Source organism: Microcoleus sp. A003_D6, assembly GCF_036702825.1.
Classification (GTDB): domain Bacteria; phylum Cyanobacteriota; class Cyanobacteriia; order Cyanobacteriales; family Microcoleaceae; genus Microcoleus.
Map to the genome: position 1 here is coordinate 1 of NZ_JAUBWA010000026.1, position 57,671 is coordinate 57,671.

General features: G+C 45.6%; 32 protein-coding genes, 1 tRNA gene and 1 pseudogene. 16 read left to right on the top strand and 18 right to left on the bottom strand.

The features are described 5' to 3' along the window. The coding region (locus tag QUB70_RS09890; protein ID WP_332979984.1) for an RNA-guided endonuclease InsQ/TnpB family protein at positions 1–728 on the top strand (728 nt) is incomplete at its 5' end. 844 nt (positions 729–1,572) lie between these two features. Here the strand turns inward: QUB70_RS09890 and QUB70_RS09895 are convergent. From QUB70_RS09895 to QUB70_RS09915, 5 genes are all read right to left on the bottom strand, one after another. Further along, complete coding sequence (locus QUB70_RS09895; RefSeq protein ID WP_332979985.1) at positions 1,573–2,226, bottom strand: NAD(P)-dependent oxidoreductase; 654 nt, start codon at positions 2,224–2,226, stop codon at positions 1,573–1,575. Positions 2,227–2,503: 277 nt separating this feature from the next. Beyond that, positions 2,504–5,674, bottom strand: a complete 3,171-nt coding sequence (locus tag QUB70_RS09900; RefSeq protein ID WP_332979986.1) for an ATP-binding protein — start codon at positions 5,672–5,674, stop codon at positions 2,504–2,506. A gap of 95 nt (positions 5,675–5,769) precedes the next feature. Further along, positions 5,770–7,089: a hybrid sensor histidine kinase/response regulator gene (locus QUB70_RS09905; RefSeq protein ID WP_332979987.1), complete on the bottom strand. Its 1,320-nt coding sequence runs from the start codon at positions 7,087–7,089 to the stop codon at positions 5,770–5,772. A 585-nt stretch (positions 7,090–7,674) separates the two neighbouring features. Next, positions 7,675–8,070, bottom strand: coding sequence for a nuclease A inhibitor family protein (locus QUB70_RS09910; RefSeq protein WP_332979989.1), 396 nt, complete (start codon positions 8,068–8,070; stop codon positions 7,675–7,677). Between the two features lie 265 nt (positions 8,071–8,335). Beyond that, positions 8,336–8,653: a hypothetical protein gene (locus tag QUB70_RS09915; protein ID WP_332979990.1), complete on the bottom strand. Its 318-nt coding sequence runs from the start codon at positions 8,651–8,653 to the stop codon at positions 8,336–8,338. A 117-nt stretch (positions 8,654–8,770) separates the two neighbouring features. On the opposite strand from QUB70_RS09915, the gene QUB70_RS09920 reads away from it, so the two are divergent. Next, on the top strand, positions 8,771–10,870 hold the full coding sequence (locus QUB70_RS09920; RefSeq protein ID WP_332979991.1) for a pentapeptide repeat-containing protein: 2,100 nt from the start codon (positions 8,771–8,773) through the stop codon (positions 10,868–10,870). Between the two features lie 197 nt (positions 10,871–11,067). On the opposite strand, the gene QUB70_RS09925 is transcribed toward QUB70_RS09920, so the two are convergent. Continuing rightward, positions 11,068–11,379: a hypothetical protein gene (locus QUB70_RS09925; RefSeq protein WP_442927752.1), complete on the bottom strand. Its 312-nt coding sequence runs from the start codon at positions 11,377–11,379 to the stop codon at positions 11,068–11,070. Positions 11,380–11,521: 142 nt separating this feature from the next. On the opposite strand from QUB70_RS09925, the pseudogene QUB70_RS09930 reads away from it, so the two are divergent. The 3 genes and pseudogenes from QUB70_RS09930 to QUB70_RS09940 all read left to right on the top strand — a co-directional run bounded on the left by QUB70_RS09930 (position 11,522) and on the right by QUB70_RS09940 (position 15,605). After that, positions 11,522–12,348: pseudogene (locus tag QUB70_RS09930) on the top strand (IS5 family transposase). A gap of 1,218 nt (positions 12,349–13,566) precedes the next feature. Beyond that, on the top strand, positions 13,567–14,910 hold the full coding sequence (locus QUB70_RS09935) for a cytochrome 450 (RefSeq protein ID WP_332979993.1): 1,344 nt from the start codon (positions 13,567–13,569) through the stop codon (positions 14,908–14,910). A gap of 152 nt (positions 14,911–15,062) precedes the next feature. Continuing rightward, the gene (locus QUB70_RS09940; protein ID WP_332979994.1) at positions 15,063–15,605 is read left to right on the top strand and encodes a hypothetical protein; all 543 of its coding nucleotides are present in this window, start codon (positions 15,063–15,065) and stop codon (positions 15,603–15,605) included. A gap of 809 nt (positions 15,606–16,414) precedes the next feature. Here the strand turns inward: QUB70_RS09940 and QUB70_RS09945 are convergent. The 11 genes from QUB70_RS09945 to QUB70_RS09995 all read right to left on the bottom strand — a co-directional run bounded on the left by QUB70_RS09945 (position 16,415) and on the right by QUB70_RS09995 (position 28,748). Beyond that, positions 16,415–16,487, bottom strand: a tRNA-Ala gene (locus QUB70_RS09945). A gap of 150 nt (positions 16,488–16,637) precedes the next feature. Continuing rightward, positions 16,638–16,841 (bottom strand): hypothetical protein, encoded by a 204-nt coding sequence (locus QUB70_RS09950; RefSeq protein WP_006631616.1) that lies wholly within the window; start codon positions 16,839–16,841, stop codon positions 16,638–16,640. Positions 16,842–17,366: 525 nt separating this feature from the next. Beyond that, complete coding sequence (locus QUB70_RS09955) at positions 17,367–18,716, bottom strand: protein kinase domain-containing protein (RefSeq protein WP_332980026.1); 1,350 nt, start codon at positions 18,714–18,716, stop codon at positions 17,367–17,369. A gap of 190 nt (positions 18,717–18,906) precedes the next feature. Beyond that, the gene (locus QUB70_RS09960) at positions 18,907–19,308 is read right to left on the bottom strand and encodes an endonuclease domain-containing protein (protein WP_442927753.1); all 402 of its coding nucleotides are present in this window, start codon (positions 19,306–19,308) and stop codon (positions 18,907–18,909) included. Between the two features lie 430 nt (positions 19,309–19,738). Continuing rightward, positions 19,739–21,184, bottom strand: coding sequence for a serine/threonine-protein kinase (locus QUB70_RS09965; RefSeq protein ID WP_332979997.1), 1,446 nt, complete (start codon positions 21,182–21,184; stop codon positions 19,739–19,741). Between the two features lie 420 nt (positions 21,185–21,604). Beyond that, positions 21,605–21,883, bottom strand: a complete 279-nt coding sequence (locus tag QUB70_RS09970; RefSeq protein ID WP_332979998.1) for a type II toxin-antitoxin system RelE family toxin — start codon at positions 21,881–21,883, stop codon at positions 21,605–21,607. After that, positions 21,870–22,139, bottom strand: coding sequence for a type II toxin-antitoxin system Phd/YefM family antitoxin (locus QUB70_RS09975; protein ID WP_332979999.1), 270 nt, complete (start codon positions 22,137–22,139; stop codon positions 21,870–21,872). Before QUB70_RS09975 ends, QUB70_RS09970 begins: the two co-directional genes overlap by 14 nt. An 82-nt stretch (positions 22,140–22,221) precedes the next feature. Beyond that, a complete protein-coding gene (locus QUB70_RS09980) occupies positions 22,222–22,551 on the bottom strand; it encodes a XisI protein (protein ID WP_332980000.1) in 330 nt (109 codons plus the stop codon). 50 nt (positions 22,552–22,601) lie between these two features. After that, the gene (locus tag QUB70_RS09985) at positions 22,602–22,955 is read right to left on the bottom strand and encodes a XisH family protein (RefSeq protein WP_332980002.1); all 354 of its coding nucleotides are present in this window, start codon (positions 22,953–22,955) and stop codon (positions 22,602–22,604) included. A 173-nt stretch (positions 22,956–23,128) separates the two neighbouring features. Then, on the bottom strand, positions 23,129–27,871 hold the full coding sequence (gltB, locus tag QUB70_RS09990) for a glutamate synthase large subunit (RefSeq protein WP_332980004.1): 4,743 nt from the start codon (positions 27,869–27,871) through the stop codon (positions 23,129–23,131). Between the two features lie 604 nt (positions 27,872–28,475). Then, the gene (locus QUB70_RS09995) at positions 28,476–28,748 is read right to left on the bottom strand and encodes a hypothetical protein (RefSeq protein ID WP_332980005.1); all 273 of its coding nucleotides are present in this window, start codon (positions 28,746–28,748) and stop codon (positions 28,476–28,478) included. 969 nt (positions 28,749–29,717) lie between these two features. Here QUB70_RS09995 and QUB70_RS10000 point away from each other — a divergent pair. Together QUB70_RS10000 and QUB70_RS10005 are read left to right on the top strand one after the other, a co-directional pair. Further along, entirely contained in the window at positions 29,718–35,150 is a 5,433-nt protein-coding gene (locus tag QUB70_RS10000; RefSeq protein WP_332980006.1) for a trifunctional serine/threonine-protein kinase/ATP-binding protein/sensor histidine kinase, read from the top strand. 114 nt (positions 35,151–35,264) lie between these two features. Next, a complete protein-coding gene (locus tag QUB70_RS10005) occupies positions 35,265–37,346 on the top strand; it encodes a phosphodiester glycosidase family protein (RefSeq protein ID WP_332980007.1) in 2,082 nt (693 codons plus the stop codon). A 410-nt stretch (positions 37,347–37,756) separates the two neighbouring features. Here QUB70_RS10005 and QUB70_RS10010 read toward each other — a convergent pair whose 3' ends face one another. Further along, positions 37,757–38,890 carry a succinylglutamate desuccinylase/aspartoacylase family protein gene (locus tag QUB70_RS10010; RefSeq protein ID WP_332980008.1) on the bottom strand — a complete coding sequence of 378 codons (1,134 nt, stop codon included), beginning with the start codon at positions 38,888–38,890 and terminating at the stop codon, positions 37,757–37,759. Between the two features lie 10 nt (positions 38,891–38,900). Here QUB70_RS10010 and QUB70_RS10015 point away from each other — a divergent pair, with 10 nt between their 5' ends. The 9 genes from QUB70_RS10015 (at position 38,901) to QUB70_RS10055 (ending at position 57,622) form a co-directional block, all read left to right on the top strand. Next, the gene (locus QUB70_RS10015) at positions 38,901–39,053 is read left to right on the top strand and encodes a hypothetical protein (protein ID WP_332980009.1); all 153 of its coding nucleotides are present in this window, start codon (positions 38,901–38,903) and stop codon (positions 39,051–39,053) included. A gap of 173 nt (positions 39,054–39,226) precedes the next feature. Next, the gene (locus QUB70_RS10020; RefSeq protein ID WP_332980010.1) at positions 39,227–41,968 is read left to right on the top strand and encodes a DEAD/DEAH box helicase; all 2,742 of its coding nucleotides are present in this window, start codon (positions 39,227–39,229) and stop codon (positions 41,966–41,968) included. 516 nt (positions 41,969–42,484) lie between these two features. Continuing rightward, positions 42,485–43,810 (top strand): RNA-guided endonuclease InsQ/TnpB family protein, encoded by a 1,326-nt coding sequence (locus tag QUB70_RS10025; protein WP_332980011.1) that lies wholly within the window; start codon positions 42,485–42,487, stop codon positions 43,808–43,810. Between the two features lie 176 nt (positions 43,811–43,986). Then, entirely contained in the window at positions 43,987–46,761 is a 2,775-nt protein-coding gene (locus QUB70_RS10030) for a family 10 glycosylhydrolase (RefSeq protein WP_332980013.1), read from the top strand. A gap of 463 nt (positions 46,762–47,224) precedes the next feature. Next, positions 47,225–51,169, top strand: a complete 3,945-nt coding sequence (locus QUB70_RS10035) for a PAS domain S-box protein (RefSeq protein ID WP_442927755.1) — start codon at positions 47,225–47,227, stop codon at positions 51,167–51,169. A gap of 7 nt (positions 51,170–51,176) precedes the next feature. Next, entirely contained in the window at positions 51,177–52,598 is a 1,422-nt protein-coding gene (locus QUB70_RS10040; protein WP_332980016.1) for a hybrid sensor histidine kinase/response regulator, read from the top strand. A 431-nt stretch (positions 52,599–53,029) separates the two neighbouring features. Beyond that, complete coding sequence (locus QUB70_RS10045) at positions 53,030–53,422, top strand: response regulator (protein ID WP_332980017.1); 393 nt, start codon at positions 53,030–53,032, stop codon at positions 53,420–53,422. Beyond that, positions 53,419–55,989 carry a response regulator gene (locus tag QUB70_RS10050; protein WP_332980018.1) on the top strand — a complete coding sequence of 857 codons (2,571 nt, stop codon included), beginning with the start codon at positions 53,419–53,421 and terminating at the stop codon, positions 55,987–55,989. The genes QUB70_RS10045 and QUB70_RS10050 overlap by 4 nt, the downstream gene beginning before the upstream one ends. Next, on the top strand, positions 55,964–57,622 hold the full coding sequence (locus QUB70_RS10055; RefSeq protein ID WP_332980019.1) for an adenylate/guanylate cyclase domain-containing protein: 1,659 nt from the start codon (positions 55,964–55,966) through the stop codon (positions 57,620–57,622). Before QUB70_RS10050 ends, QUB70_RS10055 begins: the two co-directional genes overlap by 26 nt. Positions 57,623–57,671 lie beyond the last annotated feature (49 nt).

Here is a 57,671-nt window from a genome sequence, read left to right on the forward strand (position 1 = left end):
GGGTTCGAGCTGTCAGACGTGCTGATGGCTACTACGCTCAGTTCTTAGTGGACTGGGATCGAAAAGAGGAGCATGAGTTTCAAGGCAAAATGACGGGAATCGACTTAGGGCTTAAAGAGTTCTACACTGATTCTGATGGGAATACTGTAGATAACCCTCGATACTTGAAGAAATCCGAGCGAAGATTAAAAAGCCTTCAGCGTCGGGTTTCTAAAAAACACGTCAGGGGTAAGAAACAGTCTAATAGATACCATAAAGTTCGTAAGGCTTTAGCTAAGCAACATCTTAAGGTAAGTAGACAGCGTGAAGACAAGGCTCGAAAAGATGCTTTGGCGCTAGTTAAGTCTAACGATTTAATTGTCTATGAGGACTTGAAGATACGCAACATGGTAAAGAATCATCACTTAGCTAAGTCCATCAGCGATGCTTCTTGGTATCAATTCACACAATGGCTTCAATATTTTGCCAAGGTTCACGGTGTCATTGTTATCGCTGTTCCACCTCACAACACGACTGTTGATTGTTCGTGCTGTGGAGTAAAGGTCAAGAAGACACTTAGTAATAGAACACATAAATGCAATAAGTGTGGGACAGTTTTAGACCGTGACCACAATGCCGCAAAGAACATTTTGGTAAAAGGATTCAAGTTGTTAGCCGAATATCTAAACAGTACCGTAGGGCATACGGAATCTGGAGCCAAAAGCTCTTTCATCGCAGGGAGAAACTAACCTCTGGCTCAAGAACGGAGACGCTTTTGCTCTAAGTTGGCTCGATGAACTGCGAACCAAGAATTCTTGGGAATCCCCACTATATTCGGTACTCCGAATTAGTGGTGGGAGGATGTCAATTCTGTAGTTTAGACTAAATAAAGATGAGAACGGTGGCAAAAGAAGAACTAGAGCCACCGCGCCGGGAGAGAATGAGGGTGAAATATAAACCCATCGACTCCCTAAATGAACAGTGAACGATTAAAGGAATTTCGTCAAGCAGCATACGAGTTATTGGTACTCGCCAAGGATTCAACATTTGAGCTGATGGATGCAGTAATGACAACCAGGAATGCGGCCTGTTTGGCGGAATTTTCACTCAGTCCGCTATTCAATCGTCAATGGCCAAGCATATACGGCTCTCCTGATTTTGAGGTTATAAGCCAGCCTTATTAATCCTCAATCCATTGCCCTATAAGGCTTTCAATTCAATCTTTTGATGAAGCTATCAGCAACCCCCCACTTTTTCACCAAAAGTCCAGGAGAGCCGCATATACGAAGCATTACAAGACAGTAGACCAGACCGGAAAAAACTGATGATGCTGTATCTCCAGCAATTACAGCAGGAAGCACCCGCAACGGAACACCTATTAGTGGCAATCGACCACACTGCATGGGGGAGACAGTCATGCCAAAACATTAAAAGACAGGTTCTTCCTTACTTGGTATGCTAAACAGACCTGTCCGCTAGCCTAAAAGCTTTGCTAGGTAATAAGTGTAGTCATTATCCTTAGCGTTTAAGGCTAAGAATACGGGCGACCCACGGCCAGAACCCTTTATTGTACAGCCAAGTTATGATGCTTAATTACAAGTTAAGCATAACAGGTAATGAAGAGCCTGATTTGTTTACTAATCCTATTCTTGTTTTGTTGTATTTGTTTTCTAAAATTTCATTTGCAATAAAGTGTCCAACATTCCCAGCGAATATTTGTTTGGCTTCACTTTTAGGAAAATAGTTTTTTTGTGAAAGGTAATTTCCATCTGCATCGCCTTCTATTACCATTGTAGGGCAGATAAAAAGATAATTAATATCGAGCGGTGCGATTTGTGTATAAGCTTCCCAATGGTCTGCCCGTTGATTTTTTAAGAATTCTGGCTGACCTGATAAATCTCTACGCAAGGTTTTGTTATCGTGCAAAGTAAGCCCTGAACCTGCAACTAAAATTAATCTTTGATTGGTTGAAACTAATCTTGATAACAATTTTCCGATTCGTGCTACTACCATTGTTGGGTCTTCGTAGTTTCGATTTCCAACTGCCGAAACAATTACATCAAAATGTTGAATTGCTTCTGCCATTTTGGTTTCATCATCGAGTTCTCCTGTAATAATTTTCACGTTTTCAGGGTATTCCGTTTGTCGGATGTAAACGGTTACTTCATTTCCTGCTTTGATATTTTCTTTTACAATTTGTTTTCCCATTAAGCCTGTTGCTCCGAAAACGATTACTTTTTTTGACATTGTTATTTAGTTTCCATAGCAAGTTATTTTCAGGAAAAAAAGCCGGGATTCAACTTGAGATATAGTCTACTAATTTTCACAAAAAGTAGACACTAAAGTTAAAAAAGTTAGACTAAAAAAGTTTGATGGCTGTGATTTTTCAAAAATACCACTAACATGAATCACATCTGCGGAATGTGGGATAGAAAATCATTTAGGATGGCTGTATACGATACCCCTTACGTAAGTCCTGACAATATCGAATAGTCGCTTGCTTAGAATGACAGAAGAGCGGTAATTAATCCTTTTGCTTGTATTGACTAATAAAAGACTTTAGCTGTTTTTCTTGAAACTTTTGAGCAAATTCACACAACTGCTCAGCAAAAGGAATAAAATTGGCATCCAAATTTTTTAAATGTTCGGCTTGTTTGATAATCGCTTTCAAATTGCCTTTCATAATTAAATCATAGAAAATATCAATTTCTTCTGGGGGTGGAGGAACTATAGCCGCAGCCGACGATAAGGCGCTATCTCGTTTAATATTTTTGGCAGGGGGAAAGACTTCAACTAACTGTTCGTAGAGCCAAGATAGCCCTAAATGCCTGTGCAACAATCTAAACAAATCAGAAGCTTCTACAGGTTTGGGAAGAAAAGCATCCGCCCCAGCATCTAAACTATTGTGCTGGTCAGTTTCAAACACTGAAGCTGAGGAGACAATTATTATCATATCTTTCAATTCTGGCAATTCACGCAGGCGGCGCATCAACTCAAAACCATTCATTTGGGGCATTACCAAGTCGGTGATAATAGCATCTGGCATTAATTCGCGAGCTTGCTCTAAACCTTCAATTCCATTGGTAGCTTCAACAACTATAAAGCCAATGGGTGCGAGCAAATTGACAATCACAGAGCGGTTTTCCCACCTATCATCTACTACGAGAATTTTGCGCTTGTTTCCTGTAAAGCCGACGATAGTTCCTGTTGGCTGCACTGTTGGTAAAACCTTTCCATCAGCCGCCATTGACAAACTCAAATCAAACCAGAACTTGCTGCCTACCTGCGGCTTGCTACTTACTAGGATGCTACTTCCCATTATTTCAATAATTGTTAAGCTAATTGCCAATCCTAAACCAGTTCCTTCTGCCATGCGGCGAGCCTCACCTACCTGTTCAAATGGCTGAAATATTTTCTGCATTTGTTCGCCCGTCATTCCCACGCCAGTATCTTCTATTTGAAAGCGGATTGTGTTAATATCTGTGAGTGCGGTCGCAGTTGATTCCAAACCTACCGATTCTACTACAGCCACTTTAAAAGTAACACTGCCTGCATCCGTAAATTTGACCGCATTACCCAGGAGATTGACTAACACTTGCCGCAAGCGTTTTTCGTCAGCTTCAACAATAATGGGGAGTGCAGAGTCAAATTGGCATTCTAAAGAAATGCCTTTCTGTTCGGCTTTAATGCGGCAGATTTCGCTGACTACCTGAAGAAATGCTAGGAAATAGAAATTTGTGGGATGGAGTTCCATTTTTCTAGCTTCAATTTTAGAAAGGTCTAAAATATCATTAATCAGAGTAAGCAAGTGCGAACCGCACTGGTAAATGATGTTAATCTCAGCAATTTGTTTGGGAGTTAAACTGCTATCTCGCTGGAGGATTTGAGCGTAACCTAAAATGCCGTTGAGAGGTGTTCGCAGTTCGTGACTCATGTTAGCTAGAAATTCACTTTTAGCTTGATTGGCAGCATCAGCAGCAGCTTTAGCTTCTTGCAGTACAATTTCTGCTATTTTGCGGTCTGTAATATCTTGAAAAGTTCCTTTCAATTTGACAGGAACATCATTTTTGTAGTGAGGCTGGCCGAGAACGTGAACCCACCGCTGATTTTTTTTACCCGTAACGAACTGCAACTCTATATCAAAAGGTTCTTTATTTGCGATCGCACTTTCGAGTGCTGGTTCCAAAATCTGTAAGGACTCAGATGGATAGAAAGCCTTTGCTGCTGCCATAGTTAACTGAAAACCTGAATCAACTTCATAAATGCGGTAAACTTCTTCTGTCCAAGCCAATTCTTCAGTTTCTAGATTGATTTCCCAGCCGCCAACTTTTGCTAGCTGTTGGGTTTGGTTGAGAAGTGCTTTGCTTTCTCGCAGTGCGGCAGTCCGTTCATCAACGCGCTGTTCTAACTCTTCGTTGGTTTTTTCTAAGGCAGTAAAAGACTCTTGTAATTGCTGTGCCATAAGATTGAACGATTCAGCTAAAATATCCAGTTCTCCAATCGATTCGACCTCTACTTTTTGGTTTAATTTTCCATTGGCTATTGCTCTACTTGCATCCCTCAAACGCAGAATTGGGTCGGCGATCCAGCTAGAGGTAAAAATTCCGATAGCGGTCGCCAGAAGTAATGCTAAAAAGCACAGTAAAATAGTAGTCTGGGTATTAGCATTGATTTGCTCCATGAAGTCCGATTCTGGGACTGCGACTACAATTAGCCAGTCGATACCGCGACCGTCTTTAAATGGTGTTACCTGTAGAAATTCCTGCTTGCCGTCCAAGTTTAACGTGAGTTGCTGGTTAGCATTAATTTTGCTTAAATTACCAAACCGATCGCTCAAATATTGGGATGAAATGCGAATCAAAGGCACGCTACTTTCAGTCGCTTTCATCCGCCGATAGACTTTTCCATCTTTACTAACTAAAAATGGCTTTTCTGAGGTTGAAGAAGCTACCATCAGTCCAGAGCGTTCCATGATGAATGTCTTTCCAGACTTACCAATTTTTAAACTATTTAGAAAATCGCGGGTTTCACTATCAAGTAGCTCCGTACCTAAAACACCTATCAAATTACCACTTGAATTGTAAACTGGCTGGCTAGCAGTAATTCCCAAATTCTGCCTTCCGAATACAATAAAAGGAGCGCTCCATATAGGTTTTCTTGCTGCAAGCGCTGCTTTATACCAGGGTCTAGTTCGCGCGTCAAAAACAGGGATAATTTTTTCCAGTTTTTTGCGATTGCCAAAACTATCTGTAGAGTACGACAAGAACTTACCGCTAGCAAATCCTTCTGTTATGCGAATATATAATTTGCTATTTTCTCCACGCTCAACTACAGTAATTCCTCCGAGAGGATTAGCAAAATAAATAGCATTGACTGATTCAAACACTTGAAGCTGATGCCAAAAGTAACGCTCCAAGCTAGTCTGATTCCGAACGTCCAACAAGTTTATATTAATAGTAGCGGCGAGGCTTTGATTGACTTGATGGGCGCTAGCAAGATAAGTTCTTAGATTCTGCTCAATGCGATCGCTAATTTCCCCCCGTAACTGAGCAGCAACATCGTTAACAGCTTTCTGTCCGTTGCGTAATGATAGCCATCCTGTTAACCCTACAGCAGCAAAAATTTGCAGTAAAAATGGCCCTACTAGAACAAGGCGGAGGGGGTATTTTCTGGAGCTAGAAGGAGTTGAGCGCATAATAGAACAGTCCAGCCATCGTGATATCAATGTTATCTTATGTTTGACAAAAACACAAGTAAAATATTGGGCTTTTTTGTTGCCACAATCGGCAATTATGACTGCTCTATTGGGATTTCAACAGTGAAGTCGGTACCCTGACCGAGTGTGGAAGTACAAGTGAGTTTTCCTCCATGTTTCTCTACCACAATTTGATAACTAATGCTCAATCCCAATCCTGTACCTTTACCTGCGGGTTTGGTTGTAAAGAAAGCTTCAAATAGTTGAGAAACTACTGTCTCTTCGATACCTGTACCGTTATCAGCAATGTGAATTTTTACTGAATTATCATTTGCTAATTCAGTGCTAATTGTAATTTTACAATTAGCAGTTTTTGCGGATTCGGAATTTACCATTTTATCTTCCAAGGCATCAATTGCATTGGCAATCAAATTCATAAAAACTTGATTTAACTGTCCCGCATAGCATTCCACTAACGGTAAATTGCCGTATTCTTTAACCACCTCAATCGCGGGGCGATCGCCACTTCCCTTCAGCCGATGGCGCAAAATTAAAAGAGTGCTATCTAGCCCTTCGTGAATGTTTACTGCTACCTTATTTGATGTATCCATTCTGGAGAAATTTCGCAAAGAGACACTAATACTACCAATTCTCTCGGCTCCTACCTTCATTGAAGCAATCATATTTGGCAGGTCTTCTAACAGGTAATCTAGCTCGATTTCTCGAGCATGAGCAGAAATCTGAGGGACTGGATTGGGATAACTTTGCTGATAAACTTCCAAATGATCGATCAGGTCTTTGATAGATTCAGAAGCGTGATTGAGATTGCCGAAAATAAAACTGAGTGGATTGTTAATTTCGTGAGCCACGCCCGCCACTAACTGACCCAAACTCGACATTTTTTCAGTTTGCACTAATTGAACTTGAGCTTGTTTTAAATTGTGTAAAGCCTGGGATAATTCAGCCGTTCGCTCTTGTACGCGCTGCTCTAGTTCCTGATTTTGTTTTTCAATTTTCTGAGTCAAGAAATGCAATTTTAGATGCAGTTTAACGCGAGCTAAAACCTCTTCTTGCTGAAAGGGTTTAGTTATATAATCCACTGCCCCTAAAGACAGACCTTTAACCTTATCAACGGTTTCAGACAGAGCGCTCGTAAAAATCACGGGAATGTCAGCAGTTAAAGGATTTGCTTTCAGGCGATCGCAAGTTTCAAACCCATCTATCCCCGGCATCATTATATCCAACAAAATTAAATCAGGGAGTGCATAGCCCACCTTTTCAATAGCACTTTCCCCATCTTGTGCCACCCAAACCTCAAAGGAGGCATCATCCAACAAATTATAAAGTACCCCTAAGTTATTAGAGTTGTCATCTACGATTAAAACAATATCTTTCTTTTCAGAATCGGCGTTCATTTATTTGGCTCTTCATTACCTGTTATGCTTAACTTGTAATTAAGCATCATAACTTGGCTGTACAATAAAGGGTTCTAGCCGTTGGTCGCCCGTATTCTTAGCCTCAAACGCTAAAAATAATGACTGCACTTATTACCTAGCTAGCAAAACTTTTAGGCTAGCGGACAGGTCTGTTTAGCATACCAAGTAAAGAAGAACCGGAATGTGGTTTAAAATACCAAATTCCAGCAGTTTCACCTACAAAAAGGCTGTCGCCTCCACTGCCAGCACGACCTATTAAAAGTCGTAATTATACCACAGTTAAAGAAAGCTGTCCTAGACGGAACTTTAGACCCATTTTTTTTACACGCAGCCTAAAAACTTTTATCCAGCATAGGCTGTAGCCATTACGATAATCGGTTTTAGGAGCTAGGAGCGTCAAACCCCCGCCACATCTAGATTATATTCTCAAAATTTTATATCCTAAATTTTACACCTACCGACTACTGCACGGTCAGGCAAACAACACAGTTCTACCTGCTGCGATTAACTGCTGATGCGCTCCATTTTATTGTTGATGTGCATCAAGTTTAGTTTTCATTCCGCCTAAGTTTCCACCAGCTTTGTCGCCAACCCAGCCCACTCGCCGCCGGGGGTTACTCCGACAATGTAGGCATCGATGCTGCGATCGCCAACTCGATAAACCTGCAACTGCGATAAGTTTTGCTTCAGGATGCTAACCAACTGCCGGAACCGCTGCACAGTTTCCCGTTCCTCTGCATCGTGCCAATCTTCCTCTGCGGTGGCGATCGCAAAGAATTCGTCAACCGTCCGCAGTTCTACGGGAGCGTCGGGTGGATGTTCGGTAAGTTGCAGCAGTATCGCCGGGGTTAGCTCTCCCTGTGCCTGCCAGCGAACGACCTCGAAGGGCGCGTCGGTTTCGCTGAGGAAGAGCAAACCCTCGGCAGCTTGTTTGAGTTGGGTGGCGATCGAGTTAGTCATGGTGGCTGTTGATTAGCTGAAACCCAGGCAAGTTAGAGATTTTAAGGATTGGTTGAGTTGGGGCGAACGCATCCATCAACGCTGACTGAATAATCTTTCACAAGTGTAAACCATCGTTGTCTGTAGGTTTTGGTGTCTCAGCAATTCTAGAATCGTCCTGATGTGGCAACTAGGCTCTAGTAAATGAGATGCAGTAAAACTTCGCTCTATGGTGGAGTTTTACCGCACACTCGAATCATCAAAGATATGAAAGCCTAGTCTTCATTCAATCTTCCAATCGTCCAGGGGGTGTGAAGCAACACTTCTTTTTCCCCAACGTAATGCAGTAATCACCCTCATCAGGGTAAAACCGCTTTAAAGAAAACTCACGTTCTGTTTCTTGCAATTGATTAACTGCATCTAGGCGAATCAGAGCTGTACCTAATTCTGTAAGGCTGTGATTTTGTGCCAATTGTTCAAAAGATAATGTCTTATTTGATCGCAAAAGTATGATCTCTGCATCAGACAAGCTCAAGCCAAGTTTATCCGCGAATGCTTCACGGATATTATCATTAATGTTGGATTCATTCTCTGAGGTAAGCATAATTTGTGAGCGAGGATATACAAAAGATATTTGACACAAATATAACATTAAAGACTCCCGGAATCCGGAGGAACTTGAAACATAGTAGTTGTGAAGACAGCCTTATGCAAAATGATTATGAGTATTTATTCTCCCTCACCTCATCGAAAGCAACAGCAACAACGTGATTCGGAAGTAGTAAAAACTATTAAAGGGAAAAACGTTCGAGGATATTGTTGGAACAAAGCTAATTTACATGAAGCAAATTTCGTAAAAATTCAAGCAGGAGTTCCAATTACCTGGGTAATTTTTCAAACAGTGGGATTAACTGGGCTAGCAGGTGTGACTGGGATTTTGTCAGCATTGGCGGCAATTTGGGGGACAGGTCTGATCGGGTCAAAAGCCGCATCTTTGCCTACGACATTTTTGGGTTTGGGAATTATAATTTTGGTAGTTGTCGGATTATTGCTGACTGCTAAACGAGGTTTTACTGATTTTTTGGGATTTAGTCTCATAACTTTATCCGTCTCCAGCATTTTGTTTATATTTTTAAAAACTTCATTACTTATTGATGCTTTTGTTTACATTTCATTTACAGTAACCAGTGAATTATTAGCGCTTTGGCTAGGTGCTATGACCTTTGCTGCTAGTCGATCAATTTCTAAAAGACTATTAACTATTCTGAGTAGTTCAGCTTTAGCAGGCATAGGAATTACTCTAAACCTTGTCAGTCAAGTAAGTTCTGACATCAAACCTAATTGGATAGATGTTACGATCGCCACAGCTATCCTACTTACAGGTGCAATCATTGGTTGGAAAGCATTTGAACCTAGCAGTCGGTTCCCAGGAATTGCCCGATTAGCAATCAACTTAACGGCAATTGCAGGCACATCATTTCAAGGAGCAAACCTCACTGAAGCAGACTTCTCTCAAGCAAATCTAAAGCATACAGATTTTCGCAATGCTAACTTGATGCGAACATCTTGGTACGATGTACAAGGATTAGAATTTGCCAGATTGGAAAACACTTACCTCGCCAATCCCAAAATTCGACAATTGGTCATCACGCTCAAAGGAGAGTTTCAAAACTTTGATGGCTTGAATTTGGAAGGCGTGAACCTGCAAGATGCATATCTGCAAGGTGCCAGTTTTATAGGAACAAACCTCAACAACGCTAATTTGCGGGATGCCAATCTGTCCAGAGCCATCCTGAAGCAAGCGCAACTCGACGGTACAGATATGACGGGAGCAATTCTCACGGGAGCTTGTATCGAAGATTGGGGAATTACAGGTAGCACGAACTTAGAAGGTTTGAAATGTGGCTATGTATTTATGCGTCTTAAAACCACACGTAATCCCAACCGATTGCGAAAACCGGATAACTGGGGAGAAACTTTCGCTGGAGGAGATTTTGCAGATTTCATTAAGCCTTACGTGGATACTCTAGATTTGTACCACAGTCAGGATATTGACCCCCGCGCTATCTCTATTGCACTTAAAAACTTATCAACCAACCATCCAGAGCAAGAGCTACGGTTTGTGGCGATCGAACGGCGGGGCGACAAGGGCTTGAATCTCAGGTTTACAACTGCACCGGGAGCCGACAAATCTGAGTTAAGCCGCGAGTATTTTACAGAGTACGCTCGAATCAAAAAGGAATTACCGATCGCCGTTCAGTTAAAACTAGCGGAACAAGACGGTGAAATTCGTACCCTTAAGGGAACCATCGAGCAGTTTATTAAAATAGGTACGCATCAATCTAAGATTCAAGCAGAAACAATTCAAATCGTTCAAGGAGAATTAATTATGACTCAAAATAAGGGAATCAACATTCGTTCGGGCGGTGGCAGCATTGGCGACATCAGCGGCTTAGTTGGCGGTGATGGGGTCGTTAATTTGGGTACGATTAGCGGCAACGTGACTAACACGATCGAGGGGTTGCCAGATGCGTCCGAACCCGATGAACCCAACATCAAAGAACTCCTGACACAGCTCCAACAAATCATCGAAAATGATTCGGATTTATCAGAGCCTGACAAAGCGGATTTATTAGAGCAGGTGCAAGCTTTGGCAGAAGCTAAGCAAACAGAGGAACCTGCTAAAAAGGAAGGGCTGACACGAAAAGCGAGGAAGATGTTTGAGGCAACATTGAGCAGTTTGCCCCAGACTGCCAGCATTGTAGAGGCGTGCAGCAAGTTATTGCCAACAATCTTGAAGGCATTAGGCTTGCCTGCGTAGCGTTGCAGTATTTGTAAGCATAGCTGTAGTTACCTGCAACATTAATTTGCTACAGCTAACCGATTCCTGTGGTGTCAGGAAGTTTTCGCCGCTGGCAAAATGCAATTTTGAAATACTTTTGCTATGAGGTTTTAAAAAATCAAGTTTCTTGGTGGCGAAAAAATAAAGACACTAACAAGATTAAATAAGCCGTTCCCTCACCAGGAACCTGTGCGATCCAAGAAAGGCGAGAATGCTGGCGATGACCAGCGCAGTGGAAGGCTGCCCTCTACCCGATAGCCACGATCGAGGTGGAAGCGAAACAATCGCTCTGCTCCCTCGTAGTCATTGATTAGGGCCCCTTCCCAAATCACTTCGGCCGTGCCTGTGAGATAGAGCAGGTTGCCTCGATCGAAATCCACAAATAGCAGTCCTGCACTGGGATTCAACTCTAGGTTGCCAAAGGTATTAAACTGACAATTGCCAGAGAAGTCAGGAACGGTCAGCGTACAGTCATCATCGGGCCGCACAAAGCCTGGTTTGCCACCGCGATGAGAAACATCTACCCCACTAGCAATGCCTGCCGATGTATTTTGATAAGCGGTTGCAATAGACCTCTTGCGAAAGTCGGGACAAAATAAGAGAAAATAGTGAAAGAGTTAATGTAAAATTATGAACTACAAAGAGGTAAAAAAATTAAGCCCAGCAGAGTTTAGGCGTTGCTGCGGGGTAAAGCCAGAGACATTTGAACAGATGGTGAAAGCGGTAGCAGCAGAAAAAATACTACAAACTAAGCCGGGAAGACCAAGCAAATTAAGTATGGAAGATCAAGTATTAATGACCCCCTGGCTATTGGAGAGAATATCGTACCTACTTTCATTTGGGAACGGGCTGGGGAATTGATGAAGCAAATGCTTATAGAATCATCAAAAAAGTGGAGAATATTTTAATTAAGTCAGGACTGTTTAATTTACCAGGGAAAAAAGCACTTGTCAACAGGGAACTCAAAATTGAAGCCGTGGTAGTGGATGTAGCAGAACAGGAGATAGAAAGACAAAAAAAAACAGAAATCCTACTACAGCGGTAAGCAGAAGTGCCATACAATAAAATCTCAAGTCGTAGCCAACCCAAAAAATAGAGAAATCATCTGTATTGATTGTGACCAAGGGAAAGTGCATGATTTTCTCCTGTGGAAAAAGAGTAAGATTCGTTTAGACAAAGAACAGGAGTTTTTGGGAGACAAAGGCTATCAAGGAATTCAAAAACTCCATCAAAAAAGTCGAACTCCACATAAAAAGAGGAAAAAGAAAGAGTTAACCGTAGAAGAAAAGAAAGCTAATCGCCAGTAAGCAAAGGAGCGAATAATTATCGAACATATTCATCGCCCTCTCAAAAGATTTTGGATACTTTTGTCCCGATACATAAATCGAAGAAAACGATTGGGTTTGAGACTAAATTTGATTGCTGGTATCTATAATTATGAACTTATTCGCCAATAATAAAGAGAAATTTTGAATTACTTTCGCAAGAGGTTTATTATATTGGTCGAAAAACATATGGATTTATTGGAGTGTATTGTCTGATAACTTGAGCAAGTTATTGTCAGGAAAAAAAGCCGGGATTCAACTTGAGATATTGTCTACTAATTTTCACAAAAAGTAGACACTAAAGTTAAAAAAGTTAGACTAAAAAAGTTTGATGGCTGTGATTTTTCAAAAATACCACTAACATGAATCACATCTGCGGAATGTGGGTTAATAATTAGTAAACAAGTGAATATATTCGCCATCGCAAGGCTAGCGCTCCTTGATGATTCTTGAGATAAATTCGCCGCCCAACGAGCGGTTATACTTCACAAGGCGAGCTGTTTTGTGCCACCAGTAATACCAAATGTCAATTACTCAAGAAAACAGTGCAACTTTCCTCCGTTTGTCAGCAACCGGAGAAATAAATTTTAGCCGCTCTCAATAGGGTGTTGTCCAGTCTAATTAAGGATCGCGAATTAAATAACTTACAATTTTAATTGTTATTGTGGGATGGGCGTCCCGCCCGTCCAAAAAGGGCGGGCGGGACACCCCACTTTCAAGAGTGTAAGTTATTTAATTCTCATTCCTAATGTCGCCGATTTTTGCTAAATATAATAAGCTGTTACGCATTTAAACCACCGGGCGGGGCCTGTAGGGTGCGTCAGCTAGAACACTTACGCTTACAAGGGAAACGAGAAAGGAGCCGTGGCACCCTACAATACTATTTTAAATGCGTAACAGCTTAAGCTGTTGTGCATTTAAATTGTATATTTCGAGTCCCGATCGAACAATCGTCAAATCCTCTCCCCCTCTCCCCTTCTCCCCCTCTCCCTCTCTAATACCATAGGCAATCTAGATGCAACACAGCTTAGCAAGTAGTCGCACATAAACCGTAGTTATGTGCGACTATCAGAGATAGGGCCTAATACGTGAGAAGCAGAAATAATATCTACTTACGAAGAATCGTCGTTATAAATTCCACTCAATCTCCGGAAAAAGACTAGACTTGAGCGCAGACATATTCAGTAAAACTATCTCTATATTGCCACTGCGTTTACAAATAAAGATGGCTATAGTTAGCCTTACTGATTTTGGCAATGAAGCGGGTATTCCATCCCGCTCAATTGCGGCTCAATACCCTCTTGCTGCTAAATGCAAAGCGCGTTAGAGCGAGTCGATCTCGGAGGAATTATGATGAACCTAAATTTAGATACTATTTTCTCATCGCTGATGAACCCGGCTCTCAACGAGTTTCAGGTTTGGGCTCTGCAAAACCCGGAAGAAAGTCTCAGCAAAACGATGCTACCGCCGATCGCCCTGATTGAGGGTTTGATTGCCAACGAACCTACGTATTTGCAAGTAAAACGGCTGGCTTTCGGAGCCAATTTTTGCTGCGCGGGGCAAGTCGTGATGGGAGAGTTTGCAACGCTGGAAAAAGCACTCACATCGCCCCAGGCGCGCGGATGGCGGCTAGGTACTTCTGTACTCGATCCCGATCGCGCGCCAAACCAAGATGTCGGCGGTAGGAACCTTTTCCTGCTGTCTTTGTCCGATCGCGAAACTGACGGTAGCAGCAACCACGCGGCATTCCGAAGCTGTATGCAGAAGTATCTCTTCAACAGTGCCACAACCGATCGCCAGCAAGACGAAATCGCCCGACGGTTGCTCGATCGGCTAGCCGCAGATTATGCCGAGATGTCGCACGGTGCGGGGGGAGCGTTTTTTACCGATGTCAAGCGCGGTTGGATGGGATTTTTAGTGCGATACCTGCACTACGTCATCTTTGGGATTAATCCAGACAATCAGGAGTCGATCGAACTTCTCACCGAATTGCATTACACCCGCCAAAGCCCGCTGCACTACTTCGCCGTCGTCGGCAACCTCTTGCAAAGCCTGAACCTGTTCGGGCACGGGGATTTGTCGGCTCTAATCGAGCGTGCAGCGACTATCTATGAAAATTCCCCAGCTTTAGCCGACTTCCAAGAGGAGAGCTCGGAAAACAACGGCATGACTAAGCGGGAATTGGCGAAGCTGATGACATCGATTATGGGCATAGCGGGACTGCAAGGCCCCCTGCACCTAGGCTACACGGCAATGGGATACCGCCCTCTCCCCGCCTATAAAGGACAGCAGACGGCCGAAATTAACCCGACTGATTTTTGGGATCGGCTCGATTTGGACGATCGCCAGTCGATCGAGCTTTTCCTGCTGGAATGCGCCCGCCTCTGGGCCCCCGTAGGCGCCACCCACCGAGTCGCGACAGAGCCTTTCACCGCAACGGTAGCGGGCAAAGAGCGCACTTTCCCCGCCGGAACCAAGGTACTGATACCGCTGAGTTTGGGGCTGCTAGACGAGAGCTTCTGGGGCTCGACGGTATACGAATTCAACGCTAAGCGGGAGAACCTGTGTCCTTTTCATATGGGCTTTCATTCAGTGGGCGATCGCAGCGCGGGACGGATTTGCCCCGGTAAAGACATCGCATTGAAGATGCTCGTGGATGTCGTGAGTACCGTTGGCAAAGTCAGGCGATCGTAAAAGCCAAGATGCCTGTTCCACAAGACATGAAATTTCTTGTGGAGTGGGCGTCCCGCCCGCCCTTGAAAAGAAGTCCACCTTCACGGACTAATAAATAAAGGGGGTATCTAATAGGACACGAAATCACAGCTATTTTGAGGTTAAATAATACCATGTTAATCGAAAAAAAGCAATTAAAAGACATCGCGAATTGGATGAAAGTAGAATATCCAGCCGAGTTACCCGAAGTCTTGCAAGGTATCTTCTTTATGGACGGGAACGGTTTGCCAGACGATTGTCTGACGGTGCAAAGTGCAGAATGGAATGCGGACAATCTGACATTATTGCTGCGTGTTTTCGATCCAGTTATCTGGACATTTCATTCATCAATGGCGGGACGGATGTTACTTGAGTTCGTCAAGTTTTCTCGCTTCAATTACTTGTTCGGCTTCGATGCAACTTTGCAGCACGGACACATCACGCCGATCGTGTTTGGATGGTCTCTGCCGCAGTGGCTTGTAGATTTTTCGATCGATCGAGATCCGAGCACTCCAAATGGGGATATCTGGAATCGCACAAACTCCTTTTTTGGCAGACCTCCTGACAGCGGATATACACTTCGCCGAGTTGCAGACAAAGATGGGAACCACACATCAGCGTTTCAAGAGATGCTGTCTAAAGTTGACAGTGATTGTTTAATCATTGCCAAAGAGTGAAAATATTTAGAAAAATTACTAAATCCGCCTCTTAATTAGGCGGGTTTTGTCGATCGAAGCGGCGGGATTTGAATCAACGACCCACTAATCCCAAGTTAGATTTGCTAGCCTTTGACACTCCCCAGCTAAGCTAATCCGCATTTAAATTGCATAGTCAAATAAATTTTTCCTCTTGTGGGGTGGGCATCTTGCCCGCCCTCAACATACAAATTAAATGTACAACAGCTTATCAGGCGTGGGGATTCTTAATTCATCGACATTCCTTAAAATGTTCTGTCCTTGCGGCAGTCTTTAAACCTGATACCCGTTCAATTGAACCAAGCACCGAGTCTAACTCAGAAACATCCCAGCGGGATCATCTCCAAAAGCGTACGCTTGATAGAAGCAAGCGAGTTCGGGTATGCCTACCCTACTTAACAATTCCCAGTAGAAAAGTTAGTTTTGCTGGATTGAAACCTACATTTTCGGTTTCGGCTGTTTATAGTGTTTTCGCCGCACTTTGTCCCCCGGTTTCTGCGTAAAAGTGTGTCTTATGTCCTGTTTCACGATCGCATTGCGAGTTTAACCTTGACTATTATATTATAGCAAGCATACATTCCGAGGAAAAATCGGACAATCTGAAAAAGTTTTTTGGAGTAAAGCCGTCCTATAAGGACGGGGTTTTAGACCCAATTTATTGATAAATATTTTGGTGCTCCTCCTAACAATTGGGATCGAGATAAAACTTTTTATAATGTGCTCCAAAAGCTTGCAGTAAGAGAAGTTGAGGGGTCAAAGTAGGACTTTTGACGTTTCCCTACTCTTTTTTATGGAGAATAGCGGGCTCGAACCGCTGACCCCTACAATGCCATTGTAGTGCTCTACCAACTGAGCTAATTCCCCTTTCTTTTCGCGCTCTCAATCATGCCTTAACTGACCCATATTTGTCAAGCTTTTTGGGTAAATTAGTTTTTAACCCTTGATTGGCAAGGCTTTCGGCTTGTTTTCAAAAAATATCCTCGCTTCTGGACAATGGTCAATCCCTACTATGATTTAGTAAGTGTGTTGGGATATTTCGGTTAAATGGCTCAAACAAGACCCCATGAGGAAGTAGACGACTACCAGGGCCGCGGCTGAGACAGCAACTAGGGTGCCGGCTAGCATTAGTGAAAATTCCCGTTGCGCGATCGCCTCCTGCATTAAGTGCAAAGACCAGGCAACGAGGGCAACGTCAATTATTAAAATAGAAACCAGCATAAGTTACGATTTGTAACAGCTCACCTATTGTAACAAAACTTTGGGCTGCGTGCAGATCGGCTCAGGCGTATTTAACTTTTGCTGTAAAACCCGGAGGGAGCAGCGGAAAGCTAGTGAGAAAAAATTATAGCTTTTGGTGATAATTACAATATGCAAAGTAAATGAGAGCTAGCTCAGCTTTAGTGGTGGCGTTTTTGCGATCGCAGCGGGGAAACGGGCTTTTTTGGGGTAGGTGTGTTAGGGAAACCCGGGCCTGCGGGAGGCTCATCAACGAAGAGGATCGCCCGTTTTGAGTGTAGCTGGATGGGAGAATGGCAAAACCTAAGATCGCGATCGACTCTTTTGGTGATGAATCGGTTGATCGAGAATTCGTGAAGAGCGATGCGGTTCAAGATTACAGTCGAGTTTAACTAAAAAGAGTTACGCACTCCGCCAAAGAAACCGGGTTTTTTGCTGAATCTGTGGGCTGAAACGAATGATTTTCGGAAAAAATCCGGTTTCTGACCATCTGTAAATCAGCCATATTTATGACATACTATTTACTAACGCTTGCTTAAAATCCGTCGCACTTTTATAATAAATATCAGGATTGTCAATTAAAGCTAAGTCAATAACTTTAGCTAGCGGTTTGGGAATTGCAGAAGTGCGATCGCCAATCGGAACAGCATCACTTTGCAAAACCGCCAAAAACGGGTCTTGACCCTGCAAATTGCGCGGCAAACACCCAGTCAACATCGCATACAAACAAGCCGCCGCCGCCCACACATCAACCTCCGGCTGCACGTACTTAAAATTAATCACCTGCTGTCGCGGCATAAAACCGAGAGTCCCCACCGCGCTTCCCGTCAGAGTTTGACCGCTTAATCCCGCCAAATCAAAAGCCTTTGCTAAGCCATAATCCCCAACTTTCGCAACTTGTTTCCCGCCCACATTCGCCAGAAAAATATTCCCCGGCTTCAAATCGCGGTGAATCAAACCCTGTCCTTTACCAAAACTGCCATCAGCCAATTTTACATTCGGAATTTCCACATTGTGCGTGTAAGATAAACCATCTAAAACTTGCAAAATAATCGCCACAGCTTCATCCACAGGCAAAGTTCTAACACCGCGTTTTTCCATCAAATCAACAACACTGCCACCATTGCAGAATTCCATCGTAAAAAAGAAAGTTTCATCAGCATAACCCGACTCTTTTAAACTTACCACATTGGGATGCTTTAAATATTTCATATTTTCAACTTCCCGCAAAAACCAATTGACAGCCCGCTGATTCGCCGCTACTTTTGGCAGCATTACTTTCAGGGCAATTTGTTCTTTTGTCCGCTTATGTTCTGCCAGATACACTAAACTAAAACCACCTTTACCCAACTCCTTCCGCAACACATAATCGCCGAGAACTCCGATATTCTTGTCACCACCGACAGCTTTTAACAGAAAAGCTTTGAGCATTTCCCACAGTTGCGGTTGATTTGGGGGAATAGTCGGGGGTTTTTCCGATTTGATAGTTTTAGCAATTTCCGGGTCAAGGGCAATGCCAACTCGAAAGAAAGTATCGCTGAGTTTGAATTCATCTCCGCCTTGCAAGTCAAATTCTGGGAATTTGATATTTGCGGCTTGTTCGGGAGTTTGATGTGCTTCTCGCTGACCAATTTTTTCGCCATTAACAAACGTGCCATTTTTGCTACCAAAATCCCGCACTCGGATGTCGGGAGGATTGATATCTAGCAAGCAGTGATAGCGAGAAATCGTGCGGTGTTTGTCATCGTCGGGAATTTTTGGATAGCAATCTTTGGCGCGGCCGATGATGCAAGTTGTGCGGGTTTCAAAGGTAAATTCTTGACCTTTGAGATTGCCTTCTGTGATGGTGAGGGTGATTTTTTAACTCATATAAATTATAGATTTTGGGTTATTCAATTTGGGATTTTGGATGCTCGAAACTCTTGCTCCCCACCCTTAACAAAGGGCTAACTCTTGCTCCCCCCCTTAGCAAGGGGGGGCTGGGGGGGGTAAAACACCCGATGTTCTCAACGATTTAATCTGATCTTATCTAATCTTGCTCCCCCCCTTAGCAAGGGGGGGCTGGGGGGGGTAAAACACCCGATGTTCTCAACGATTTAATCCCCTCCACAATCACCTCTAAAACCCCATCCAAATTATGATAAACATCATCATTCATAAACCTCAAAAAATGAATTTTTGCCGACTCAATAAACTCTTGCCTTTCTGCATCATATTCTACAGCGCCATCCACAAAATGGCTGTCACCATCAACTTCCAGTGCTAATTTGATTTCTGGTGAATAAAAGTCGATCACAAATGCTGATACACTATATTGTCTGCGAAATTTACAATTCTCAAGCTGTCTGTTTCTGATACGTTTCCATAGCTCCTTTTCAGCTTCGGTCATTTCTCTGCGAAGTTTCTGTCGCTTGAATTTTTCTGAGCTTTTGTTGTAGAGTTTTGTCATTGTTATATAGGATTTTATTGTTGGTTGCTTGGTATTTTAACCCCCCCCAGCCCCCCCTTGGTAAGGGGGGGAGTAAGAGTTAGCCCCTTGCTAAGGGGGGGAGTAAGAGTTAGCCCTTTGTTAAGGGAGGAACAGGTGGGGAGGTAGAAACCGGGTTTCTTCCTGAATCTGGGTGATGATACATAAATTGTCGCAGAAACCCGGTTTCTTGAATTTGCCCAAAATCCAGAAATTTTAGCGGTGGCAGAAAAGTTCATTCTGGCTAATTGTTACAACCCGCAAGTGGCGGGGCAGATACTACAAAAAGCTACGGAAAAGGAGTCGGAAACTGATGATAGCGAGTGCCAGGTATCGGAAACGTAGAACTGGCGTGGCTTCGTTCAAAAAGTCTAGTTCACAAGTCTTAATAAAAATCTGTAACGCTTAGATGTTACAGTCTACAAGTCTCGACGCGAAAGAAGAGCAGAGACGACCACGACACCACCCGCCACCGCCACCGACCCCCTTCCCAGACCTCGAGCTCCAGGCCGCAACCCCACTTATGGGGCCTATGGGCCACCAAAGGGTGGTGTGCTTCTGGTGCTTTGGTGTTGAATTCTATCCCGCTCTTGTAGAACACAAACTCGCCATTCACACGCCATCCTACCCGATCGCCAAACGCTTCCCATATTTCTCTATCATGTTCCCTGGTTCCCCCCAGACTTTGATAGATGCGCTTCTGCACCGAAAAGCCGAAGCGCCCATCGCTGTATTTTACCCAAAGTTGGTCAATGGTACGCAAGTCCTCGCAGGGAAAATTATCAATACTTTCTGAATTCAGCCCTCCTTTTTTCTCCCTACCCGCCACCTTCAGCATCACTCTCGCCGTTTCCTCATCCGCTTCTTTCCACTTTCCTGCTGCTAATAAATCCCGCAAGTTTGTATAATCCATCCCCACGGCTGAAACCATCGGGGTAGTCTCAGGAGGCGCTGGTTTTGGCAGCGGCGTTTCAAAAGATTTTTGTGCTGGCTGAGGGCTAGCTTTTGGTGATGGCAATACCACTGGTTTCGGCATCACCAAATCCAACCATTCCTGCACCGACTGCGGGCGGTTTTGCGGTTCCAACTCCATCCCCTTAATAATCGCTGCATTCACCCTGTCGCTAATTTTATCATTGTGCTGTTTCGGCGGAGTTAAAGGAATATTTTGCTTCCTAAATAGCGAAGGAAACGGCAACTCACCAGTCAACATTACATAAAGCGTCGCAGCCAGGGAATAAACATCAGTATATGAACCAAGTTCCGCTCGTTTTTCCAACAGTTCGATGGGTGCGTAACACTCAATCCCGGAATTGCTATTAGTCCTCAATTTCCCTGGTGTCGTCACCTGTCGCGCCAAACCAAAATCAATCAAAACTGCTGACAAACCCCGCTTTCTCAGCATAATATTTTGCGGTTTAACATCGAGGTGAGTAAGTCCCTGCTTGTGAACAAAAGTCAGCGCATCTCCCACTTGCTGAATAATTTGCAAAGCTTTTGTTTCCGACAAAATGCCGTTATCTTCCAGATGTCCAGCCAAGTCAATCCCATCAATTAATTCCATCACCATGCACCACAATTCAATATCTCCAGCCATTTCGGGAAATACTTCATAAACTCGGACAACGTGGGGATGTTTGCAAGTTGCCAAACACAAAGCCTCGTTCATAAATTTGGTTTGGAGTTCGCGAAAATTTGGCTTACCTTGAGAAATGGCATTTAGGGTTTTGATCGCAACTACTTTACCTTCTTTGCTATTTTGAGCGCGGTAGGTGACACCGAATCCGCCGCCGCCGAGGATTTCTTCGATGATGTATTTGCCGTTGTGCAGTTGTTGTCCGGTGGGCCAGTGTCTCATCGTGGGTGTTTGAGGGGGAGGAGATGATGGTGTTGATTATAGCTGAAGTCGGGGAATTTTTGTGTGCTGACCTCAGAAACCCGGTTTCTTTGTAGATTTCTCGTTACTCGTCGCAAAAACTCGTAGAAACCGGGTTTCTCGCCCCACGTCAATACCTCAGAAACCCGATCAAATACTAACAGTTACTCCTCAAGCTCAAGAAACCGGGTTTTTTACCTAATCTGTGGACTACAACCAAAGATTTTCGGAAAAAACCCGGTTTCTGACTACCCGTGAGTAAGTCGTACATAAGTTTTAGTCGGAGTGAAATGGAGATTTGTGTGTTCAAATATTGTCGCTTGGTGCGTCGCTATGAGATTTTGGCTTTTTTTTGGGGATTGTCGATGGCGACGCACCCTACAAATACTGAGAATTAGTTTCTTATAAAAGGCGCTCTAATTTTTTGTACACGTCATCATCATTACGCTTGCCAACTAGAATAACTTCTACTAAATCTTCATCTGGATTAAATTTATAAACAATCCGATACTCGCCACTATCTACCCGATAATAACCCGGATATCCTATTAATTGCTTGCTATCATTGGGTAAAGGATCGACATTCAGCGCTAACACTTTTTTAGCGATTTGAGCTGCTATTTTAGGTTGCAAACCCTTGAGAAAGTCGAGAACTGTTTTTAAACCATCAAGTTTCGCCATTTGCCAGTTGTTTTAGTGTTTCTACAAAGGTTTCCGCACCCACCATTTGAGACTGACTCAACGCGGATTTTGCTGCTTTACCTAGCAGCATATCTTCTAATTCTATCAGTCGCTCAATCAAGCGCTGATAGGCATCAGCGGACATAATTACATGGCTGGGCTGGGATTTATCTGTGAGTAAAACTGGCTCGACAGCCGCTCGGTTAAAAACTGTCCCCTGTGGATTGCAGGCTTCTGCTAGGGTGTAACTTTGCATGACTGATGTTATGAGTGTGGGTTATTTCTATTTTAGGCAAAATCTGCGGGATTGGGAGGGCAATTATCGCCCATACACACCTTTAGCCAACCGCAAACTCGGTATATGGCCGTCTGTAGGGAGCGTAAAATGCCAAAACAATATCTGTCTTGGGGACTCCGGCTTCTACTAATTCATTGGCTACTCCGATTTCAGTGCCATCGCGCTCAATCCAAATTTTACCGTCTTTGATTTCGATGTAGATGAGACAGCCGAATACTCGTGTCATATCTTGCCAGCCGATGTGCAATACTTGATAGCGATCGCGCTCTAGGTCAAATATTAAGTGAGTTTCTGTATCGTTGTGCGATCGATTTTCGGTGCGGGTTTTCAAGATTTTCTGCACCAATTCACGATAATCTAGTTTCTCCACTGTACAATCTCCTCCTGCTGGGCGTTAAAAATCAACAATTTCAGTTGATGTTAGGCAATTACTCTTTGAATAAATCTCCGACTGAAAAACTCATCGTAAATATCGCTAGAAACTGCTAAATACAAAATTCGTTCTGGTTCTTTCAAGCTTAAAGCTAAACGGTAATTGAGAAATTGACCGAGAGCTGAGTGAAACTCATTTACTTCTGATGCTCCTAAAAATGATTTTATCTCGACTGCGATCTTTTGACCAGCTTTTTCGGCTGCTAAAACTTTTTCAGCCCCTAAATCTATATAAAAATCAACATCTTCAACTTTAATGAATAGAGGATCGTCTGTAATTGTCCACCCATCTTTTTCTATAGCTATTTTAACTGCATTGTGAAATCTATCTTTAGCTGCCATCAACGATTTTTAATTTGCCAGTAAGTTTAGTATAACAGATGGAAGAAACCGAGGAGGATTAATCAATGGGTAGAAAATACATGATTTAACTGGTAACGAGTAATTTTTACTCTGTAGATTCAAAAAAAAGGGGCAACTCGCGTCGCCCCTCATTTATTTAACCAACTGCAAAATTAAACTTCCACAGCAATCTTTTGTTCGGAAGCCTCCGGCGAATTCGCTTCACTTGGCGGCACAACTTGCCAGAACTTCGGCAAATATTCCGACCAATTTGCGAGAATCTTCTCAGCTTTTTTGCTGCCAGTCCGATCGCGCTGCTGCTCAATCAACTCCTTCAACTGCGCCTCCCCAGCGGTCGTAGAAACCCGCTGCATTTTCACAATCTCCCCGTTGACGTGAGCCGGGAAATTGCCATCTTCATCGAGGAAATAACCCAAGCCGCCAGTCATTCCAGCGCCGACGTTCCGGCCGACTTTTCCTAACACGACAATGACTCCGCCAGTCATGTACTCGCAGCAGTGATCGCCGGCACCCTCAATGACTGCTTTCGCCATCGAGTTACGCACCGCAAACCGTTCGCCCGCTTTACCCGCAGCCAACAGAGTTCCCCCCGTTGCGCCGTACAAGCAAGTATTCCCAACGATCGCATTTTCCGAAGCATCATAAGTCGCACCAGCCGGCGGTGCGATCGCGATTTCGCCGCCGTGCATCCCCTTACCAACGTAGTCGTTAGCTTGGCCTGACAGTCGCAGCGTCATCCCCGGCAAATTGAACGCGCCGAAGCTTTGGCCCGCGCTACCAGTGCAATTGAGGACGATCTCACCGCTAAAGCCGCTGTTGCCGTGTTGCTGTGCGATCGCACCAGCCAAACGCGCTCCCACAGTGCGATCGGTATTCACCAATTTTACACTCTTGCTAACAGTGCCGTGATTGGCGATCGCACTTTGAATCTCAGCATCCGCCAGCAAATCGTCATCCAACACTGGCCCGTTGGTGTGTACGTCGCCGTGTATCAAGAAAGATCGATCGCCCTTAGTATCCGGCAACTTGGTCAAACAATCCAAATTAATCGCTTGAGTTTTAGTTAGTTGCACCCCTTCGCGCATTGTCAGCAAATCCGCGCGGCCGATGATATCTGCGATCGACTTATAACCCAATTTCGCCAGCAAACTCCGCACTTCTTCTGCTACGAAATAGAAGAAATTGACAACGTGTTCCGGCGTTCCGGGGAACCGTTTCCGCAAGTGTTCTTGTTGAGTTGTCACCCCCACCGGACAACTATTCATGTGGCAAACGCGAGCCATAATGCAGCCTTCTGCAATCATTGCCACCGTGCCAAACCCGTACTCTTCGCCGCCCATCAAAGCGCCGACAATTACGTCCCAGCCTGTTTTAAAGCCGCCGTCAACCCGCAGCAAAACTCGATCGCGCAATTTATTTTCCATCAACACCCGGTGAACTTCAGTCAATCCGAGTTCCCACGGAGAACCTGCGTGCTTGATCGAACTAAGTGGAGATGCACCGGTGCCGCCGTCGTGACCGGAAATTTGAATCACATCAGCATTTGCCTTGGCGACACCGGCGGCTACAGTCCCGATACCGACTTCCGACACCAACTTCACCGAAACTCCTGCTTTCGGATTGATTTGGTGCAAGTCAAAAATCAACTGCGCCAAATCCTCGATCGAATAAATGTCGTGGTGAGGAGGAGGCGAAATCAGCGTGACACCCGGTTTCGACCGGCGCAAATAAGCAATGTACTCGCTCACTTTCGGCCCTGGCAATTGACCGCCTTCACCCGGTTTCGCACCTTGTGCGATTTTAATTTCGATTTGTCGGGCGTTCATCAGGTACTCGGGAGTTACGCCGAAACGCCCTGAAGCTACCTGTTTGATGGATGAAGAAGCTGTATCGCCGTTCTGCAAACCTTTCAAGTGAGGTAGCGTTTGTGAGAAACCGGCCTCGCTCACATCGTTCAGCACATTGTATCGAATCGGATCTTCGCCACCTTCGCCGGAGTTGGATTTGCCGCCGATGCGGTTCATCGCAATGGCTAGCGTTTCGTGGGCTTCCGGGGACAAAGCGCCGAGGGACATTCCGCCCGTGGCGAACCGCTTGACAACATCTGCTACAGATTCTACATCTTCGATCGCAATGGGAGGGCGATCGCTCGCAAAATCCAGCAAATCCCGCAAAGCCGTGACTGGCCGATTTTCTAGCTGTTGCTTGTAAACCTCGTAGTGATCGTAAGCCGTTTTTGCTTCGGTCCCGTTACCGTTACCGTTAGTCTGAGCCTTAAAAGTAGTCACGGCTTTGTGCAAAGCCTTCGCCATTTCCGGGCTGTTCATGTGATATTCACCGCCCCGGCGGTACTGCACAAAGCCGTAATTTTCCAGCTTTTTGAGAATCAATTCTGGGAAAGCCTGACTGTGGAAAGACATCACCTCGTTAGCCAGTTCCGCCACACTCAAACCGCCGATGCGAGAAACAGTGCCTTTGAAGCCCAAATCGAGCAGATCGCCGCCAATGCCGATCGCCTCAAAGATTTGCGCCCCCTGATAGCTAGCCAGCAGTGAAATCCCCATTTTTGACATAATCTTCAGCAAGCCGTTTTCCACCGCTGTGCGGTATCTAGCTTGAGCCTGAGACGCGGTAATATTGGGAACTTTGCCGTGCTGCATCAAGTTTTGAGTTTTGGTGTCAGACCACCAGCCGCGCACGCTTTCCAATGCCAGGTAAGGGCAAACAGCCACCGCCCCGTAACCAATCAAACAAGCGAAGTGGTGAGTGCTCCAACATTGGGCGGTATCGACAACCAGCGAAGTTTGCATCCGCAGGCCGACGCTAATTAAGTGGTGGTGAACCGCGCCAACTGCCAGGAATGGCGGAATATAAGTGAATTCTGCACTCAATCCACCAGAAGATAAATCTCCCTCTTCCTTCTCCCCTCTTCCTTCTTCCTTCTTCCTTCTTCCTTCTTCCTTCAAAAGTCGATCGCTCAAAATCAGAATTCTCGAACCCTCGCGCACGGCTTGAGCCGCCTCTTGACAAAGTTGCTCGACTGCGGTTTTCAAACCAAAAGGCCCGGCCGCAATTTTGTAAAGCGTTGACAATTCCGTTGCGGGGAAAGACTTTTGCTCTTTCAAGAAAGACAGTTCAGCGTCGTTGAGTACGGGGGAATCAATTTTTAGCAGCTTGGCATTTTCCGGGATTGTTTGCAGTAAATTGCCCCGCAAACCTACATTCATCGTCAGCGACATCACCATCCCTTCGCGCAGGGGGTCGATCGGCGGATTTGTCACTTGAGCGAACCGCTGTTTGAAATAGTTGTACAGCAACTGAGGCTTTTCTGACAACACAGCCAAGGGAACGTCATCGCCCATACAGAAAGTCGGTTCCTTCCCAGAACTCGCCATCTCCACAATCACCATGTCCAAATCTTCGGCGGTGTAGCCAAAAGCAGTTTGGGTTGCTAACAGCGTTTGCGAGTCGAGGGTTGGTGTTTCGGCAAAAGGCTGCGGCTGCAAGATTTCGCGGTTTTGTTTCAGCCATTCGCCGTAGGGGTGCCGCTTAGCAATTCGCTGCTTGAGTTGCCAATTTTTGAGAATTTCCTTGGTTTGCAGGTCAACTGCAATCATTTGTCCGGGCCCCAAACGGCCTTTTTCGACAATATCTGCTTCGGGGATATCCACAACTCCCGCTTCGGATGCCACAATTACCAAACCGTCTTTAGTAATGCAGTAGCGGGCCGGCCGCAAACCGTTGCGATCGAGCGTAGCACCTACTTGTTTGCCGTCGCTGAATACCAGCAGTGCCGGGCCGTCCCAAGGTTCTTGAATGCCGCTGTAATATTCGTAAAAATCGACAATTTCGGGATAGGTCGCCAAATCCGGCTGATTTTTGTAGGCTTCCGGCACCAGAATTGTCAGGGATTCTAGGGGGGTGCGGCCGGAGTGTACCAACAATTCCATCACGTTGTCCAAGTTTGCCGAATCGCTGCTTTCGGGATTGACGATTGGGTTGAACGTGTCGATGTCGGCTTGACTCCAATTCGGGTGAGATAAATTGGCTTGTCGCGCCTTCATCCAGGTAATATTGCCCAACAGCGTGTTAATTTCGCCGTTGTGTCCCAGCAAGCGCATGGGCTGGGCGAGGTGCCAGCGGGGCATGGTGTTGGTGCTGAAGCGGCGGTGATATACGGCAAAGGCACTTTTGTAAGCGGGATTTTTCAGGTCAGGGTAAAATTCTGCCAGTACGGCCGATCGCACCATGCCTTTATAGACGATCGTGCGGCAGGAAAAAGAGCAACTATAAAAGTCTCGGCGGGTAAAGCCGGGGCGATGTGATAGCGAGTGTCCGATCGTGCGGCGGGCCAGAAATAACTGTCTGTCGAGTTCGTCTCCGGCTAATTGCGGTGAACTGACAATTACTTGTTCGATTTGAGGTTGATTTTCTAGCGCTTGCGGGCCCAAAACCGACGGTACAATGGGAACTTTGCGCCATCCCAAAACATTGAAACCGCGATCGGTCAGAACTTCCTCAACCACCTGCCGCGCTATAATCGCTTGAAATTTATCTTGAGACAAAAACAGCATTCCCACGCCGCAGTTTTCCCGCGCCGGAGGCACAATTCCCTGTTCGGCAAACCAAGCATCCAGCAATTCCCAAGGAATCGCGGTCATCAAACCCGCACCGTCGCCGGAATCTCGATCGGCGCTGCAACCGCCGCGGTGTTCCAGACAAGTTAAAGCTGGCAGCGCTTTTTGAATAATCGAGTGAGTAGCTTCGCCGCTTTGGTTGGCAATAAAGCCCACACCGCAGGCATCTCTTTCTTCCACTAACCAGCTTTGGCCGGCGAATGGAGTTCCTCGCTGAGTCTGATGCACGTTGCTGTTTGGATCGATCGTATTACCCATGTTGATTGAATGTTATTTCCGTGATTGTGTGGTTGATGCGTTTTTATAGCTCGGAGAGAGAATGCGGCCGAGCGGTGGGAGCCTAGTAAACTTTAAAACAGCACCTTTGAAGCTGATTCGATCAAAATTTACGTCGCTGCTGCCTGTATTTAGCACTGAAACCCTGTTTGCAGATTTTAAATTATCTCGATCGAATCGCTTTGGAGATGTCTCATAGAATACGCTTCTGTTATAGAGGAGTGCTTCTTTGGGAAATCGCCGCCCTGCAACTAGATACTTTGCAGGCGATTCCCTACGGGATAGCTGCGCTTCACGAGTTTTTTGTGTGTTTTTTCCTGAGTCCGCTTCGTAGCCTTGCAGCGAACACGGGTAGATATTAAATCTAGCTTTATTTTGCTTGCTGCGCTGTTGAGTTGTTTTCGTCAGCGCCGGCAGACACCAAAGCCACCTGCCCGCTCAGTCTGTAGGTGCAATGTAGCAGCGCGGTTCACAACTCGTGAAACCTGTCTTATTGTGCAGTCAACTCTCGGGCCGCGAACATCAAGTGTATCAATAAACTGATAAAATTTCACCGATTACAGTCAGAGTTTGCGCGCAAGTCTTGTTAGCATGAGCCCAGAACCCAAGCTAAGATGCCTAGTCGAAAAAGGTTGACATTTGTCCATAACCCTAATTTGTTTTTTTTACCCACAAAGGTTTGTAAGTCATCAATGAAGCCTATTTCAGGGCTTTCTGACACATTAGGAGCATCTGGTAGAGCCAGCGCATCCTTTTTGACCGCGCCTAAAAACGGATACTTGCTTGCTGACAGGAGTGGTGGAAAGGCAGCAATTTTAGACCCAACGACTTCGCTCCCTTCGACTTCGCGATCGGGCAACGCTCTTGTTCAATTTCCCAGATTCATCTGTACACTAAAGCTCAAATCTCAAATCGACAGACACCCACAAACTTGGCATGGGTAATTTGGTTTAGCTCAACGGTGGCCGTTCTTACGGATTTGAGTCGATTGGCATTTGGGACATTTCATTTCTATTTCTTATAAAAGAAGGTAAGCGGAAAACGATAGAGACTTGAGTCCGCTCGATGCCAGGGACACGGGGGACTTCAGTAAGCGAGTAAATCTTTGTAACATACATAAGCTGTTACGCATTTAAAATACTATTGTAGGGTGCGTCAGCCCTATCTTGTTTCCCTTGCTTAGTAAGTGTTCTACCCGTGGCACCCTACAGGCCTCGTTAGTGGTTTAAATGTCGAACAGCTTATTGAGAGCAATGGCACAATCTTTAAAACGTTCAGGTTATCATAAATTTATTATGATTCAATCAAATTTATGCTATTTAGAGAATTCTAAACTTACGGTAAACAACAGTTTAGTGTTGTTGAGAAAGGTTTACGGACAGTAAGATTTATCCGTAACCAAGCGATTCGCTTGTGGATGAACTATGAAAAAGTCAATAAATTTGACCTCTACTGAGGCTGGAGAAATCATGCCTCAGCAAGCCGCCTCTTTGAAGCAAGAATCTCAGTTTCTTTAGGGCCGAGAGTGTCCAAAATCATCTCATAATGATGCCACGCCTATTAATTATCTTCTTAAGTTACTCTTCAATGAACTGCTGTCGTTCACTCAGCGTTAGCTAAGCCATTTTGTACTTAGTCTCGACTCAAGTATCAACAGATATTACATAAAAGATTAAATCTTCTTTTTAAAATCGCTCTTTCATAATTAGAGTTCCAAAATATATTAAAACAAATATAATTAATGAATAGCATGGCAGATAGAGCGAAAATAGTAGATACTAACTCTAAGAAGCTTGAGGCTTGACAGAAGCAATAGGAATAAGTAGGTATGGCTAGTAGCATAACAAATCTTTTTCTAGGATATCACATTAACGAGCAAATATACGTAGGTACTCGAACTCTAGTTTATCGCGGTCTTCGCTCTTCAGATGGGCAGGCTGTCGCGATTAAACTGCTACGAAATGATTTCCCCAGCTTCAACGAACTGGTTCACTTCCGCAACCAGTTCGTTATTGCTAAAAACTTGGAGATCCCCGGCACTGTCAAGGCTTACAGTCTGGAGACATACCATAACCACTATGCTCTGGTGATGGAAGACTTTGGCGGAATTTCCTTAAGTAGCTACCTCGCTAGTCTAGCAGAAGCTAGCAATGAAGCCCTAGAAGGCTTGCCCGTTAACGAGTTTCTTCCCATTGCGATTCAAATTGCCACTGCCCTGGACGGACTTTATCGCCACCGAGTCATCCATAAAGACCTTAAACCCGCCAACATTCTCATTAACCCCACTACCAAGCAAGTCAAACTAATTGACTTCAGCATCGCTTCCCTGCTACCTCGCGAAACCCAAGAAATTCAAAATCCCAACGCCCTTGAAGGCACCTTACCTTATATATCGCCCGAACAAACTGGGCGAATGAACCGAGGAATTGATTACCGCACGGATTTCTACTCGCTGGGAGTCACATTCTACGAACTGCTGGCGAGACAGTTGCCTTTCCAAAGCGAAGATCCGATAGAGTTAGTACACTGTCACCTTGCTAAGCAGCCTATCCCAGTCCATCACCTCAACAAAAGCGTTCCATTGGTGCTTTCGGATATTGTTAGCAAACTAATGGCGAAGAATGCTGAAGACCGCTATCAAAGTGCGATCGGACTCAAGTACGACTTGGAAAGTTGTTTGCACGAGTGGAAAGAGACAGGTGAAATAGCTAAATTTGACTTGGCAACACGAGATTTGTGCGATCGCTTCATCATCCCTGAAAAATTATACGGTAGAGAAAGCGAAGTATTCTCCCTGCTAGCAGCATTCGATCGCGTGAGTGCAGGTGGCACCGAAATGATGCTCGTTGCTGGCTTCTCCGGCATTGGCAAAACCGCTGTTGTCAACGAAGTTCACAAACCAATTGTGAGACAGCGAGGCTACTTCATTAAAGGCAAGTTCGACCAATTTCAGCGCAACCTTCCCTTTAGTGCTTTTGTACAGGCTTTTCGCGATTTAATGGGTCAATTATTGAGCGAAACAGATGCTGAGGTTGAGCAGTGGAAGGCTCAAATCCTCACAGCTTTGGGCGAGAATGCTCAAGTTGTTGTTGACGTGATTCCAGAACTAGAGCGGATTATCGGACAGCAACCTCCCGCACCAGAACTTTCTGGGAGTGCCGCTCAAAATCGATTTAATCGCTTATTTACGAACTTCATCTCTGTCTTTACAACCGAAGAACATCCTCTCGTCATCTTTTTAGACGACTTGCAATGGGCTGACTCAGCCTCGTTGAACTTGATTCAACTCCTGACGAGCGATCGCGAACGGCGTTATCTCTTTTTAATGGGAGCGTATCGAGATAACGAAGTCAGTCCCGTACACCCTTTAATGCTGACATTATCCGACATTCAAAAAACCGGGGCAACGGTAAATACCATTACTCTAGCTCCTCTAGCTCTCTCGGATTTGAATTGTCTGATTGCCGATACCTTAGCTTGCTCTACAAAGTTGGCGCTGCCCTTAACAGAACTGGTCGATCGGAAAACCAAAGGAAATCCATTTTTCAGCACGCAATTCCTCAAATCTTTGCAGGTCGATGGACTAATTGAATTTAATTTTGAGGCGCGGTATTGGCAGTGCGATATTTCCACAGTGCGAAGCTTGACACTAACGGATGATGTGGTGGAGTTCATGGCTCTTCAGTTGCAAAAGTTGCCTGCTACAACGCAAGATATTTTGAAGTTAGCTGCCTGCATTGGCAACCAGTTTGATTTAGCAACGTTAGCAATTGTTAGTGAAAAATCGCTAATAGAAACAGCAACTGTTCTATGGAAAGCGCTACAAGAAGGGCTGATTTTACCAGTTAGCGACGTTTATAAATTTTACCAAGCCGAGGGGAACAGCGAATTGCTAATGGGTAAGGGGAAGGAATCTGACCAATTACCAATTACCCATGACCAATTACCCAAATATAAATTTTTACACGATCGCGTCCAGCAAGCTGCCTATTCCCTCATCCCTCAAGAGCAAAAACTAGCGGTTCACCTGAATATTGGTGAGTTATTGTGGCAGCAAACCCCAGACGAAGAGTTAGAGGACAAACTCTTTGATATTGTCAATCAGTTAAATATCGGTGCCGGACTCATTGCAGAAGCCGATCGCCGCGAAGAACTAGCCCGACTCAATTTTCGCGTTGGAAAAAAGGCGAAAACCTCCACCGCTTATGAAGCCGCGATCGCCAACTTTAATAAAGGTTTAACCCTTTTGCCCGCTAACTCTTGGCAGACGCACTATTCTCTGACCCGCGACCTAACAATCGGTCTGGCAGAAGCCGAATATCTCAACGTCAATTTAGACCGCGCTGAAGAACTCATCGCGATCGTGCTGCAACAGAGCAAAACGCTCCTCGATCAAATTCCTGCCTACAAGCTCCAAATCGGATTGGAATTGGCACGCTATCGCATCGATCGAAGCTTAGAAAAGGGATTGCAAGTGTTAGAACGGCTCGGATTTCCTGTGGACGAACATTCTGAAACACTCTCCCAACTGCCCGATCTTGCCGATATTGAATCCCTCCCCATCGCCGAAGACGCTCGCTATCTGGCGGCGATGGACATTGCTGCCCATATTTATGCAGCGGCGGTAGTAACCAATCCCCCTATTTACGAGCTATTGGTCAAAAGGACTGTTGCCCTGGCTGGAGAGTTCGGTCAATCCCCCACGTCTGCCTACGCCTATGCCAATTACGGGATGGTACAGTCGGGTCGTGGCAATCTGGAAGTAGGGTATCAAGCGGGGCTATTGGCGATCGGCATTCTCGATCGATTTGCAGGCAACATCCTCAAATGCAAAGTTTATGCCGTTTTTAATGCCTTTATCCGCATTTGGAACGAACCGATCGAGAATACTTTAGCTCCCTTGAGTGAAGCCATCCAAAGCGGTTTAGAAACGGGAGACTACGAATATGCAGGCTATTGTATGGCGCATCGCATTGAGAGTTTGCTGTGCATGGGAGCCTCTTTAGAGTTGCTATTGGAAACCTTGGAAAAATATGTAGAACTGGCAACGCGCATCGAACAACCCTATACCCTTCTCATGCTGCGATCGTGGCAGCAAGTTGTGTTAAATTTGTCTGGACGGGCGGCTGACCCCTGCCGTTTGGTGGGTAAACATTACGATGAAAAAAGTGAGCTCGAAAAAGCGAAAGCTCAAGGGATCGATATAATCTTCCTCATCCTTTCTGCTGGCAAAATAACAGTCTTGTATTTCTTTGGGGCTTATGACGAAGCGGTAGCTTGCGGTGAAGAAGCGAGCCCCTGTCAACATTCCGTTCATGTCAAATTGTTCGAGAGCGCCCTTATCTTTTACTATGCTTTAGCCCTCCTCGCCGCTTGCCCGCAGACGGAAACCGAGCGCCAAGACTATCTCGATCGCGTAGCGGAACAACAAAAACGCCTGCAAATTTGGGCCGATCGCTTCTCTCCCTCCTTCCAGCATAAATGCGATCTCATTGAAGCAGAAAAAGCCCGCATCGAAGGCAACTTTCTCCAAGCGATCTATCTGTACGATCGCGCGATATCGGGAGCGAAGGAAAATAGTTTTATTCAAGATGAAGCCCTTGCCAATGAACTAGCAGCCAAATTCTATCTGACTTGGGGTAAAGAAAAATTTGCCCGACTTTATGCGATCGAGGCTTACTATGCCTACATTCGTTGGGGAGCAAAAGCTAAAGTCACAGATTTAGAACAACGTTATCCCCAACTACTTGCTCCGATCCTGCAACAAAATAAAGTGCTTTTACATCAAAGCGAATCAGTCCTCATTTCCACTGGCAACTCATCCATCTCCAGTTCAAGCCAAACCATTACTAGCAGCGCTACCTCCTCATGGATAGTAGATTTGCCAACAGTGATCAAAGCATCTCTTGCTATATCCAGCGAAATTGAAGTTGATCGGTTACTCTCTAGTCTCATCCAAGAGGCCATTAAAAATGCCGGAGCCGAAACAGGAGTATTCATTTTGAATGAAGAGGGAAACTGGAAAGTAGTTTTTCATTGCACCAGCACTCTTGAATGTTCCCTGCAATCTATGCCGTTAGAGGAGAGCCAGCTCATTCCTTTAAGTGTTATCAACTATGTCAAACGCACGAAAGAAACGCTAACTTTCGATGATGCCAGCGCTCAATCAAGATTTGCATCTGACCCCTACATAATCCAACATCAACCTCGGAGCCTGCTTTGCACTCCAATCTGCGAGCGAGGCAAAATGAGGGGGATTTTGTATTTGGAAAATAATTTAGCAACCGGGGCATTCACGAGCGATCGCGTCGCCATCCTCAACATCCTGTGTTCGCAAGCTGCAATTTCCTTACAGAACGCCCGACTGTATCAGCAATCCCAGGATTATGCCCAAAAACTAGAGCTTTATCTCAACGATCTCAAACAGATGCAACTGCAACTGGTACAGAATGAGAAGATGTCTGCTCTCGGCAATCTAGTAGCAGGAGTTGCCCACGAAATTAACAATCCCGTAGGCTTTATCGCAGGCAACTTGCAGCCGGCTCAAGAATACGTGGGGGATTTATTCAACTTGATTGATTTGTATCAAGAAAAATTTCCCAATCCGGGAGTGGAAATTGAAGCAGAAATTGAGGAGATGGACTTGGAGTATTTGCGAGAAGATTTGCCCAAATTGATTGGCTCAATGAATGAGGGAGTCGATCGCATCCGCAATATCAGTACGAGTTTGAGAACGTTTTCGAGGGCAGATAGCGATCGACCAGTTGCTTTCAATATTCACGACGGACTCGAAAGCACTCTGCTGATTCTCAAGCACCGTTTAAAAGCGAGCGAGTTTCGCCCTGCTATTGAAGTTGTGAAAGAGTATGGTAACTTGCCCCTCGTAAAATGCTTTCCCGGACAGTTGAACCAGGTATTTATGAACGTACTGGCCAATGCCATTGACGCTCTGGAGGAGTCAAATAAGGGGCTCAGTTTTAGTGAAATTAAAGCCCTACCCAATCAAATAACGGTTCAAACTAATCTGAGCGAAGACAAAAATCGGGTTGTGATTCGCATTAAGGATAATGGAGTGGGGATGTCGGCGGAAGTCAAGGAAAACATCTTTAACCACTTATTCACAACCAAGTGTGTGGGTGAAGGAACCGGATTAGGATTGTCGATCGCCCACCAAATTGTTGTGGAAAAACATGGAGGTACATTAGTCGTGAATTCCTGCCTCGGGCAGGGTTCGGAGTTTGTGATTTCTATTCCGGTATGAGCAGTTCGTGCTAGGCTTTAACGCAATTAGCGCCGTTTAGTAACAACAAACATACGGATATTCCGGGTTTCTAGATACCCATGCGTTTAGGATTGAAATTGTGAGTTGTAAGTTGTGAAACGTAATTTGTCTTATTGGCGTCCAATATTGTCAGTCTCGATTTTACCCGTACTGGCGATCGCCCAGTCTTTGCTTTGGAATCAACCCGGAAGAGCACAGGAGAGTCCGAGTGGCACAGGCATCTTGCCTGTGACTGAAAGCGGGCAAGATGCCCGCCCCAGTGGCACAGGCATCTTGCCTGTGATTGAGAATGGTGCAAACTCAGAGTTAAAACTGATGACTCAATCTGTACCGCCAGCTTCGAGAATTAGACAAGGCCGCCAAGTGTCTCTAAACGGCCGCATTCTCCCCCTAACTTGGACTCAGCAGCCGGCAAGCAGCACTTCTGCGAATTTCCGAACTTGGATTGCCGACGTTGGCTTGATGCAAAGTGCGGGAGTGGATTTGCTCAACACCGCCGATAGTGCCAAACAACCGGTGCAGTGGTTTTCGGTATCTTTAACCGACGCTCAAAGCTTAGCAGCGCGGGCAACCGGGCAGTATCGTTACTTAGATGTCACAGATTTTGCTAGACTTGCGGGCTGGCAGATATCAGCCGATGGAAATACTTTGAGAATCACCTCTCCGGTGACAAATATTACCGGAATTCGGCAAGCTGAGAGAGAATGGGGCGATCGCATAGTTGTGGATCTCGATCGCCCCGCCCCGTGGCAAGTCAACTTCGTCGATACACCAAGTCCATCGCCAACACCCGCACCCAACACCCCGGACGACCCCACAAAGCCCGCTATTCCCCTGCAAATCACGCCCGCAGCGCCAAACCTCGAAACACCAGACGACCCGACCAAACCCGCGCTCTCGCAGCCGCTAGCGCCCGCAGGGCCGATCGCCGGTCAAGAATGGTCGATCGCGATCGATGCCAAAGTCAATCCAACTTTAATTCAGCGTACTTTTGCAACTAGCAAACAATTGCTATCACTAAAAGTCGAACCTGCTGGCACTCAAACCAAAGTCAAAGTGACGATTCCTTTAGGTTGGCGGCCGCAAGTTTTCAGCCTGGGAAATTCCAATCGATTAGTTATCGACATTCGACCCGATTCGTTAGTAGAAAAAAATATTCTTTGGGCGCCGGGAGTGCGGTGGCGGCAGCAGTATCAAAATTTAGGAACCGCTCGTTTTCCCGTAGTTTGGTTAGAAGTTAATCCGCGTCAATCCGGTGTAAAACTTCGACCGCTTCTCAGCAATCCGCCGGCAGAGCAAGGCACAGCACCTTTACTGCAAACAGCCGAACTTTCTGGAACGGTTGCTGCAATTAATGCAGGATTTTTCAATCGGATAAATCGATTAGCTTTAGGAGCAATTCGGCGGGATAATAAATGGCTTTCCGGGCCGATATTGAACCGGGGGGCGATCGCCTGGAACGATCGGGGTGAATTTGTCATCAATCGTTTGACTTTGCAAGAAACCTTGATAACTCCAACAAATCAGCGTTTACCTATTTCTCATCTAAATAGTGCCTACGTGCAATCAGGAATCGGCCGCTACAATCCCGATTGGGGAAAAACCTATACTCCGTTTTCTGATAATGAAATAGTTGTGACAGTTGCGGGCAATCGAGTTGTCAGTCAATCTCCCGGTGGCGCACAGGGAAAAACAAATTTCCCGATTCCAGCAAACGGTTATGTTTTGGCTTTGCGTTCCAATTTTTCCCCTGCATCTCAATTAACTGCTGGCACTTTATTGCGTTTGGAAACTAACACAATTCCGGCAGATTTCAACCGTTTTCCTTACATTCTCGGCGGCGGGCCGGTGTTGGTAAAAAACAGTCGAGTTGTTTTGGATGCTAAGGCGGAAGGGTTTAGCGATGCGTATGTTCGACAGACAGCTATTCGGAGCGCGATCGGGCGAACTGCTGCGGGGAATTTGCTGATTGTAGCGGTACACAATCGCGCGGGCTCTTCGGGGCCAAATTTCGCGGAACTGGCGCAGATATTGCAGCAAATGGGTGCTGTGGAGGCTTTAAATTTGGATGGGGGAAGTTCGACGAGTTTGTATTTGGGAGGGAGTTTGCTCGATCGCCCGCCGTCTACTGCTGCGAGAGTTCATAATGCGATCGGCATTTTCATTCAACCATAAACCGTCACCTTAAATTGTAGGGTGCGTCAGCGTCTGTTATCTTCTCAACAATCGAGAATCTCCGCACTGACGCACTCTACAAACTCTTGTTCCCCCTTTATTAGACCTCTTGCAAAAATCCTTTCATCAATTTATGGGACGGGCTCTCCGGCCCGTCCCACAAGAGTTATTTTTTTTTGTGGGATGGGCATCTTGCCCGTCCTAATTATTTTTGCAATAAGTCTATTAAGGCAGGGCTATTTCATTCTCAGGAAAACCAGCCTTTTGACTCTTGTCGTGCCAAGAATGCCGACCCCACACATCCACAATTTTTTAGGCATTTGGTGGGATTGGGGTAGCCACGGGGGCAGCCCCTACCAATAGGTTTTCAGAAACCCGGTTTATTCAAAAAACCGGGTTTCTCTGTATTCTCAATCTGCCATCACAGACAACACATACTCTCCTTGATTTACTGACTGATTTGTCGAAACATCAAAAATGAAAACATCCGACTCAGCACAAACATCAACTAAACTCGGAAATTCCCCGTTTTTATTAAAGCTGAGAATTTGATAAAGCAGCTCGCCCTTTTTGACATAACTGCCCAATTGCACTCGATTTTGAATCATCCCGCCCGCCGGCGCGTAGTATTTGATCGCCGAATTCTTGGGGGTGAAAATAACTTGATGCGCCGCAGTTTCCGGGAGAGGAAATCCATCTATTTTCAATAAGCCCTTACTGGCTAAGTAATTTTTGATGCCCCGCAAGCCATTCGCCACCGACTCGGGATTCATTTCCATCCCCGAACCTAATTCTAAAGTCCAAGCTTCCACATCAAATTTGAGCGCACTTCCCAACTCTGCTAAACTCTTCTCCAGGGCCAGCCAAGGCTTGATAAACGCCTCGTCAAAAGCATCGCCGTCGTACTCGTTCATTAAGATTGCGCGATCGAGCAAAAAAGCTTTTGCACTTTCCTCGCGAGAATTAAAACAGTAAAGGTAATCTAAACTTTGATTCGTAGAACTGTGCAAATCCAGCACGTAGTCAGCATCCAAACACAAAGATTGTAGCTGATATCGGTAAAGTTCGCTGTAGGGGCGGCAACTAGGAGCGTTAATTTTTGCCAACTCTTTGGCAAAACTCAAAGCAATCGCTTTTCTGTAATTAACTTTGACAGTATCGGCATCGAGATGGATGTGAGACTGAGCAAAACCCAGAATATCTTCCCCTTTTTTTTCAAAATCCCAGAAAATTCGGTTCCAATTTACCCCATCATAAAGATTGTAGCGACCAGGGGAAAAATGGTGCGATCGCTGACTGACACCCACAGGATTGCAAACAGGAACCAGCCAAATTTCCCCGCTTAACTTGCTGCTGTCCAAAGACATTAAAAACTCAATTAATTGGTAAATCACCGCATTACCGCTAATCTCAGCACCGTGGAGGTTAGATTGGAGATAAGCTTTTTTGCCCGGAATCGCACCTTGGAACTGATAGACTTGCAGTGAAAGCCGATCGCCCGAAGCAAGCTGCACAACAGGAATAGTCGAAATAACTGGAATCATAGAGAAGGGAATGGGGAATGGGGAATTGGGCGAAGCGAAGCGGAGGGATGGGGCATGGGGCATTGGGCATTGGGCATCGGGCATGGGGCATTGGGCATCGGGCATCGGGCATTGGGCATGGGGCATCGGGCATGGGGCATCGGGCATTGGTAATTGTTACTAATGACTAATGACTAATGACTAATGACTAATGACTAATGACTAATGACTAATGACTAATGACTAATGACTTCATAGCCGATTTGCGGGCGTTGGTCTAAAATCAGTACAGTCCTCTGCTGATTTGCTTTTAGCAAGATTTCAGCATACTTACCCTGAAACCTGATAATAATCCTTGTGCCAGACACTGCCCAGAACCGCCCAGAGCTGGATCTGAAGACCATATTTCCCTTCGAGCTAGATAACTTTCAGAGAGAGGCGATCGCCGCCCTCGATGCAGGTAAATCCGTTGTCGTGTGCGCTCCCACAGGCTCCGGGAAAACGTTAATCGGCGAATACGCTATCCATCAAGCACTCTCCCGGGGGCGGCGCGTCTTCTACACCACTCCCCTCAAAGCTCTCTCCAATCAAAAGCTGCGCGACTTCCGCAGGCAATTTGGAGACGACAACGTAGGTTTGCTGACGGGTGACATCTCCTTCAATCGAGATGCCCCGATTTTGGTGATGACTACCGAAATATTTCGGAATATGCTCTACGGTACGCCGATCGGAGCTGTGGGTGCTTCCCTCACCGGAGTCGAAACCGTGGTGCTCGACGAGTGTCACTACATGAACGATCGCCAGCGCGGTACAGTCTGGGAAGAATCGATCATCTACTGTGCCGGCGAAATTCAACTGCTCGCCCTCTCAGCAACCGTAGCCAATAGCGACCAACTCACAGACTGGATCAACAAAGTCCACGGGCCCACAGAGCTTGTCTACTCAGACTTTCGGCCGGTGCCGCTGCAATTTCACTTCGCCAATCAAAAAGGGATATTTCCGCTGCTAGACGAGACTGGCAAAAGAGCCAACCTGCGGTTAATCCCCAAAAAGAAGGGGCAAAAAGTAGAAAGAGGTAGCATCCCCACTCCGAGTTTGACCGAAGTTTTGTCCCGGTTGGACGATCGAGATATGCTACCAGCAATTTACTTCATCTTCAGCCGTCGCGGGTGCGACCAAGCAGTCGCAGAAGTCGGCAATTTTTCCCTGGTTGACGAAGCCGAAACAGCCGAACTCAAACGCATCATTGACGATTTTTTACAGCGAAACCCAGAAGCAGAACGCTTCGGTCAAAAAGAAGCACTTTTAAAAGGCATCGCCGCCCACCACGCAGGCATTTTGCCCGCTTGGAAAGGTTTAGTAGAAGAACTCTTTGGCAGAGGTTTGATTAAAGTCGTATTTGCCACCGAAACCCTAGCAGCCGGGATTAATATGCCCGCCCGCACCACAGTCATTTCCACCCTGTCCAAGCGCACCGACAAGGGACACAGACTGCTAAACGCTTCAGAATTCCTGCAAATGGCCGGTCGGGCTGGTCGGCGGGGCATGGACGAGCTGGGGCACGTGGTCGCAGTGCAGACGCGCTTTGAAGGCGCAAAAGAAGCCTCCTATTTGGCAACAGCAAAAGCCGACCCCCTCGCCAGTCAGTTTACTCCCAGCTACGGCATGGTGCTGAATTTGCTGCAAACTCACACTCTCGACGAAGCTCAAGAGTTGGTAGAACGGAGTTTCGGTCAATACCTGTCTACCTTGTACTTGCAGCCGCAGCAAGAAGAATTAGACCGATTGCAAACAGAATTGGCGGTGCTGGAAGAGTCCTTGGCGGCTGGAGGTAATGTCTCTACCCTGGAAAAACAGCTCGCCCATTACGAAAAATTGCAGGCAAGACTCAAAGAAGACAAACGTTTGCTGAAAACTCTCTTGCAGCAAGCAGAAGAAGCTCGAATTAAGGAGATGTCCGTAGCTGTGGCTTTTGCAGTGCTCGGCACGGTTCTGAGTCTCAAAGGCAAGCACGTTCCGACAGCTAAACGATCGCACACAAATCCCGTACCCGCCGTATTGGTTGCCAAAATCGCAGGTTCGGGTCAAGCACCAAATTTGGTCTGCTTGGGCAAAGATAACCGCTGGTATGTCGTCGCCATTAGCGATGTCGCTACCCTGCACGCCGAATTACCCCGCTTGAGTGTTGCAGATACCTTGAACCCGCCGTCGGAAATGCCCCTGAGACTCGGCCAGTGCCGCTTGGCAAATGAAGAAACTGCTTCAATCGCTCAATCGATCCCAGAATTGCCCGCACCGGAACCGAGCCCAGAGGCGATCGAGCAACAGCAGAAAATCGCAGCCCTAGAAGCTAAGCTAGAAATTCACCCGGTTCTAGAATGGGGCAATCCCGGTACTTTGCTCAAACGCCAGCGCCGCCGGGAAGAATTGAAAAAAGAAATCCGCAAAAGCGAACAAGACTTAGAAAAGCAGCGAGCTCGCTACTGGGAGCAATTTCTCAACTTAATCGACATCTTGCTCAATTTTGGCTGCTTGGAAAGAGTAGTTTCGGCAGATGGAAATCGAGATGACTCCTCCGACAGGTTGGTGCCGACAATCTTGGGCCAAGCTTGTGCAGCCATTCGCGGCGATAACGAACTGTGGTTGGGTTTGTCGCTGATGTCTGCCGAGTTTGACGAACTCGACCCCCACCACCTCGCTGCTGCTTGCGCCGCCTTAGTTACAGAAGTTTCCAGGCCTGACAGTTGGACTCACTACTCGCTGTCGCCGGAAGTTTTGGCACCTTTGGACAATCTGCAAAAAGGCCTCCGCCGCCGATTGTTTCAAGTGCAGTACCGTCATGAAGCTGCAATCCCGATTTGGCTGGAACGGGATTTAGTGACTTTGGTCGAACAGTGGGCTCTGGGCGTTGAATGGCTGGAACTGATTAGCCATACGAGTTTGGATGAAGGGGATGTGGTGCGGATTTTGCGCCGGACTTTGGATTTCTTGTCTCAGATTCCTCATGTTCCTCACGTCTCGGATTCTTTGCGGAGGAATGCTTTTCGGGCGATGCAGTTAATCGATCGATTCCCGGTGAATGAAGCTGCAACTCAGTAACTTTTGAGTTGTAAGTTGACAGTTGACAGTTGACAGTTGACAGTTGACAGTTGACAGTTGACAGTTGGCTGTAAGCATTAGTGTCAAGTTAAGCCTGAAACCATGTCTAAATCAGGGTTGTAGCCGAGTCTAGATCCCCCTAAATCCCCCTTAAGAAGGGGGACTTTGAGCCGAATCCTCCTTATTAAGGGGGGTTAGGGGGGATCTAGACTTCGCTACAAACAAGAGAGACGGTCGGTTTAACGTGTTTGTTGACACCAACGGGCTGTCAACAGTCCCGCATCTAAATTGTATTTTTGGTTTTTCAACTAAAACAGCAGGAGTCCCGCACTCTACCTGTACAAGGAGTGAGTGACGGGATGAATGCGCGTGAGTAAAGAGATCCGCCCCCGAACAAAACCGACAATCTTTAGATATCGGAAAGTGAGGGGGCGGTCGATGAACGAACAAATCTTGCTCTGCCGCTCGCCATCGTCCGTTTCACGAGATAGAATAATATCATAGTTTGTGAAGATAATGCCCCAAGTAATCACCGCCAAGTTGAAACTAAACCTGACCACCGAGCAAAAAGCCTTGGTGTCTCAGACGGCCTTAGCTTACCGGGATGCCTTGAACTATACTTCACAAGTCGCTTTTGAAGCGGGTAAAACCAGTAATGGCGCTAAATTGCAGACAACTGTCTACAACGAATTGCGAGTGCGATTTGGGCTGGGAGCGCAAATGGCTTGCAATGTACCCAGACAAGTATCTGCTACCTACAAGACCCTTTGGTCTAAAGTAAAACAATCTAACGATGCTATTGCCAAAGGCTACACAAAGAGACGGTATAAAGGGCTAGATAAACCCCCTAGATATATTTCTCGAACCTGTACCCTAAACTATCAACGGGACTACTCTTTTAAGACCGAGCAGCAAGTGAGCATTATCACGCTGCAAGGTAGAATAGTAGTGCCATATGCTGGCTACAGCAAGCATCTAGATTTAATTGCCAATGGCGCTAAAATTGGAGCTGCTAAAATTGTCTATCAGCGTTCTTCTAAAGTCTACTACTTAATGACAAGCATTGAAGTAGAAGTACCTGAGCTAGATCCACTAAAAATAACCAGAATTTCTGGCGTCGATGTGGGTATGCGCTACTTAGCGGTGGAAACAGACTTACAAAACAAGTCTAAATTCTACTCAGGAAAAGAAGCTAGACATAAAGCCAACCGCTATCACAAAGCTAGACAGACTCTTCAGCGTAAAGACACTCGTTCGGCAAAGCGAAGACTAATCGCGTTATCTGGAAGAGAAAGACGGTTTATCGCTGATGTGAACCACCAAATCAGCAAGGAAATTGCCAAGCCTAACAGCCTGATTGGACTAGAGAACTTGACCGGAATCCGAGATAGAACTAAGTCTAAGTCTGGGAAAAATGCTAGCAAAAAACAGCGCAGAGCTAATAGAAATAAGGCTAAATGGTCATTTGCCGAATTGCACGGGCATATCGACTACAAAGCCAATCTAAATGGTTCGTTAGCAACTAAAGTTTCGGCTCATTATACATCGAAAAGTTGCCCTAAATGTGGACATACTTCGGATGCTAATAGACCTAACAAAGGACTCTTGTTTCGATGCGAATGTTGTAGTCATGAGTTACACGCTGATTTGGTGGGTGCGCGAAATATTACAATGAGAACGCTGCTAGTTCGGCAAGACTGGACTAGCACGGGGAGCTTGTCAGCATCCCCTAATGTGTCGAACGTTGAAACCAAAGCCGAAATCCTATCTAGGTTCTCGGAATTGCGGTGGAGTTCAGATACAAGCCCCCATCATAGCGGTACTCCGCTTGATTGTGGGTAGTTGACGCAAATGCACCCACATTTTAATCCCAAATCTAAAATCCAAAATCCAAAATCGCTCGATCGCATATTTTCCTGATTCAGGTTGCAGAACAGGATAGAAAATTGTATGGTGCGGATCGCTCTTAATTGTTATTGAATTTTTGTCTAGCGGTGTGGTGGCTAATTCTCATATTTATGCAACAAATCAAAAAGTCTCATCAAATGCCTGATGCCTGCTCCCAGGGTCAAAATTTTCGCTTTTTCACTTTCTTGCAAAGAGTCTTTATTGGAACTCTAGCGAGTACATTACTCAATCTCTTCATCATATTTCCCTCTCCGAGTTTCGCAGAAGTAGTTCTGGGCGTTGTTCGCAGTTCCGAGAATTCTCCCGATTGGGTGAAAATTACCACGCGCCTCTGGGAAAGCGGCATTGCTTACAAACCAATCAATCTCGAAGAAATCAAAAACTTGGCGGATTTAGCAGGCGTTAACGTGCTGTTTTTGCCCGACATTGAAACTTTGACTCCGGCGCAAATTAAAGTTTTAGAAGCTTGGGTATCCCAGGGCGGGCGCTTGATTGCTTCGGGCCCAGTCGGCCGCAGTTCCCCGGCCTTGGTGCGCCAATCTTTACGATCGCTCCTCGGGGCCTATTGGGCTTTTCCGTTAACCCAGCGGGCGGCGCTGCAACCCCGCACGCGCTGCCGGGATCTCGCCTGCACCGCTTCTAACAATTGGATGCCGGCTGCACAACAAAATGGCTCAGTCCAAGGCGGTGTCTTGATTCCCGCCGACGCGAACAGTCAAACAGTCGCTACTTGGAAAGATAGTTCCGGTTCCTCCGCAGCCATCGCCACCGATCGCGCTACCTATCTCGGCTGGCGCTGGGGTAGCGAAGGTTCGGCAAATGTAGACAAGGCTTGGCTGCAAGCCTCGATCGCCCGCTGGGGAGGCACAATCGCTTCGCAGCCTGTAGCGCCACCCACAGCGACCGCTCCCGCACTGCCAAATCCCCCCTCCAGAGTCACTAGAAACACCCCTAATTCGCCGCGCAGTACCCCGCTGAGCCGACTTTCTCCCTCTCTCTCTCCCTCGCTTCCCGATCCAGTACCTACAACTTTTACAGACCCTTCGGATCAGTCAGCGCCGGCGGGTTTGGACGTGCAGGCAAATTCTAATAAGCCGATCGTCAGCATTGAAGCGTATTTGATGCGCCAAGAACTCACCAACCTCCTCGGCAGGTTTGAAAGCGCCCTGACAGCAGCTAATTCAGGTAATACCGCCGTCAATCTCAATGCTGCTACCCCCCCTCAACTGGTGGCGGCAAGCAACAGTGGCGGCGGCCCGGCTGCGACTCGCCCGCCTGTTCTGCAAGGGGCAACGGCGCGGGCGATCGCCTCTGCGCGGCAGGTTTTGCAAACTTTCGACCAACTTCTGCAAGAGCAAAAGTACGCGGAGGCTCGATCGCAGTGGGTGGAAGCGCGGCAGTTGCTGTGGCAAAATTATCCCCAGGAAGGGCAGCGCGTTGGGGCGGAAATTCGGGCGGTTTGGCTCGATCGGGGTACGATCGTCGCAGCGCGATCGGAACAAGGTTTGGCGGCAGTGTTCGATCGGCTCGCCACCGCCGGTATCAACACCGTTTTCTTTGAAACTTTGAATGCCGGATATACAATTTATCCCAGTCAAGTTGCACCGCAACAAAACCCCCTCACAGTTGGCTGGGACCCGCTGGAATCTGCGGTTAAATTGGCTCGCGAGCGAGGCATGGAATTGCACGCTTGGGTTTGGATTTTTGCCACAGGAAATAAGCGCCACAATACTTTAATTGGCAAACCTAGTTCTTATCCCGGGCCGGTGCTTTCTGCTCATCCAGATTGGGCAAATATTGATAATAAAGGGCGGCGCCAACACGTCAATGATGGTAAATTTTATATCGACCCGGCGAACCCGGAAGCGCGCAGTTATTTGCTGCAAATTGTTAGCGAAATTGCCAGTAAGTACAAAGTAGATGGGGTGCAATTAGACTATATTCGCTACCCTTTTCAAGATGACAATGCGGGTTTCACCTACGGTTACGGTATTGCGGCGAGGCAGCAATTTAAGCAGTTGACTGGTGCAGATCCGGTGAATATTTCGCCTAGTTCCGGCAATTTGTGGCGGCAGTGGGTTGAGTTTAAAACTAATCAAATTAATACTTTTGTAGCTGAAGTTTCTCAGCTTTTGCGGCAGAATTCTCCGCGCACTATTCTGTCGGTGGCGGTGTTTCCGCACCCGGAAAGTCAGCGGATTTACAAAATTCAGCAAAATTGGGAAGTTTGGGCTCGTCAGGGAATTGTAGATTTGATTGTGCCGATGACTTATGCTTTGGATACGAACCGACTTCAGCGCATCACCGAACCGCTGGTAAAGGAACAAATTCTGGGTTCGGCTTTGATTTCTCCGTCGGTTAAATTGTTGACTCTCCCGGAAGTTGTGGCGATCGACCAAATTCAAGCTTTGCGCGATTTGCCGACTGGGGGTTATGCTATTTTTGCGGTGGAAAGTATCAGCAGCGGGATGCAGGGGTTTTTTAACCGCACTCAAGGCCGATCGGTGCGTTCCACTTCTGCTGCGGAGCCGATTCCTTACCGGCAGCCGTTTGCGGCCGCAGCTTCGCGCTATACTGCTCTCAAGCAGGAATGGAGTTTTTTGTTGGCTAACAATCAGTTGCGGGTGTCGGAATCTGAACTGAAAGTTTTGCAAAGTCGATCGGACGAATTGGCGCAAGCTTTGAGCAAATTGGCGGCAAATCCTTCTACGGAAAGTTTAGCAACTGCTAAAAGATTGTTGGGGAGTTTTCAATCTCAATTTCAATCTTCGATGCGCTTGCAGTCTGGGGAGAATAGCTATCAGGTGCAAACTTGGCAAAATCGTTTGGAGAGTTTGGATATGCTGTTGCGTTACGGCGAAAGGGTGGAGTTGAATCGCAGGTAAATGCAGGTTTTTGGGGGGAGTTATTGTTAGCTACTGTTTGTTCAAACTGAGATATTGCAATATTCTCAATAACCCTTCTCTGAGCGGGTTCTCCGGCTCACCCACCCCACAAGAAAATGTAGTTGTTGTGGAACAGGCATCTTGCCTGTTCCACAAGAGATGAATTTTATTGTGGAACAGGCATCTTGCCTGTTCCTAAATAAGTAATGGAGAATGGTGCAATAGATCGGATAATTTCGATTTAGGTCGATCGCACAAAATTATCTCTATCAGTAGTTGCGAAAAAACTCTGAGTATAAAGAGGCTATATTGAGTTAAATTGATCGGCGGTACAGTCGTCAGTAAACTACAGCATCAGGAGAAAAGCAAGGGCAAAGGGAACATAATTTACAATCAAAACTCCCAACAATTACCAATGCCCAATTCCCTGTTTGGCCAAATCCCAATTCCTCTGAGGATGAATATGTTTCCTAAACCCCTCAATCGCTTTGCTACCAAAATTATCGGCAAAGCTCCATTACAAACTGTACTCGTAGTTCCTTTTTTAGTGCAAATTGTCGGCACCGTAGGACTTGTAGGTTGGCTGTCCTTCCAAAACGGTCAGCGGGCAGTCAACGATGTTGCCGCTCAGTTGCGGGGAGAAATTAGCGATCGCATCAAAGACCGCATGGAAAATTATATGTCAATTCCCCACATTGTCAATCACCTGAACGTTCAAGACATAAAATTGGGGCAGTTGAACCTAGAAGACAAACCAAAACTCGAACTTCATTTCCTCGAACAAATTCAATATTTTGATTCGATCAGCATCATTTACACAGCCACAGAAAATGGAGAACACTCGGGAGCAATCCGCGCTAAAGATCGAATTCTTATCTCTGCTGCCGACAGCTCTACAGGCAATAAATTAGCTCGATATACTGCTGACTCTCAGGGAAACCGCATTCAATTAGTGGAAATTTCAGCCGCTATTTACGACCCGCGAATTCGCCCTTGGTACATAGCTGCCGCTGCGGCAAAAAAACCTATTTGGACTCCTATTTATACAGATTTTTTGACTAGGGAACTGGCAATTACTGCTGCTTTGCCTATCTACGATGACGCTGGCAAACTGTTAGGAGTAGCTGGCAGCGATTTGCTGTTTTCCAGAATCAAAGAATTTCTCGTCAGCCTCAAAATTGGCAAGTCGGGACAAACTTTTGTGATGGAGCGATCGGGGATGTTAATTGCCACTTCAACGGCGAGTCCAGAATTCGTGGTGGAAGGTAAAGAAACAAGACGCATCAAAGCTTCAGAAAGCGAGAATCCGGTAATTCGCCAAACCGCACAGCATTTAGAGAAATCCTACGACAGCTTAGCTAAAATCTCTCATTCTCAACAGCTTACTTTTGATGTTGACGGTAAACGAAATTTTATGCAGGTAGCTCCTTTTGAAGACGATCGAGGGTTGGATTGGCTGATTGTCGTAGTTGTGCCAGAGTCCGACTTTATGCAGCAAATTAACCTCAACACGCGCACGACTTTTTTGCTGTCGGTTGCAGCTTTGATGGGGGCGACAATTCTGGGGATTCTTACTGCTAAATGGGTGGTGCGGCCGATTTTAAAATTGAATGCGGCGGCGAAAGCTTTGGCGCGAAATGAATGGGATACAAAGCTGACTCTGAATCGCGAAGATGAACTCGGAGAACTTGCCGCTTCTTTTAACAGCATGGCAGAGCAATTGCAGCATTCATTTACTTCGCTCTCGGAAAGCGAAAGCCGAGTTAAACAATTTCTCAATGCAGTACCGCTAGGCATTTTTATTGCAGATGCAAACGGTCATCCCCACTACATTAATCCTACAGGAGAGCAGCTTTTAGGTCAAGGACTTGTGGAAGCCGATGCCGAAAATTTGCGCCAATCCTACGGAGCTTATTTAGGTGGAACTCAGGAAATTTATCCAGCGGAACGCGACCCAATGTTAAATGCTTTGCAGGGCAAAAGTGTCACTGTTGATGACATTGAAATCTCCTCGGCTGACAAAACTATTCCCATGCAAATTTCAGGAACTCCTATTTACGACGCCCAAAGAAATATTATCTACGCGATGTGCGCTTTTCAAGATATTACGGAACGCAAACTAGCGGAGAAACTGTTAACGGAATACAACCAAAATTTAGCAGTGCAAGTTGCAGAACGCACCGCCGCTCTTGCTAAGGCAAAAGAAAAGTTTTCCAAAGCTTTTCGTTTGAGTCCGAATGCGATTACGATCACGAGAATCAGTGACGGTTGCCACATAGAAGTCAATGACAGTTTCTGCCGGATGATCGGCTACAATCACAAAGAAATTATTGGAAAAACAGCGGTGCAGCTCAATTTTTGGGCGAGTTTGGGAGAGCGCGACCGGATGATTCAAATGTTAAAAAACAAGAGGGCACTTCACAATTACGAACTCAGGTTTCGCAATAAAAATGGTGCAGAAAGAACGGCGCTGCTGTCGATCGAAACCATTGATATTGACGGAGAAGCTTGTTTTTTGTCGATTTCTAGCGATATTACCGATCGCCAAAAAGCAGAAACTGCCCTCCGGGAAGCAGAAGAAAAGTACCGCAACATTTATGAAAATGCTTTGAATGGAATTTTTCAAACTGCTAGTGACGGAAAATACATCAGCGCCAACCCCGCTTTAGCTCACCTGTACGGTTACGAATCGGCCTCCGAATTAATAGCAGCACAGCCCAATTTCAAGAACCAGCTTTACGTGAAACCCAACCGCCGCGACGAATTTGCAGTGCTGATAAAGGAGTACGGGATACTGTCAAACTTTGAATCGGAAATTTACCGCAAAGATGGCAGCATAATCTGGGTTTCCGAAAATTGTCGCGCTGTCTGCGATGAAGCAGGAAACATACTTTACTACGAAGGTTTTATTGAAGACATTACTGCTAGCAAACAAGCGGGAATCAAAATGCAGCAGGCGAAAGAAGCGGCCGAAGCAGCCAACAAAGCTAAGAGTACCTTTCTCGCCAATATGAGCCACGAATTGCGATCGCCCCTGAACGCAGTCATCGGCTTTGCTCAAGTCATGATCCGCAGTAAAAATCTGTCTCCCGAAAATCAAGAAGATGTCGGAATTATCCTGCGGAGTGGCGAACATTTGCTGGCTTTAATTAACCAAGTTTTAGACTTGTCAAAAATCGAAGCCGGCCGCACTACCATTAATGAAAAAAACTTCGATTTGTACCGTCTGCTAGACGATTTAGAAGATATGTTTGCTCTCAAAGCTGAGCAAAAAGGCTTGCAATTAATCTTCGACCGGGACGCGGAAGTTCCTCATTACATTTCCACCGATGAAGTGAAATTGCGCCAAGTATTAATTAATTTGCTCAACAATGCCATTAAATTTACTTCAGAAGGGGGAGTGTCGGTGCAAGTTAAAGGAGGCAGGGGGAAGGTACACAAAAACAGCGCCGACCAATTGCCCGATCGCTACTCGCTGCATTTTGAAGTTCAAGATACCGGTGGAGGCATTGCTGCTGAGGAAATCGAGCAGTTGTTTGAAGCATTCGTGCAGACAAAAACAGGCAAAGATTCTCAAGAAGGAACGGGTTTAGGTTTAGCGATCAGCCGCCAGTTCGTGCAATTAATGGGAGGTGAAATTACTGTTAGCAGCGAGGTCGGAAAGGGTGCAGTGTTTCAGTTTGACATCCAAGTTCATCTGGTTGAATCTGCTGATATTGAAAGCAAAAAAACTCAACGCCGAGTTGTTGCCCTGGAACCGAATCAGCCGAGTTACCGGTTGCTAATTGTGGACGACAAACCCCTGAACCGCCAACTGTTGGTAAAACTTCTGAGTCCGCTCGGATTTGAGTTGAGAGAAGCGAGTAACGGTAAAGAAGCGGTGGATATTTTTATGGAGTGGGAACCGCATCTGATTTGGATGGACATGAGAATGCCCGTAATGGACGGGTACGAGGCAACGAAACAGATTAAAACTACAACTGGCGGGCAAGCAACGGCAATTGTGGCCTTGACTGCTAGCGTTTTGGAGGAAGAACGGGCGGTGATTCTTTCGGCTGGTTGCGATGATTTTATGCGGAAACCGTTCCGAGAAGAGGATATCTTTGCGGCAATGGGCAAACATTTAGGAGTACGCTATATTTATGAAGATCCAACAGCAGTCAGTGCGGCAGGTGCAGGAGAGTCAAGTCAGCAGGTGCTGACACCGGAGGATTTCGCCTCTGTTTCTCCAGACTGGACGGCCCAATTCAAGCAAAATATTTTGAGTGTGGACATGGAGGCGATCGCCAGTTCGATCGCGCAAATGGGCACTGTCAACCCCTCGCTGGCTGACACGCTTCAAGATTGCATTAATAATTTTGAATACGACAGAATTTTGAACACAATCGATCTCAGCGAAAACCAATAAATACCCGATGACTTCAACTTTACCGAAAACCAATCGAGCTAATATTTTAGTAGTGGACGACACGCCAGAAAACCTGCGGCTGCTGGCAGGAATTTTGAGCGAAAAAGGCTATCAAGTTCGCCCGGTTCCCAACGGCAAGCTAGCACTGTCTGCGGCTCAAAAAATTCCCCCAGATCTAGTGCTGCTGGATATTATGATGCCGGAGATGGACGGCTACGAAGTTTGTCAGCGGCTAAAAGAGTCTGAAGCAACAAAAGACATTCCGGTGATTTTCATCAGTGCGATTAACGACGTGATGGATAAAGTTAAAGCTTTTGCTGTTGGGGGAGTGGACTTTATTACTAAACCGTTTCAGGTTGAAGAAGTTTTAGCCCGGATAGAAACACATTTAAAAATTTGTTCGCTGCAACAAACTTTGCAAGAAAAAAATCAAGATTTAGCAACTGCGATCCACCAACTGCAAGCCACCCAAGAGCATTTGATTCAATCGGAAAAAATGGCGGCACTGGGACAACTGATTGCCGGCATTGCCCACGAAATCAATACCCCCCTGGGCATTATAGGTTCATCTATTAATAATATAGCTAATTTTTGGGACGATAATTTAGAAAAATTGCCTCATTTTTTTCAACATCTTTCTGAAGAAAGCCAAGCTTATTTTTTAACTTTACTGTACAGAGCTACCCATCAACAAATTTTATTTACCAGCCGAGAAAAGCGGAGATTCAAGCAGAAGTTGACGGGGGATTTGATGGCCGCCTCAGTTGAAAAGCCCGATGAAATTGCGGATACTTTAGTTGACATGGAAATCTACGAAAACATAGAGCAGTTGTTGCCGCTTTTTAAATTGCCGGATTGGGAAGTAGTTTTAAATACTGCTTACCAGTTTGCGAGCTTTAAAAAAAGTATTAGCCTGATCCAAAGAGCGACAGCGAAGTCTGGAAAAGTAGTATTTGCCTTGAAAACCTACGCTCATTTCGATAGCAAACAAGAAAAAGTCCAGGCAAACTTGAATGACGGCATTGAAACGGTGTTAACCCTTTATCAAAATCAACTGAAACACGGTATAGAAGTAGTTAAAGATTATGGAGATTTACCCAAAATTATGTGCTATCCCGATGACTTAAATCAAGTTTGGACGAATCTCGTTCACAATGCCCTGCAAGCAATGGATTATAAAGGTATTTTGACTATTGAAACTCAACAGCAAGAGGCAAATATTGTGCTTAAATTTACTGATAACGGCAAAGGCATTCCCCCAGAAGTTATTCCCAAAATTTTTCAGCCATTTTTTACGACGAAATCTGCGGGCGAAGGTAGCGGTTTGGGATTGGATATTGTGAGGACAATTATTGAAAAACACGAAGGCAAAATTGGTGTAGAGTCTGTACCGGGGCAGACAACCTTTACAGTCTCGCTGCCAATTTAGCGAACAAAACTTGCCCGCAGGGGGCTGATTCCCGGTAGCGCGGCACTTTTGCTGACAAAGACAAGATTTATTGCGAGAAACCGGATTTCAGTTCGCAAGTCCTCTTAAAATAATACCATTTTTAATTTTAGATTTTCGATGGGAATGACTGATGATATAAAGGTTTGGATATGGCATAAGCTGTTACGCATTTAAAATAGTATTGTAGGGTGCCACGGCTCCTTTCTCGTTTCCCTTGTAAGCGTAAGTGTTCTACCCGTGGCACCCTACAGGCCTCGTTAGTGGTTTAAATGCTCCACAGCATACATTTGCATTCTTTCTTGAAAATGGTATAAGATAGGGGACAGATATCCTGCATCCTCGCCCGAAATCAATAATGTAGAAGCAAGTGAAGTTGGTAAACCCACTAAAATTAAAGCAGAGAGGAAAAGATGAATAAGCCTGTAATTCTTTGCGTTGACGATGAACCCGATATATTGAATACTCTCAAGATGCAGCTAAAGAATGAATTTAAAAATGATTACTTTTATGAATTAGCTGAAAGTGGTGATGAAGCTTTAGATTTACTTAAGGATTTTCAAGAAAAATTTCAGGTTATTGTGGTTATTTCTGATTGGCTGATGCCGGGAATCAAAGGTGACGAATTTTTAATTAAAGTTTACCAAAAATATCCTAAAATTATTAAGGTTATGTTGACTGGACAAGCGGATGCAGCGGCACTTCAGCGGGCAGTAAAAGAAGCTGATTTATACTGGTGTTTGTACAAACCCTGGCAAAGCAAAGACTTAATAGAGACTATAAAATCTGGGCTGGCTAAGTTATGAAAAAACCTGTAATTGTGTGTATTGATGACGAACCGGATGTTTTGAACAGTTTAAAGATTGAACTGAAAAAGGCGATCGGCGATCGGTGTATTATTGAAACGGCGGAAGGGGGGGCTGATGCTTTAGAGTTGCTGGCAGATTTGCAGGCCGATGAATACGAGATTGCTTTGGTGCTTTCCGATTATATCATGCCGGATATTAAAGGGGACGAACTTCTCAGAAGAATTCACGAGAGCTCGCCGGATACGCTGACTATTATGCTGACGGGGCAAGCAGATTTGGAAGCCCTGAGTAATGCTATCAAATATGCTAAATTGTACCGTTATATCCCTAAACCTTGGCAAAATGAAGACTTGAAATTAACGGTACTAGAAGCAGTTCACAGTTACTTGCAAGACCAAAAGTTAACAGATGAAATCCAGAAGCGGCAAGAAGTAAACGAGGAGTTAAAGCTAGCAAATGAGGCGCTGTCTGCGAGTGAAAGCCGCTTGAATCAATTTTTAGAAGCTTTGCCAGTGGGGGTATCTGTTTACAATCCAGACGGCTCGATCGCCTATTTCAACCAGACAGCGGGGGAATTGCTGGGTGCAGACACTATCTCGGAAAGCACTGCGAAACAATTAGCTGCAACTTATCAACTTTATGTTGCCAATACTGATGAGCTTTACCCGCCGGAGAATCTGCCAATTTTGCGGGCGCTGAAAGGAGAATTTGTCAGGGTTGACGATGTAGAAATCCGTCAAGATGGCAAAATAATTGCGATCGAGATCAATAGCACGCCGATTTTTGACGCTAGCGGAAATGTTGCTTATGCGATCGCCGCTTTTCAAGATATTAGCGATCGCAAACAAGCCGAAAAAATACTAGCAGATTACCACCATACCTTAGAAGCCCAAATTGACGAACGCACAGAACAACTCCAACAAGCCGCATTAGCTGCTGAAGCCGCAAACCAAGCTAAAAGCACGTTTCTTGCCAATATGAGCCACGAGTTGCGCACCCCTCTCAATTCCATACTGGGATTTGCACAAATCATGGAACCCAGCCCCAATCTTACTGTCGAAAACCGGGAAAATCTGAGGATTATTCACCGCAGCGGCGAACACTTGCTGACGCTGATCAATCAAGCCTTAGACTTGTCAAAAATCGAAGCGGGGCGAATGACGATCGACCCGAAAAACTTCGACCTCTACCGCTTGCTTGACGACTTGCAAGATATGTTCCAACTGCGGGCACAAAGCCAACAATTGCAGTTGCTTTTCCAGCGCGAGGCTGACGTTCCCCAGTACGTGCGAACCGATGATGTTAAACTGCGGCAAGTGCTAATCAATCTCCTCAGCAATGCCATTAAATTTACGCAAGCAGGCGAGATTATATTAAGAGTTATAAAGTTAGAAACTTCGGGAGTTATTGATTTATTGGACAGTCCAACAGTTGTCTTTGATACCACAACAAGTATTCGGGAATTTGCGATAATTAGCAGGAATTTTGAGGTAGAGTTGAGGGAAGAGACTGATAATTTAAAGAGCGATCGAACGGTTTTCCTTCAGTTTGAAATAGAAGATACAGGAGTTGGCATTGCTCCCGAAGAATTGGGCAATGTTTTTAAAGCCTTTGTGCAAACAGCTTCCGGTCAAAAAGCTCAGAAAGGGACGGGTTTAGGATTGACTATCAGCCGTCAATTTGTCCGCCTGATGGGAGGAGAAATCGTTGTAGAAAGTGAACTGGAACTCGGCACTACTTTTAAATTTGAGATTCCAGTCAGTGCGGTTTATGCTGGTGATGTTCCCGCCCCGCAAATTAACCGCGAAGTTATTGGGTTGGAACCAAATCAACCCTGCTACCGGATTTTAATTGTGGACGATCGCGAAGACAACCGCCAACTTTTAGTCAAAATGCTTTCTCCCTTGGGTTTCGGGCTGCAACAAGCCACCAACGGCCGCGAAGCAATAGAAATGTGGGAAGCTTGGCACCCGCACTTAATTTTGATGGATGTGCGAATGCCAGTGATGGATGGCTACGAAGCTACTAAACAAATTAAGGTCAGAATACAGCAGAGAGAGCAAGAGCAGCAAGGAAACGGGGAAATGACTATTTCCCCTCCAGACTCCCCGATTCCGAAGATTGTTGCTTTGACAGCTAGTACAATTGAAGGCAGGCGATCGTTTGCTTTATTGGTCGGCTGCGACGATTTTATTAGCAAACCTTTCCGCAAAACAGATATATTTGATACCCTAAACAAACATTTGGGGGTGAAGTATCTCTACTCTAACTCAACGGACTTTATCTCAACAGGCGATCGAAATAATCTATGTGACTCCCCCTATACTGCTGCGCTTGCTTATTCGCCCCAACTTCCCGCAGAATGGATAGACAACATGAAGCAGGTAATCCGCAGTGCTGATTTTGACTTAATTGCCAGGACAATCGAGGAAATAAGGGATGCTCATCCTGAATTTGCCGAAATCCTCCAGGGTCATCTCGATAATTTTGATTACCAGAAAATTCTCAATTTAATTGCCGAGGCGGAGGAATCAGAGAATGCAGATGAATGCCGAGCAAACTGAGAACAATCAAGCAGATATTTTAGTAGTTGACGATACGCCTGATAATCTGCGTTTGTTGATTAGAATTCTGCAAAAAAATGGCTATAAAGTAAGACCGGTTACTAATGGTTTTTCAGCCATAGATGCGATTCAATCTAGCGCACCAGATTTGATTTTGCTGGATATTATGATGCCGGATATTGACGGCTACGAACTTTGTGAAAAACTGAAATCCGAACCGCAATTTAGGGAAATTCCCATCATTTTTCTCAGCGCGCTAGAGGAAGGAATAAATAAGGCAAAAGCTTTTGAAGTGGGGGGAGCAGATTATATCACCAAACCTTTTCAGGTGAAAGAAGTATTGGCGCGAGTGAGCAATCAACTTACTGTGCGTTCCTTGCAAATGCAATTGCAAGAAAAAAATCAAAAGTTGACAGATCAAAACGTCCATTTGCACCAGGAAATAGCCGAACGCCACCAGGTAGAAATGGAAACGAGGTTGCTGCTGAAGGCAACTCAAGCTATTAGCAAATCGGAGGATTTTGAGTCGGCTATAGATGTAATTTTAGGTTTAATTTGCAAAACTATTGAATGGAATCTGGGCGAGGCTTGGATTCCTTGCAGTGAGGGCGTTTTAAAATGCGCTACAGGCAGGTACCTCAGCGACTTGAGTTTTGCCCAATTCCAAGAGACAAGTTTGCAGTCAACTTTTGCTCCCGGTGTGGGGCTGCCGGGGAGGATTTTGCAGTCGCAGCAGTCTGAATGGATCGAGGATGTTTCTACTGCACCGGAACAAGTTTTTTTGCGATCGCAAATTGCGGCAGATGTGGGATTGAAAGCGGCTTTTGGTTTGCCAATTTTGGCCGACAACCAAGTGTTAGCTATATTAATTTTTTATCGCGAGAAAGTTCTGGAATGTCAGCCGCGCTTGTTGGAATTAGTGAGTGCGGTTGCTACGCAGCTCGGTTCGCTGATTCAGCGGAAACAAGCTGAGGCAGCGCTGAAATTGCAGCAAGAGCAAACAGAGAAATTGCTGCTGAATATTTTACCGAAACCTATTGCCGAGCGCTTGCAAAAAGAGGAAAAGTTGATTGCGGATCATTTTGATGAGGTGAGTGTATTGTTTGCTGATTTGGTGGGTTTTACAGAGTTTTCAGCTCACAAAAGTCCGACGCAGTTGGTGGAAATTTTGAACGGGATTTTCTCGGAGTTCGATAGGTTGTCTGAGTTGCGCGGGTTGGAAAAGATTAAGACGATTGGGGATGCTTACATGGTGGTTGGGGGTTTGCCGACGGCGCGGCAGGATCATGGGTCGGCGATCGCACTTTTAGCTTTGGATATGCAGGCAGCTTTGAGGAGGTTTAATGTCAAAATAGGAGAAGATTTTCAATTGCGGATCGGAATTCACAGCGGATCGGTGGTGGCGGGAATTATTGGGATTAGCAAATTTAGCTATGATTTGTGGGGGGATACTGTTAATGTTGCTTCGCGGATGGAGTCGAACGGATTGCCGGGTAAAATTCAAGTGACGGCGGCGACTTACGAGCGCGTGAAAGATCGGTTTGTTTTTGAAGAGCGGGGTCATATCCCGGTTAAAGGTAAAGGAACAATGCTGACTTACTGGTTGATAGAAGAACAAGGTAAATCTTTTTGATTTTTTCATGTCAATTTCAATTAGTATTAAAATTAAAATTAGATATAAT

Coding starts and splice junctions, on each gene's coding strand:
- QUB70_RS09970 (WP_332979998.1), bottom strand. CDS start 21,883: ATGGCGAAACTTGATGGTTTAAAAACAGTTCTCGACTTTCTCAAGGGT.
- QUB70_RS09950 (WP_006631616.1), bottom strand. CDS start 16,841: ATGCTGGTTTCTATTTTAATAATTGACGTTGCCCTCGTTGCCTGGTCT.
- QUB70_RS09905 (WP_332979987.1), bottom strand. CDS start 7,089: ATGAACGCCGATTCTGAAAAGAAAGATATTGTTTTAATCGTAGATGAC.
- QUB70_RS09940 (WP_332979994.1), top strand. CDS start 15,063: ATGTTAATCGAAAAAAAGCAATTAAAAGACATCGCGAATTGGATGAAA.
- QUB70_RS10010 (WP_332980008.1), bottom strand. CDS start 38,890: ATGATTCCAGTTATTTCGACTATTCCTGTTGTGCAGCTTGCTTCGGGC.
- QUB70_RS09975 (WP_332979999.1), bottom strand. CDS start 22,139: ATGCAAAGTTACACCCTAGCAGAAGCCTGCAATCCACAGGGGACAGTT.
- QUB70_RS10035 (WP_442927755.1), top strand. CDS start 47,225: ATGTTTCCTAAACCCCTCAATCGCTTTGCTACCAAAATTATCGGCAAA.
- QUB70_RS09960 (WP_442927753.1), bottom strand. CDS start 19,308: ATGACAAAACTCTACAACAAAAGCTCAGAAAAATTCAAGCGACAGAAA.
- QUB70_RS10055 (WP_332980019.1), top strand. CDS start 55,964: ATGCAGATGAATGCCGAGCAAACTGAGAACAATCAAGCAGATATTTTA.
- QUB70_RS09895 (WP_332979985.1), bottom strand. CDS start 2,226: ATGTCAAAAAAAGTAATCGTTTTCGGAGCAACAGGCTTAATGGGAAAA.
- QUB70_RS10050 (WP_332980018.1), top strand. CDS start 53,419: ATGAAAAAACCTGTAATTGTGTGTATTGATGACGAACCGGATGTTTTG.
- QUB70_RS09915 (WP_332979990.1), bottom strand. CDS start 8,653: ATGCTTACCTCAGAGAATGAATCCAACATTAATGATAATATCCGTGAA.
- QUB70_RS09965 (WP_332979997.1), bottom strand. CDS start 21,184: ATGAGACACTGGCCCACCGGACAACAACTGCACAACGGCAAATACATC.
- QUB70_RS10015 (WP_332980009.1), top strand. CDS start 38,901: ATGGGGAATGGGGAATTGGGCGAAGCGAAGCGGAGGGATGGGGCATGG.
- QUB70_RS09900 (WP_332979986.1), bottom strand. CDS start 5,674: ATGCGCTCAACTCCTTCTAGCTCCAGAAAATACCCCCTCCGCCTTGTT.
- QUB70_RS10030 (WP_332980013.1), top strand. CDS start 43,987: ATGCAACAAATCAAAAAGTCTCATCAAATGCCTGATGCCTGCTCCCAG.
- QUB70_RS10040 (WP_332980016.1), top strand. CDS start 51,177: ATGACTTCAACTTTACCGAAAACCAATCGAGCTAATATTTTAGTAGTG.
- gltB (WP_332980004.1), bottom strand. CDS start 27,871: ATGGGTAATACGATCGATCCAAACAGCAACGTGCATCAGACTCAGCGA.
- QUB70_RS09985 (WP_332980002.1), bottom strand. CDS start 22,955: ATGGCAGCTAAAGATAGATTTCACAATGCAGTTAAAATAGCTATAGAA.
- QUB70_RS10000 (WP_332980006.1), top strand. CDS start 29,718: ATGGCTAGTAGCATAACAAATCTTTTTCTAGGATATCACATTAACGAG.
- QUB70_RS09935 (WP_332979993.1), top strand. CDS start 13,567: ATGATGAACCTAAATTTAGATACTATTTTCTCATCGCTGATGAACCCG.
- QUB70_RS09910 (WP_332979989.1), bottom strand. CDS start 8,070: ATGACTAACTCGATCGCCACCCAACTCAAACAAGCTGCCGAGGGTTTG.
- QUB70_RS09920 (WP_332979991.1), top strand. CDS start 8,771: ATGAGTATTTATTCTCCCTCACCTCATCGAAAGCAACAGCAACAACGT.
- QUB70_RS10025 (WP_332980011.1), top strand. CDS start 42,485: ATGCCCCAAGTAATCACCGCCAAGTTGAAACTAAACCTGACCACCGAG.
- QUB70_RS10045 (WP_332980017.1), top strand. CDS start 53,030: ATGAATAAGCCTGTAATTCTTTGCGTTGACGATGAACCCGATATATTG.